Origin of the sequence: Breznakiella homolactica (genome assembly GCF_016616095.2) — a bacterium.
GTDB classification, from domain to species: domain Bacteria; phylum Spirochaetota; class Spirochaetia; order Treponematales; family Breznakiellaceae; genus Breznakiella; species Breznakiella homolactica.
Map to the genome: position 1 here is coordinate 861,849 of NZ_CP067089.2, position 57,671 is coordinate 919,519.

53 protein-coding genes, 2 tRNA genes, 1 other RNA gene and 1 pseudogene (2 of these 57 cut by a window edge) are annotated in these 57,671 nt (G+C 52.5%); 36 read left to right on the forward strand and 21 right to left on the reverse strand.

Annotated elements, in window-relative coordinates; translation table 11 throughout:
* From JFL75_RS04165 to JFL75_RS04190, 6 genes are all read left to right on the forward strand, one after another.
* Positions 1-1,059: the 3' portion of an ABC transporter substrate-binding protein gene (locus JFL75_RS04165; protein WP_215625440.1), read on the forward strand. The gene continues 252 nt to the left of window position 1, outside the view; the window shows 1,059 of its 1,311 coding nt (coding positions 253-1,311); its start codon lies off the left edge, out of view; its stop codon occupies positions 1,057-1,059.
* Between the two features lie 109 nt (positions 1,060-1,168).
* The gene (locus JFL75_RS04170; protein WP_215625441.1) at positions 1,169-2,056 is read left to right on the forward strand and encodes a carbohydrate ABC transporter permease; all 888 of its coding nucleotides are present in this window, start codon (positions 1,169-1,171) and stop codon (positions 2,054-2,056) included.
* 3 nt (positions 2,057-2,059) lie between these two features.
* Positions 2,060-2,896, forward strand: a complete 837-nt coding sequence (locus JFL75_RS04175; RefSeq protein ID WP_215625442.1) for a carbohydrate ABC transporter permease — start codon at positions 2,060-2,062, stop codon at positions 2,894-2,896.
* A 5-nt stretch (positions 2,897-2,901) separates the two neighbouring features.
* Positions 2,902-3,705, forward strand: coding sequence for a metallophosphoesterase family protein (locus JFL75_RS04180; RefSeq protein ID WP_215625443.1), 804 nt, complete (start codon positions 2,902-2,904; stop codon positions 3,703-3,705).
* Positions 3,706-3,868: 163 nt separating this feature from the next.
* Positions 3,869-4,339 (forward strand): bacterioferritin, encoded by a 471-nt coding sequence (gene bfr, locus JFL75_RS04185; RefSeq protein WP_215625444.1) that lies wholly within the window; start codon positions 3,869-3,871, stop codon positions 4,337-4,339.
* Between the two features lie 68 nt (positions 4,340-4,407).
* Positions 4,408-5,082, forward strand: a complete 675-nt coding sequence (locus tag JFL75_RS04190) for a DUF2461 domain-containing protein (RefSeq protein ID WP_215625445.1) — start codon at positions 4,408-4,410, stop codon at positions 5,080-5,082.
* Positions 5,083-5,198: 116 nt separating this feature from the next.
* On the opposite strand, the gene JFL75_RS04195 is transcribed toward JFL75_RS04190, so the two are convergent.
* The gene (locus JFL75_RS04195; protein ID WP_215625446.1) at positions 5,199-5,951 is read right to left on the reverse strand and encodes a HEAT repeat domain-containing protein; all 753 of its coding nucleotides are present in this window, start codon (positions 5,949-5,951) and stop codon (positions 5,199-5,201) included.
* A gap of 79 nt (positions 5,952-6,030) precedes the next feature.
* The gene (locus JFL75_RS04200) at positions 6,031-6,612 is read right to left on the reverse strand and encodes a hypothetical protein (protein WP_215625447.1); all 582 of its coding nucleotides are present in this window, start codon (positions 6,610-6,612) and stop codon (positions 6,031-6,033) included.
* Between the two features lie 217 nt (positions 6,613-6,829).
* Between JFL75_RS04200 and coaD the strand changes: the two genes are divergently transcribed.
* From coaD to rnc, 4 genes are all read left to right on the forward strand, one after another.
* A complete protein-coding gene (coaD, locus tag JFL75_RS04205; protein ID WP_215628709.1) occupies positions 6,830-7,306 on the forward strand; it encodes a pantetheine-phosphate adenylyltransferase in 477 nt (158 codons plus the stop codon).
* 90 nt (positions 7,307-7,396) lie between these two features.
* Positions 7,397-7,585 (forward strand): 50S ribosomal protein L32, encoded by a 189-nt coding sequence (rpmF, locus tag JFL75_RS04210; RefSeq protein WP_215625448.1) that lies wholly within the window; start codon positions 7,397-7,399, stop codon positions 7,583-7,585.
* Positions 7,586-7,619: 34 nt separating this feature from the next.
* The gene (gene acpP, locus JFL75_RS04215; RefSeq protein ID WP_215625449.1) at positions 7,620-7,856 is read left to right on the forward strand and encodes an acyl carrier protein; all 237 of its coding nucleotides are present in this window, start codon (positions 7,620-7,622) and stop codon (positions 7,854-7,856) included.
* A 3-nt stretch (positions 7,857-7,859) separates the two neighbouring features.
* The gene (rnc, locus tag JFL75_RS04220) at positions 7,860-8,603 is read left to right on the forward strand and encodes a ribonuclease III (protein WP_215625450.1); all 744 of its coding nucleotides are present in this window, start codon (positions 7,860-7,862) and stop codon (positions 8,601-8,603) included.
* A gap of 1 nt (position 8,604) precedes the next feature.
* Here the strand turns inward: rnc and JFL75_RS04225 are convergent, their stop codons facing one another.
* Entirely contained in the window at positions 8,605-10,008 is a 1,404-nt protein-coding gene (locus tag JFL75_RS04225) for a CCA tRNA nucleotidyltransferase (protein WP_215628710.1), read from the reverse strand.
* A 47-nt stretch (positions 10,009-10,055) separates the two neighbouring features.
* On the opposite strand from JFL75_RS04225, the gene JFL75_RS04230 reads away from it, so the two are divergent.
* Positions 10,056-10,688: a thiamine diphosphokinase gene (locus JFL75_RS04230; protein ID WP_215625451.1), complete on the forward strand. Its 633-nt coding sequence runs from the start codon at positions 10,056-10,058 to the stop codon at positions 10,686-10,688.
* 42 nt (positions 10,689-10,730) lie between these two features.
* Here JFL75_RS04230 and JFL75_RS04235 read toward each other — a convergent pair whose 3' ends face one another.
* Together JFL75_RS04235 and JFL75_RS04240 are read right to left on the reverse strand one after the other, a co-directional pair.
* Entirely contained in the window at positions 10,731-11,219 is a 489-nt protein-coding gene (locus JFL75_RS04235) for an HIT domain-containing protein (RefSeq protein WP_215625452.1), read from the reverse strand.
* A gap of 12 nt (positions 11,220-11,231) precedes the next feature.
* The gene (locus JFL75_RS04240) at positions 11,232-12,068 is read right to left on the reverse strand and encodes a hypothetical protein (protein WP_215625453.1); all 837 of its coding nucleotides are present in this window, start codon (positions 12,066-12,068) and stop codon (positions 11,232-11,234) included.
* A 74-nt stretch (positions 12,069-12,142) separates the two neighbouring features.
* Here JFL75_RS04240 and JFL75_RS04245 point away from each other — a divergent pair, with 74 nt between their 5' ends.
* The 20 genes from JFL75_RS04245 (at position 12,143) to JFL75_RS04340 (ending at position 34,314) form a co-directional block, all read left to right on the forward strand.
* Positions 12,143-12,496, forward strand: coding sequence for a hypothetical protein (locus JFL75_RS04245; RefSeq protein WP_215625454.1), 354 nt, complete (start codon positions 12,143-12,145; stop codon positions 12,494-12,496).
* A complete protein-coding gene (gene aroH, locus JFL75_RS04250; protein ID WP_223292759.1) occupies positions 12,496-12,864 on the forward strand; it encodes a chorismate mutase in 369 nt (122 codons plus the stop codon). The genes JFL75_RS04245 and aroH overlap by 1 nt, the downstream gene beginning before the upstream one ends.
* Positions 12,865-12,971: 107 nt before the next feature.
* A tRNA-Thr gene (locus JFL75_RS04255) sits at positions 12,972-13,045 on the forward strand.
* Positions 13,046-13,080: 35 nt separating this feature from the next.
* Positions 13,081-13,162, forward strand: a tRNA-Tyr gene (locus JFL75_RS04260).
* Positions 13,163-13,296: 134 nt separating this feature from the next.
* Entirely contained in the window at positions 13,297-13,749 is a 453-nt protein-coding gene (locus tag JFL75_RS04265) for a YkgJ family cysteine cluster protein (protein ID WP_215625455.1), read from the forward strand.
* A 16-nt stretch (positions 13,750-13,765) separates the two neighbouring features.
* The gene (locus tag JFL75_RS04270) at positions 13,766-14,713 is read left to right on the forward strand and encodes an MBL fold metallo-hydrolase (RefSeq protein WP_215625456.1); all 948 of its coding nucleotides are present in this window, start codon (positions 13,766-13,768) and stop codon (positions 14,711-14,713) included.
* A gap of 2 nt (positions 14,714-14,715) precedes the next feature.
* Entirely contained in the window at positions 14,716-14,913 is a 198-nt protein-coding gene (locus tag JFL75_RS04275; protein WP_215625457.1) for a hypothetical protein, read from the forward strand.
* A 134-nt stretch (positions 14,914-15,047) separates the two neighbouring features.
* Positions 15,048-18,974 carry a FlgD immunoglobulin-like domain containing protein gene (locus JFL75_RS04280; protein WP_215625458.1) on the forward strand — a complete coding sequence of 1,309 codons (3,927 nt, stop codon included), beginning with the start codon at positions 15,048-15,050 and terminating at the stop codon, positions 18,972-18,974.
* Positions 18,975-18,976: 2 nt separating this feature from the next.
* On the forward strand, positions 18,977-20,050 hold the full coding sequence (gene mltG, locus JFL75_RS04285) for an endolytic transglycosylase MltG (protein ID WP_215625459.1): 1,074 nt from the start codon (positions 18,977-18,979) through the stop codon (positions 20,048-20,050).
* Between the two features lie 5 nt (positions 20,051-20,055).
* The gene (gene dnaG / locus JFL75_RS04290) at positions 20,056-21,882 is read left to right on the forward strand and encodes a DNA primase (RefSeq protein WP_215625460.1); all 1,827 of its coding nucleotides are present in this window, start codon (positions 20,056-20,058) and stop codon (positions 21,880-21,882) included.
* Positions 21,882-23,621 (forward strand): RNA polymerase sigma factor RpoD, encoded by a 1,740-nt coding sequence (rpoD, locus tag JFL75_RS04295; RefSeq protein WP_215625461.1) that lies wholly within the window; start codon positions 21,882-21,884, stop codon positions 23,619-23,621. Before dnaG ends, rpoD begins: the two co-directional genes overlap by 1 nt.
* Positions 23,622-23,712: 91 nt before the next feature.
* On the forward strand, positions 23,713-24,555 hold the full coding sequence (locus tag JFL75_RS04300) for a zinc ribbon domain-containing protein (protein WP_215625462.1): 843 nt from the start codon (positions 23,713-23,715) through the stop codon (positions 24,553-24,555).
* Positions 24,556-24,565: 10 nt separating this feature from the next.
* Positions 24,566-24,959: RNase P RNA component class A (gene rnpB, locus JFL75_RS04305), an RNA gene on the forward strand.
* 306 nt (positions 24,960-25,265) lie between these two features.
* A complete protein-coding gene (locus tag JFL75_RS04310) occupies positions 25,266-26,222 on the forward strand; it encodes a tetratricopeptide repeat protein (RefSeq protein ID WP_223292760.1) in 957 nt (318 codons plus the stop codon).
* 68 nt (positions 26,223-26,290) lie between these two features.
* The gene (locus JFL75_RS04315) at positions 26,291-27,319 is read left to right on the forward strand and encodes a rod shape-determining protein (protein WP_215625463.1); all 1,029 of its coding nucleotides are present in this window, start codon (positions 26,291-26,293) and stop codon (positions 27,317-27,319) included.
* 8 nt (positions 27,320-27,327) lie between these two features.
* Positions 27,328-28,188: a rod shape-determining protein MreC gene (gene mreC, locus JFL75_RS04320; protein WP_215625464.1), complete on the forward strand. Its 861-nt coding sequence runs from the start codon at positions 27,328-27,330 to the stop codon at positions 28,186-28,188.
* A 6-nt stretch (positions 28,189-28,194) separates the two neighbouring features.
* Complete coding sequence (gene mreD / locus JFL75_RS04325) at positions 28,195-28,698, forward strand: rod shape-determining protein MreD (RefSeq protein WP_215625465.1); 504 nt, start codon at positions 28,195-28,197, stop codon at positions 28,696-28,698.
* Positions 28,698-30,575, forward strand: a complete 1,878-nt coding sequence (gene mrdA / locus JFL75_RS04330; RefSeq protein WP_215625466.1) for a penicillin-binding protein 2 — start codon at positions 28,698-28,700, stop codon at positions 30,573-30,575. Before mreD ends, mrdA begins: the two co-directional genes overlap by 1 nt.
* Entirely contained in the window at positions 30,575-31,885 is a 1,311-nt protein-coding gene (rodA, locus tag JFL75_RS04335; RefSeq protein WP_215625467.1) for a rod shape-determining protein RodA, read from the forward strand. The genes mrdA and rodA overlap by 1 nt, the downstream gene beginning before the upstream one ends.
* Positions 31,885-34,314: a TIGR03960 family B12-binding radical SAM protein gene (locus JFL75_RS04340; protein WP_223292761.1), complete on the forward strand. Its 2,430-nt coding sequence runs from the start codon at positions 31,885-31,887 to the stop codon at positions 34,312-34,314. The genes rodA and JFL75_RS04340 overlap by 1 nt, the downstream gene beginning before the upstream one ends.
* Positions 34,315-34,467: 153 nt before the next feature.
* Here JFL75_RS04340 and JFL75_RS04345 read toward each other — a convergent pair whose 3' ends face one another.
* The 9 genes and pseudogenes from JFL75_RS04345 to recA form a co-directional block, all read right to left on the reverse strand.
* On the reverse strand, positions 34,468-35,235 hold the full coding sequence (locus JFL75_RS04345; RefSeq protein ID WP_215625468.1) for a hypothetical protein: 768 nt from the start codon (positions 35,233-35,235) through the stop codon (positions 34,468-34,470).
* Positions 35,236-35,293: 58 nt separating this feature from the next.
* A complete protein-coding gene (locus tag JFL75_RS04350) occupies positions 35,294-35,986 on the reverse strand; it encodes a tetratricopeptide repeat protein (protein WP_215625469.1) in 693 nt (230 codons plus the stop codon).
* 3 nt (positions 35,987-35,989) lie between these two features.
* Entirely contained in the window at positions 35,990-37,510 is a 1,521-nt protein-coding gene (locus tag JFL75_RS04355; RefSeq protein WP_215625470.1) for a sigma-54-dependent Fis family transcriptional regulator, read from the reverse strand.
* Between the two features lie 14 nt (positions 37,511-37,524).
* Positions 37,525-39,900 (reverse strand): annotated as a pseudogene (gene rpsA / locus JFL75_RS04360) (30S ribosomal protein S1).
* 40 nt (positions 39,901-39,940) lie between these two features.
* The gene (locus JFL75_RS04365) at positions 39,941-40,660 is read right to left on the reverse strand and encodes a pseudouridine synthase (protein ID WP_215625471.1); all 720 of its coding nucleotides are present in this window, start codon (positions 40,658-40,660) and stop codon (positions 39,941-39,943) included.
* Positions 40,661-40,666: 6 nt separating this feature from the next.
* Positions 40,667-41,218, reverse strand: coding sequence for an SMC-Scp complex subunit ScpB (gene scpB, locus JFL75_RS04370; protein ID WP_215625472.1), 552 nt, complete (start codon positions 41,216-41,218; stop codon positions 40,667-40,669).
* On the reverse strand, positions 41,181-41,954 hold the full coding sequence (locus JFL75_RS04375) for a segregation and condensation protein A (RefSeq protein ID WP_215625473.1): 774 nt from the start codon (positions 41,952-41,954) through the stop codon (positions 41,181-41,183). The genes scpB and JFL75_RS04375 overlap by 38 nt, the downstream gene beginning before the upstream one ends.
* Positions 41,955-41,961: 7 nt before the next feature.
* Positions 41,962-42,474 carry a 2-amino-4-hydroxy-6-hydroxymethyldihydropteridine diphosphokinase gene (gene folK / locus JFL75_RS04380; protein ID WP_215625474.1) on the reverse strand — a complete coding sequence of 171 codons (513 nt, stop codon included), beginning with the start codon at positions 42,472-42,474 and terminating at the stop codon, positions 41,962-41,964.
* Positions 42,475-43,662, reverse strand: a complete 1,188-nt coding sequence (recA, locus tag JFL75_RS04385; RefSeq protein ID WP_215628714.1) for a recombinase RecA — start codon at positions 43,660-43,662, stop codon at positions 42,475-42,477.
* A 285-nt stretch (positions 43,663-43,947) separates the two neighbouring features.
* Here recA and JFL75_RS04390 point away from each other — a divergent pair, with 285 nt between their 5' ends.
* Together JFL75_RS04390 and rarD are read left to right on the forward strand one after the other, a co-directional pair.
* Positions 43,948-45,048, forward strand: coding sequence for a ribose-phosphate diphosphokinase (locus JFL75_RS04390; RefSeq protein WP_215625475.1), 1,101 nt, complete (start codon positions 43,948-43,950; stop codon positions 45,046-45,048).
* A gap of 6 nt (positions 45,049-45,054) precedes the next feature.
* Positions 45,055-45,915, forward strand: coding sequence for an EamA family transporter RarD (gene rarD / locus JFL75_RS04395; protein ID WP_215625476.1), 861 nt, complete (start codon positions 45,055-45,057; stop codon positions 45,913-45,915).
* 51 nt (positions 45,916-45,966) lie between these two features.
* Here rarD and dtd read toward each other — a convergent pair whose 3' ends face one another.
* The 7 genes from dtd to JFL75_RS04430 form a co-directional block, all read right to left on the reverse strand.
* A complete protein-coding gene (dtd, locus tag JFL75_RS04400; RefSeq protein WP_215625477.1) occupies positions 45,967-46,416 on the reverse strand; it encodes a D-aminoacyl-tRNA deacylase in 450 nt (149 codons plus the stop codon).
* Positions 46,416-47,537: a tetratricopeptide repeat protein gene (locus tag JFL75_RS04405; protein WP_215625478.1), complete on the reverse strand. Its 1,122-nt coding sequence runs from the start codon at positions 47,535-47,537 to the stop codon at positions 46,416-46,418. Before JFL75_RS04405 ends, dtd begins: the two co-directional genes overlap by 1 nt.
* A 9-nt stretch (positions 47,538-47,546) precedes the next feature.
* Positions 47,547-48,572, reverse strand: coding sequence for a DUF2913 family protein (locus JFL75_RS04410; protein WP_215625479.1), 1,026 nt, complete (start codon positions 48,570-48,572; stop codon positions 47,547-47,549).
* Complete coding sequence (locus JFL75_RS04415) at positions 48,572-49,549, reverse strand: tetratricopeptide repeat protein (RefSeq protein ID WP_215625480.1); 978 nt, start codon at positions 49,547-49,549, stop codon at positions 48,572-48,574. The genes JFL75_RS04410 and JFL75_RS04415 overlap by 1 nt, the downstream gene beginning before the upstream one ends.
* 75 nt (positions 49,550-49,624) lie before the next feature.
* Positions 49,625-50,278: a ribulose-phosphate 3-epimerase gene (gene rpe / locus JFL75_RS04420; protein ID WP_215625481.1), complete on the reverse strand. Its 654-nt coding sequence runs from the start codon at positions 50,276-50,278 to the stop codon at positions 49,625-49,627.
* A gap of 139 nt (positions 50,279-50,417) precedes the next feature.
* Positions 50,418-51,542, reverse strand: a complete 1,125-nt coding sequence (locus tag JFL75_RS04425; protein WP_215625482.1) for a leucine-rich repeat protein — start codon at positions 51,540-51,542, stop codon at positions 50,418-50,420.
* 40 nt (positions 51,543-51,582) lie between these two features.
* Positions 51,583-52,842 carry a leucine-rich repeat protein gene (locus tag JFL75_RS04430; protein WP_215625483.1) on the reverse strand — a complete coding sequence of 420 codons (1,260 nt, stop codon included), beginning with the start codon at positions 52,840-52,842 and terminating at the stop codon, positions 51,583-51,585.
* Between the two features lie 240 nt (positions 52,843-53,082).
* Between JFL75_RS04430 and JFL75_RS04435 the strand changes: the two genes are divergently transcribed.
* The 3 genes from JFL75_RS04435 to JFL75_RS04445 all read left to right on the forward strand — a co-directional run.
* Positions 53,083-54,021 carry a tetratricopeptide repeat protein gene (locus tag JFL75_RS04435; protein ID WP_223292762.1) on the forward strand — a complete coding sequence of 313 codons (939 nt, stop codon included), beginning with the start codon at positions 53,083-53,085 and terminating at the stop codon, positions 54,019-54,021.
* Positions 54,022-54,102: 81 nt separating this feature from the next.
* The gene (gene greA, locus JFL75_RS04440; RefSeq protein ID WP_215625485.1) at positions 54,103-56,793 is read left to right on the forward strand and encodes a transcription elongation factor GreA; all 2,691 of its coding nucleotides are present in this window, start codon (positions 54,103-54,105) and stop codon (positions 56,791-56,793) included.
* A gap of 20 nt (positions 56,794-56,813) precedes the next feature.
* Positions 56,814-57,671: the start of a VWA domain-containing protein gene (locus JFL75_RS04445; protein ID WP_215625486.1), read on the forward strand. 966 nt of this gene lie beyond the right edge of the window; 858 of the gene's 1,824 nt are visible here — the first part of the coding sequence; it begins with the start codon at positions 56,814-56,816; the stop codon falls past the right edge of the window.

The window sequence follows — 57,671 nt, forward strand, 5'->3', positions numbered from 1 at the left end:
ATACAGCGGGCTCTGACTTCGAGCAAAGCCGGCAATCCTCCGGATGTAGCCTTGCTTACCGCGGCTGATATTTGGACCGGTGTGGATGAGAAAATCATCCTGCCTCTGGGGCCGTTTATCAAACAGGAAGGCGGCGATGCGTTCCTGTCCCGCTACTTTGAAGCCTTTCTCGATGACTGCGACGTAGCGGGGGAGTATTACGCCCTGCCGTTCCAGAAGAGCACCCCGATTTTCTATTACAACAAGGATATGTTCCGGGAAGCCGGGCTTGATCCGAATAAGCCGCCCGCGACCTGGACAGAAATGAAGGACATGGCGCAGAAACTCGTCCAAAAGGAACGGGGTGAAACCACCCGCTGGGGCGTGGAAATTCCCATTGACCAGTGGCTGCTGTCGTGCTTCATTTTCCAGAACGGAGGCCAGATCAACAATCCCGAGGGAACAAAGACCTTCCTCAATTCCTCTGAGGCAATCGGCGCTCTGGAATTCCTGCAGTCCCTGTCAGCGGAAGGACTTATGCCCGCCCGCCGGCTTTTCGGCGATTCATCGGCGGATTTTGTGGCCGGCAAAACTGCTATGATGTACAATTCCACCGGAAGCATGGCCTTTGTCAAGGAAAGCGCCACCTTTGACTGGGGGGTCGCATTCCTCCCGGAAAACAAAAAGCGCATCGTCGCCACCGGCGGCGGCCAGCTGGTTATCATGTCCGGCATACCGGAAGCCCGTCAGAAGGCGGCGTGGGAATTCCTTAAATGGATGACCGAGCCCGAACAGGCTGCCTACTGGAGCATGAAGACCGGCTACGTGGCGGTAAACAAAGGGGCCTTTGATGTTCCCGAGATGAAACAATACGTGGAAGGTTTCCCGTATTCCATCGCTGCCCGGGACCAGCTCCAGTATGCGGTTGGGGAGCCTCCTTCAACCCACAATGCCCGCCAGATTTCCCGGTTCATGACCGATGCCATTGAAGGAGCCCTGGCCGGCCGGGTAACACCTGCGGCGGCTCTTAACAGCGCCCAGGCAGAAGCGGAAAAAGTTCTCCAGGCGTACAACAAGTAATTCTGCGGAAGAGCCCCGGCTCCGGCCGGGGCTCGGGGAACCACCGCCGGAAGCTTCACGCGGCAGACCGAACATTAAGAAACATTAAGAAGAATTGCTGAGGTAGTCCATGAAATCCCATAGAAAACTGCGGACCTATATACTGGGATATGTACTCATTCTCCCGAGTATGCTCTTTCTTATTTCTTTTACCTATTACCCGGTGGTCCGGTCTTTTGTGCTGAGCCTGTTCCGGCAGGTGCCCGGCGCGGGCCAATCATTTATCGGTTTCGGGAATTACGCGGAAATGTTCGGTACGGAGCTTTTCCGCCAGGTTATGTGGAACAATCTCATATATTCCCTGGGAAGCACCATCCCGTCGATTATTCTCGGGCTGATTTTTGCCCTTCTCCTGAACGGAAAAATCAGGGGCAGGGGATTTTTCAGATTTTCATTCTTTTACCCGACCATGATCCCCATCGCGGCGGCATCCATGGTGTGGATTTTCCTCTTTACCCAGTCCTACGGACTGGTCAACAAAATTCTCGGCATTCTCCATTTACCTTCAAACATTGACTGGCTTAATTCCACCCCTTACGCGATGGTCGCTATCATCTGCGTATCAATATGGAAATTCGCCGGATATTACATGCTGCTTTTTCTTTCCGGACTCCAGTCCATTGATCCGAGCTACTATGAGGCGGCGCTTCTCGAGGGGGCATCAACCTGGCAGAAAACCTATAAGATAACCCTGCCGCTCCTGTCGCCGACCACTTTTTTTATCGTCCTTATGGCAATTATCAATTCGTTCCAGTCGGTGGATCAGATATACGTGATGACCCGGGGCGGCCCTTACAATACCACCAACGTCCTCCTGTATTACATATACCAGTACGGGTTTGTGTATTGGGATACCGGAACCGCCAGCACCGCCTCTTCCGTGCTGTTCATAATCCTTTTGATCATAACGGTTATTTACTACCGCGGTCTCCAGCACTTTGTGAGTTACGAGAGGTAGGCCATGAAAAAAAACAGCATCACCCCCGCGGGGGTATTCAAATACCTGTTCCTGATTATCTCAGCGGCGATTATCCTGCTTCCGCTGGTATGGCTGGCCACCACGGCGTTTAAGACAAAGGCTGAAATTTTCTCAAACCCCTTTGCCTTGCTGCCGGAACAGTTCAGCATGAAGAATTTTACCGACGCGTGGGCGTACGCTCCCTTCGGAAAATACTATATGAATACCATTGTCACTTCCCTGGGGCTTCTGATAGTCCAGCTCGTAACCGTCACCATGGCTGCCTTCGCCTTTGCCCGGCTGTCTTTTCCGGGAAGGGACCTGTTTTTTATGCTGTTTCTCACACAGCTCATGATAACACCCCAGAGCACCATTTTTCCGAATTACCTGACGGTAAGCCAGATGCGTCTCCTGGACACCCGGATCGGGGTAATGATTCCGTACTTCGCTTCGGCCATGGGGACGTTTCTCCTGAGGCAGTCCTTTAAAAGCATTCCCGACGCGCTGGAGGACGCCGGAAAACTCGACGGCTGCAACACTTTCCAGCTGATTTTCCATATCTTCATTCCCGAGGTAAAACCGGCAATGATCGCGTTTTCCATTCTGAGCGTCACCCACCACTGGAACGAATTTATGTGGCCGCTCCTGGTCACCGAAACCGCCCGGTCCAGAACCTTGACGGTGGGGCTTACGGTGTTTGCCCAGCAGGCCGAGGGCGGGGCTGAATGGGGGCTGCTCATGGCGGCGACGCTGATTGTCGTACTGCCGCTTCTCATAGCCTTTACGCTTTTCCAGCGGCTGTTTGTGCAGTCGTTTACCAGTTCAGGGATAAAGGGGTAGCAAACATGGACGAATTACGGCTTGTTCTTTTCGGGGATACCCACATCGGTCCGAATTCCGAATGCAGACCCGGGGATGAAGTTGAAGGATTAATGAGACAATTTACGGATATCGTTAATACCGAAATTAAACCCGACCTTGTAATTGACCTTGGGGACCGGGTAAATAACCGGGACCATGATTCGGATAAAAAGAACCTGGAAATAATCGCCGCTGTACTTCGGAACCTGACAGTGCCCTGTGCCCATATTTTCGGCAACCACGATATCCATTACCTGACAAAAGAAGAGAACGAAAGCATCTTGAATTCCGAACTGAAATACCGGTCGAGCACCGTGAAGGGTTTCGAGCTTATTTTTCTCGATACCGCGGATCCGATCGTTGAGTTTATCGGCGGTGATGTGTCCGGCAGCCAGCTCCAGTGGCTTCGCGGAACCCTGCAGAAAAACGACAAGCCAAAGCTTGTATTCGGCCACCATCCCATAGAAACCCAGAATCTCGCCGGAAATCCCCATTTTACGGCTTTCCCCCATCTCGCGGCGCTCCGGGACGGCGGGAGAATTTCCGAGCTTCTGAAACAAACGAATTCGGTAATCGCCTATATCAGCGCCCATGTCCATTGGTTCTATTTTTTGACCCGGGGGCCGCTCCATTTTATTTCTGTCCCGTCCTTTGTCGAAGCGTATCCCCTTAATAAAAACGCCCCCGGTATGTATGCGGAACTCACCGTAACCGGGGACGGAGCCGTAACAACCGTTGTCAAAAGCATCAATCCGAAACGGGTGCTGGGGTATTACGAAGCGAAGTAACGGGGATTTGGTTTCCTTCTGAACCGGTTTGTCTGGGCGCCGGGGATAGCCGCCCGGGGTATAAATTTGCATAACCCCGTAAAACCTATTAGACTTTTACCTGACATACAGGCCGTACAGTTTGTATGGCCGCCGAAAACCAGTTCAAAAGAGGAGTACAAGTATGAAAGGAAATCCAAAACTCATCGATGCGTTGAATATGCTTCTGGCAGGGGAATTAACCGCAATCAACCAGTACATAGTACATGCCGAAATGTGTGAAGACTGGGGTTATGGAAAACTCCATGAACATTTTGAGAAGCGGGCTATTTCTGAAATGAAGCACGCGGAAAAACTCATCGGGCGTATTCTCTTTCTTGAGGGATCTCCGGTGGTTTCTACACTCAACAAGATTTCCATCGGAAAGGATGTGCCTGCGATGCTTGCCAATGACCACAAAGCCGAGGCTGATACCATAAAGGATTACAATGCCACCATTGCGCTGGCCGCGGAAGTAAAGGACCATGCCACCAGGGATTTCCTCCAGGAAATCCTTAATGATGAAGACAAGCATATTGATGATATTGAAGCTCTCCAGGACCAGACGGAGCAGATGGGCATACAGATATTTCTTTCCACTCAGTCCGAAGAGTAACCGCTACACCGGGACGGAAGCAATGGGAGGAGCTTTTGTCCCGGCCAATGTAAAAAAGAGACGTAAAAATGGGATCCCGCATTATTATCTATTTCTTGTCGGAGCTGGAATATAACAATTCAGTATTTTGGATGAATGAAAACAACGGGTTTTACCGGGATGCCAAAAACGAATTCCAAACATTAACTAAACGGATAGTCAGGCAGATTTCCTCCTTTGACGAATCCGTAGCCAATTTGCAGAAAAATGATGTCATCTTCGGATTGGACAGGGATACGAGATTCCGCAGGGAAAAGCGGCCCTACAGCACCTGTTTTTCCGCGGATATTCCTTCAAAAAACAACAAAATGCCGGTCTTCGCCGCGTACCGAATATACATCCGGCCCGCGTCTTCCGCGATTATGGGAGGAATTTTCGAAACCCGTTACCCGGAAATGGCGGACACTATCCGAAAATATATGATTGAACACTGCGATGAATTCCTGGAAATCATCGATGATTACATATTCAAGCATACCTTTACCATATTCGGAGAGAAGCTGCGGCAGATACCCTGGTATATTGACACAAACCATCCCCTGACGGAATTGCTCATGAACAAATCCTGGATTGTTTCTTACCCAATAGACAATAGCCAGCTCGAGTTTCCCGACATCCTGATCGACTGCATTATCGAAAAGTTTAAAATCATGCAGCCCTTCATAAATTTTTTCAACAAGGCCCTGGAACCGGCCGCCATATAACCTGCCGCGGCTGTAAAGCGTTTTGTTGCGGCGTTAGGTTTACCTTCCGGAAATAAAAAGCCCCTTCAATGAAGGGGCTTTTTTCAGAAAAACCCGGGAGATCCGGGTTCAGGCGTTTACTGGCGGGCGCTGTTTTGGGAATTCTGGCTGTTGCTGTCACTGCTGCCGGAATACTGGCGCAGATCCCCCAGAAGGGCTCTGGCGCGCTGCTGCACCGGCCGGATATAGGGACCGTCGGCTATCCTGATGATTGTGCGGATCGCCGAGGGATCCTTAAGGCCGCCGTTTTTCTCGGCGAGGATTTCAAACGCCTCAAGGGCGGAAAGGGCGAGCAGGTTATCGGGGTTGAGCACATCGAAACGGGTAACCACCCACGAAATAGCATTGACGGTTTCGTCGTTATCATTTAACCCGATTTTTGCCAGGGATTTGACCGCCTCTGTCAGAACCATGGGCTCAGGGTCGGCGAGAACGACCTTGATCAGGGCATCCTTCGCCTCAACGGTTCCGAGTTCACCGAGGTACATGGCGGCTTTGGCCCGAACATCGGGGTAGTTGTTCACCACGCGGCCGTTCTCCCGGGCTTTGTTCATGACCCCTTCCAGGGCCATGTATTCCAGGGCTTCCTTGACTTCCGTCCCGGTATTGCCTCTGCCGATAGCGTCGCCGATATATTCCAAAGCGATCATTTTCATATCCCTGCTTTCAGCCCGGCTCTGCTCACGGATAACCATAAGTTCCACCGACTGCTGCAGATACGATTCTTCAACGGACATTTCCCGCTGATTATTGGAACTCTGGGCCATCACTGCGGATATGCCGGTCAACAGAATCACAGTCACTGCAATACAGCGTTTTACTATGACCATCGTGTCTCCTCCAAATCTTCAAACTCCGCAGGAATCAGTCCGGCGGTAACGGTTACTTTTATAATTTCGGCTTAATTCCTCAATTTATTATCTTCCATCCATCCGCGTTTTTTTCCAGGTTGTAGAGGCGCAGGCGCTGGCCGTTGGGCGTTATGGTATACGCCTTTACCCGGTTCTGACCGATGAACTCTATGTCGTCCACCCGGTCGTTTGCCCTGGAAGGAACCACGACATACTGAAAATAATCCTGGGGCGTCCGGAGCACGATCCGCTGGGTTTTAAGCCGGGCGGATTCGGAAATCTGAGCCAGGTAATCCGGGGAACTGATGGCGGCAAAATAATCTTTGCCGAGATAAGAAACCCAGGTATCGTAATCCCGGGACCGGATAATGCTGTTCAAATTCTGGATCAATTCCTGTACGTCTATTTTTGTTGAATCAAATACTTCCTGCGGAATGGTGCTGGGATCGAATTCCTCTTCCGCATCCGGTTCTTCAGGCAGAACAACATCGGGAATATCCTCCAGCACCGGTTCATCGGGCTGGACCGGAATTTCCTGCACCGGATCACCGGGTGCATCCGGAACACTCCGGCAGGCGGAAACTGCCAGTATTAAAAAAATGCTGCCCAAAATAAAAAAAGCTGTAATTATTTTCTTCATACCGGTTCCCATTCTACCTGAGGATTCCCGCTCAGTCAAATAGCTTACGGTAAAATTATACAATACTGAGCAATAAAAAACCAGGGCGCCCGCAGTAAACTAGCGCTCCAGCCCCGCAGCATGGAACTGCCGGTACCAGGGGGCGCTTTCCGGATTGAAAGACCCGGTGTTTCCCGCCACCTTGACCATGCAGGGGCGCCGGGTTTATGCTTTGGATATGCTTAAAGCAGCGTTTCCCGGATCATTCGATCCGCCTACATTCGGCCACATGAATATCATCCAGCGGGCCCGGGGTATTTTCGATGAACTCATTATCGTGATCGCCGAAAACCGCCAGAAAAAGTACCTTTTTTCCGCGGAAGAACGGATAGACATGATGCAGGATCTGGTCAAACCCTGGGATAATGTATCCGTGGAAATCTGTGATTCCCTTATTGTGGATTTTCTCCGGAAAAAAAAGATTCCCGTCCAAATCCGCGGCGTTCGGGGGGTGTCGGATTTTTCATACGAATTCGAACTTTCCATGATGAACAAAGGCCTCGACCCCAGTATCGAAACTATATTTATGACCACGGATCCCGAGTATTTTGTGCTCCGGTCTTCCAGCATTAAGGAACTGGCGTCCTTCCACGGGGATGTTTCAAGCATGGTTCCCCGGAGTGTTGCAGAGGCTCTTAAAAAAAAGTATACTTAGAACAATAATCCGATCAATCTTGACACTTTTCATTGTTTTTGTTATGTTGAGTCCGATTTTGAAGGGATAACCACAGAAGAGAGGTTTATAATGGCAGTACCTAGATCGAAAACATCTAAGGCAAGAACCCGCCGGCGGCAGTCAATAAACATGAAGCTGACGGCCCCGACCATGGTTGAATGCAGTACCTGCGGAAATCAGGTGTTGCTGCACCGGGTATGTCCTAAATGCGGTTTTTACCGGGGCAAGCAGGTAATTGTTCCCGAATCCAAAGCATAATTCTACAGAGGATTTAAGTAAGGAGAAATAGAAAATGGATGAATTATTCGAAAAAATGAAGAAACTGATCGCAGATAAGCTGGAAATTGACCCGGCGAAAATTACCCTGGATGCTTCGTTCCGCCAGGATCTCGGCGCGGACAGCCTCGACACCTACGAACTGGTATATGCCATTGAGGAAGAAATGGGTATTTCCATCCCCGATGAGAAGGCCAATGAGTTTGAAACCGTCCGGGATGCCTACGAATACATCAAATCCCAGCAGAAATAACCCATGGCGGATCGCTTTCAGAATGCGGTCTGCGAACTTCCGGCGCTGAGCCCCGGAAGAAAGAAAGAACTGGCGGCTTTTCAGAAGACCGCGGCGATAAGGTTCAAAAGCCCGGAGCTTTTGAACCTTTCTTTCATGCACCGGTCCGTATCCAATGAGACAAACCTAAAAATAAACAATGAACGGCTTGAATTCCTCGGCGACGCCATTCTGGGGGCGGTAACGGCCACCCTTCTGTACGAACGGCTCCGGGACAGGGCCGAGGGCGATCTTGCCAAAATCAAATCAGTGGTTGTTTCTGAGGATGTTCTGTCAGGGGTCGCCCTGCAGCTGCAGATAGACAGCTGCCTTATCCTGGGCAAAGGGGAGGAGCTCTCCGGAGGGCGGACCAAAAAAGCCATCCTGGCGGACGCCATGGAAGCACTGATCGGGGCGTATTACCTTGATTCCGGGTACAAGGCGGTCTTTTCCTTTGTCAGCCGCTGTATCGCTCCGGAAATCGAACGGGTTCTCAATAAAAAACACCACCAGGACTACAAGACCCTGCTTCAGGAGCTCAGCCAGCGGCTGTTTAAAGCGTATCCCCAGTACCATCTGGTCAAACGGACCGGCCCTGAACACGAACGGCTTTTCTGGATGGAAGTAACCCTCAACAGCCGAACCTACGGTCCGGGGACGGGGAAGAACAAAAAAAGCGCCGAACAGGAAGCGGCAAAGATCGCCTACGAAGAACTGAACGGCGAGTGACCTATCCGCCGTAGCGCCTGTTTATATTCCCCGCGATTTCCGAAAGCCGCTCCGCTGTGTTTAGATCCGGATCATCCAGAACAGCCTCCAGCAGTTCATTCAGAATAATACCGATACGCTTGCCCGGCTGTACACCGAGGCGGATAAGGTCGTTTCCATTGACCGCCAGATCCTTAAGGGACAGCGCCTTGCCTTCGGACAGTATACGGTCGACCCTGCTGATCAGGGGACAGAGAAAATCCGCGGGAAGTTCCGTTCCCGCGGTGGCGAAGGCATCAGCCCGGCGCAGCGCGTACAGAGCATCCAGATACGGTTCGCCCACCCTGATAATAAACCGGCGCACCGCCGCATCGCTCCAGGATTCATCGTAGTGGAACATATGCTGCCGGATCAGGTGGACCACGGTATCAATGACCGTATTGGGATACCGCAGCCTGAGCAGAATATTCTTCGCAAGTTCAGCGGATTCCCGTTCATGCTGGTGAAAAGTCCAGATATTTCTTTCGTCCAGTTTCCGGGTTACGGGTTTTCCCAGGTCGTGGAACAGGGCGGCGAGGCAGACTTCCAGGCGCTGATTTTCCCCGTCGTCTCCGCAAAAATTTTTTGCGGCTATTCCTCTGGGATCATTTGCCGCGAAATCACAGGCCAGCAGTGAATGGCCGAGGACGTCGAACCGGTGGAATCCCTTCTGATCGATATTTCTGCAGGCCGCAAGCTCCGGCAGAAGCAGCTGCAGCAGTCCCGTCCGTTCCATGGCCAGAAAGGCGGTGGATGGTTTGCGGGATGTAACAATCCTGCTGAGTTCATCCTTTATCCGTTCTGGCGCGACCCGTTCGGTTACGGGAAGCGCCCCGGGAATTGCCGCCAGGGTGGCGTCTTCAATATCGAATCCAAGCTGGGCGGCGAACCGGACCGCCCGTACCGGCCGGAGACCGTCCTCGCAGAACCGTTCCCCGGGATTTCCGACACACCGGATCAGCCGCCGCATAATATCCTCCCTGCCGTGATAGGGATCAACCGTATCTCCGGCGGGAAGGCGCAGGGCAATGGCGTTCATGGTAAAATCCCTGCGGGAGAGATCCTCCTCAATGGTGGCCGCGTACCGCACCGTGTCAGGCCTCCGGCCGTCGGTATAATCCGATTCGGTCCTGAAGGTGGTCGACTCTATGGAATGGCCTTTGAAGCGGATGGTTACGGTTCCGTGTTTTATCCCCGTGGGAATTACCTTGGCAAACATGGCCATGACTTCCTCGGGGCGCGCGTCGGTGGCGATATCCCAGTCGTTCGGGTAACACCCCAGCAGGAGATCGCGGACGGCGCCGCCGACGAGATATACCTGTTTTTTATGCGCCCCGAAAATTCCCGCTATTTCCTTAAGAACCGGGTTTATGCGTTGATTGCCCATCATCTGGCACTATAATATAATCCGAGGGGTTGGGGAAAGGGGAGTATATGCGGGGAATCGTTTGCATCGGCGGGGAAGGGCCGCCGCCGGAATTTCTACAGCGCTTAGCCGCAGGGGCCGATTTGATTGTGGCCGCTGATTCGGGGCTCATGGCGCTGGAAGACGCCGGTGTCAGTGCCCATTGGATTGTCGGCGACATGGATTCCCTGGATGACGCGGGCCGCCTCGAAAAATACCCCCCGGAACGGGTTCTCCGGTATCCGGAGGACAAGGATTATACCGATACGGAACTCGGCCTGAAACTGCTTTTTGAGCAGGGCTGTCAGGAAACCTGGATTGCCGGCGGGGGCGGCGGCAGGATTGACCACCTCTTAGCCATCCGTTCCCTTTTTGAACGGGACCGGGCGCCCTCCCGCTGGATAACCGCCCGGGATGATATCTGCTGCATCGAAAACGGAGCCGGCCTGTCCCGGCACCCGGCTCCGGGAACCCTGGTTTCCGTATTTCCCCTGGGGCCGGGGCCCTGGAAAGCCCGGAGCGCGGGACTGACCTGGCCTCTGGATGACCTTCCGTGGAACCGTGGATTTTTCGGGATCAGCAACAGAGCGGAACGGGGCGATTTTTCAGTTACCGCTGAAAAAGGGCGTTTTTTACTGGTTTTGCCTCTTGATTTACCCTAAAGCAAAACATCACATTGTGCAGTAAATAATACACTTTCCCGGTTATTCATCAGAGAGTGCGGTAAAGGCGGCGGTCATCCGTTCCCGGGTAACCGCCAGATCCTCCACCAGAACCCGTTTCCCCGCGAGCAGCTCCGCGATGCCGATTTCCCTGGGGTACCGGGGGATAACGTGCATATGAAGGTGGTTTATGGAAGCCCCGGCAACGGGGCCCATGTTATAGCCGATGTTGTACGCCGCCGGGGTGTACAGCCCATCAAGAACGGAAAGGGCTTTATCAAGACCGGCATCCAGGGCCAGCCGTTCTTCGGTGCCGAGCTGACGGATGTCTTCTGTGTGCCGCAGGGGAAAAATAAGCAGGTGCCCGGGATTGTAGGGATACAAATTAAGGGAAATGCCGATGTGGCTGTTCCGGTATACCACCATATTGGTTACATCGGGGCTGTTCTCCCTGATGAGGCACAGTATACAGCCTTCAGGCCGTTTGCCTTTGAGGTACGCGAATTTATCGAAATTAAAAAAGTATTCCATGCTGAACGCTGCCTATTGGCCTCCGGCACTGCGCAGTATGTCCGCCGCCCCGGACCCTGATTCAAGGGCAAGATACTGGAGCAAGACCGGATATTTCGTCAGCAGTTCACCGTATTTTTCCAGTTCATCAAACCGGAGCCGGGAGGTTATGTGGCTTTCAGCGGCCTCACCGGCCGCGGCGGTCAGGGAACTCCGCTGCCGGTCGAGGTACTCCCCGTACAGGGACCGGGCTGATTCATAGAGCAGGAAATCCGGGAACCGGGCCACATTGATAATCAGGGATAGGTTTTCGATATCGGGAAATGCCCCTTCAATTTCCGCCTTGAGTCCCTCCACGGAACCGACAGCCAGGATTTCTTCCATCTTTTTCTGGTCCTCGGCGTATACCCGCAGACGCTGTACCGTGAAGGCGCTGATGTCATCCGCCAGCCGGGACTCATAGGCATCGAGTTCATCCTGGGTCCCGATGTTCCGGCTGTTCATCAGGGAAATAAGGGCGTCCGGCCGTATATTGAATGACAGGGACCCGGAAACTTCATAGGTAAAATCCATGGAAAGGCCAACCAGGGACGCGTAGGTTTCGCCCGATGGCAGGGATCCCTTGGCGGTGATCTGCCGGTTTACCGGATCAAGACTGAACACACTGATCACCGCGTTCGTCGGAATAAGCTTGTACCAAACCCAGCGGAATTTTCCATCCCGGATAATCTCGGGGTCAATGCCATGGGTTTTTGTGCGCATGATACCGTATGATCCCGGAGGAACCGTGAGCTGGGTCCAGCCAAAGACAAATCCCACACCGGCCAGTATGATGAGTATTATGAAAAGGACAATAAATACTTTCCTCATAGAACCTTCCTTGACTATTATTATAATATGATACGCCGAAAATATAATAACTATCCAGCCCAATAGGAGCTTTTGTGAAATTTTCCAGACCCGCAAAAAAATCACTGATTTTAATTCTCGTTAAGCGGGCGGTTTTCTTTTTGCTGGCACTGTGTCTGATTACGGTTTTCCTGTATGTTATTGGTACATCCCAGGGGTTTATGGATATTACCCAGATTATCCTCCTCCGGCTGTCAACGATTTTTGCGATATTTCTTGCCATCGGCGCCGCGTACGGGGCAATTCTCGACGCATCCATGGTGATCCGCAGCAAACGGTCACAGTACGCGGGCGGGACTGTGGTGTATTTGCTGCTTGTTGTTCTGGGCGGAATCATCGCCGCCCTGGCGGCGTTTATTATTGTGCTTTCCGGAGGAAATATACCCTGATGGGAGAAAAACAGCTTTTTGCGATCCGCGGCGCTGTCCAGTGCCGAAACGAAGCCGCTGATATTACCGACCAGGTCAGCGGTTTGTACGACGAAATACTGCGTCTGAACAGCCTGGACGAAGAAGCTATCGTGTCGGTAGTTTTTTCGGTTACCGGGGATTTGGATGAGAAAAATCCCGCCGCGGCGCTCCGCCAGTCGGGCAGGGCCCAGAACCTCGCGCTCTTCGCGGTTCAGGAAGCCCGGGTCAAGGGCGGCCTGGAACGGACCATCCGGGTACTGATCCACTGCTACCTTCCTCCGGAAACGGAAATACGGCACAGTTACCGGAACGGGGCGGAAGTACTCCGACCCGACAGAGCCCCATGACGGGCCCTGCAGAACCGTTATCCTCGGGTGTTTTTTGGCTTAAGAGATTCAATAATCCCCCTTGACCAAGAATACACATATTCGCTATAGTACCGATAGTTCCGAACGCCATCTTAGCTCAGCTGGCTAGAGCGCGTGACTTGTAATCTCGAGGTCCCCGGTTCGACTCCGGGAGATGGCTTAGCCGGTTTTATGGTAAAGGAACTGAACAATAACGGGGAGATTCCCGAGTGGTCAAAGGGGGCAGACTGTAAATCTGTTGGCTCAGCCTTCGAAGGTTCAAATCCTTCTCTCCCCAAAAGCCTTCCTGTACAGGAAGGCTTTTTTTAATTTCCGTATGTGTTACTGTGGTGTTAAACAGGGTAACCGCAGCATGGCGGGAACAGGCCCCGCTGGGTGAGGCTACCTGCATTATTATTTTATGGAGTGAGTATGGCGGATAAGCCATTTTATTCCCAGGGACTACCATTCTCCTGCCAGCGGTGCTCTTCCTGCTGCCGCCACGACCCCGGTTTTGTATTTCTTTCCGAAAAAGATGTCAATAAACTAGCTAGGGCTTTAAAAATGCGCTATATTAGTTTTGTGGAAACATTTTGCAGGTGGATTCCCGCCGGCGGAGGAACGGAACAGCTTTCATTAAAGGAATTATCCAATTTTGACTGTGTTTTCTGGAAAGAAGGCTGTACGGTGTATGAATCCCGGCCTCTGCAGTGCCGGACTTTTCCATTTTGGCATTCTATAGTTGCTTCCCGGGATTACTGGGATATATATAAACAGGACTGCCCCGGTATCGGCCGGGGACCGGTCCGAAGCATGGCCGAAATCGACAGTTGTTTGGCCCAGCGGGTTTTAGAACCGGTTATCACGAGAAAACAGAAGGAATAAGGCGGGAAAGAATAGGATGCACATCCGGTTTTGGGGTGTCCGCGGGTCCCTTCCGGCCCCCCAGGCGCCAAGCAAGATACGAAGCAAAATATCCGCTATCCTCGAACGGGTGACCCCTGAGGACATAGAAACCCCCCAAAGCCGGGAGCGTTTTCTGGCGGGACTGCCGCCGTGGCTTTTCGGTACGGTCGGGGGCAATACTCCCTGTGTGGAACTCCGGGCCTCAAACACGGAAGAAGATGAGGTTATTGTATTTGACGCCGGTTCCGGCATCCGGGAACTTGGGATTGCCATGGCAAAAGAGCGGGTTAAACCGACTCATTACCATATTTTCTTTTCCCATTTCCACTGGGACCATCTTCAGGGGCTGCCGTTTTTCGGACCTTCCTACGATCCGTCGGTAAATATCACCTTTTATTCACCCATGGCAAACCTTGAGGATGCCCTCCACGGGCAGATGACATCCCCGTATTTCCCCGTCCACATGGAATCCATGAACGCCCGGAAACAATTCAGCATCCTGACGGAGGGAATTACCCTGGGTGACATGAAAATTTCCTATAAAAGGATGAACCATCCGGGAAATTCCTATTCCTATTCGGTCGATTCCGGGGGGCATCGGTTTATTTACGCCACCGATACCGAACTTTCAACCAATGATTTTATAAAGAATGAGGAAAATTCATCCTTTTTTGAAAACGCGGACCTGGTGGTTATTGATTCACAATATACCCTCGGCGAGGCCATAGAAAAATACAACTGGGGGCACAGCGCGTTCAGCCTTGGCGTGGATTTTGCCGCCAACTGGGGTATCAAGCACCTGGTGCTGTTTCACCATGATCCTACCTATGATGACCGCAAGCTGTTCAATATCCTTCAATCGGCCCGCTGGTACACGGACCGTATGGGAATCAAGGGAGTAAAAATAACCCTTGCCATGGAAGGCCTGGAGATTGATCTGTAAAAATGAAAAAAACGCAGGATGAACCGGGACTTTTCTTTGAATTGCAGGATCTTACGGTCCTGTTTTCGCTGGTTAAATCCATGGAGGACCGCCTTTCCCAGGGAGAACGGAATATCCTCATCGAAATTGAAAAAACCCTGTATGAGCATCTGTCGATTAAGGAAGTAGCCAAGCTGATCAGTACAAAAACAGGAGCATGACCTTCGTGACCCGCTCTTTTTCCATTACAGAAAAATCACGGAAGCCTATACCGGCGGCCGGGAGAATCCGGCGTGGACCGGGATACCGGCGGTTTTCGAAGGGATGGCTGATACTGGTTGCCGGCATGGCCCTTATGGGAACTAAAATTTACGGAGAGGATATTCCCCTTCCGGGGATTGTCCTGCCGGCACCGGGAGGTATGGGCGGGTTTTCCCTGGTATCGCCGACCCAGCTGTTTTCATCGAACGATCCCCGGATGAGTGTCTGGAATCCCGCGGGACAGGCCGGCCGGGAACTTCCGGGGTTTTCCGTTTCCGCGGAGGTCGGTTTCCCGATCCATGGAAGCCAGAGCGGAGCGGGGGGGCTTTTTTCCGGAGGAGCCGCCCTTCCCACAGCCATCGGAACCCTCTGGTTTACCGGCGACGCCGCGGTCCGTTCGGATAATCTGACCGCCTGGGCGGTGCCCCGGGGATTTTCCCTTAACGCGGGGCTGTCAAAACGGGCAGGGGACATACTGAGTCTCGGCATCGGGGTTGGGGGCGGTTATTTCGTGTCCTCCGATCCATCCTGGAATTTATCAGCTTCCCTGGGAGCCCTCTTTGATATACGGTCCCTGGGTCCCCAGGGAAGCAGGCTTTCCGTCGCGTTCCTGGGACTGGGCGGCCCCTGGGATTCCTATTTTGCGCCCACACCGCTGGTAGCCCTGGAAACGAAATTCATTGATACGGAAAAATTCGCCCTGTCCCTGGGCGCTCTCGCCGCGGTACCGGGATTTACGGACTTTACCGCCGGTTTAGGCGCTACCTTTGAATTAGGCCGGTACGTATCGATTGACCTGGGCTGGTTTCTTTCGTCAAAGCAGATATCCCGCTGGATGGATACGGACAACAGCAATGCCGATCTTTTTGCCCTGTCATGGCCGTCCATATCATTGCGCTTTGAGGGCGCCTCCCTGCTGCGGGCGGGAAAATTCGGGGTCGATCCCTCTCTGCGGGTAAAACCCGCGGGCCAGCAGGCCATGAGGGTTGAAGCGGCGGCGGTTTTTTCCGCGGGCGAGCGGGATATTACCGGGCCGGTAATTGTTCCCGGACTTCCCGAACACGCGGCGTATTCGCCCCGGCTGCTGTCCGAAGTTGTTGTTCCCATTGCGGTTACCGATGAATCGGTAATCGTATCCTGGGACGCGGCGGTAACGGGACCCGGCGGTATCCAGGTTTTTGCCGGCAGCGGCGGCGATACGGACCCCGGACGGAATCCGTATTTCGGCACCCTCTTTACGGTAAAACGGAATGTTCCTCTTCCCGAAAAATTTATTATCCCCATTTCCCCGGATTTGCCCGACGGGGCGTATACCCTTTCAATGACCGCTGCCGATGAGCGGGGCAACCAGAGCCGGTACAGCGGAACCATTTTTATCCTCGACGGGACGCCGCCGTCGGCCGCTGTCAGTACCCCGGAGTACCGGATTTTCAGCCCCAACGGGGACGGCATCCGGGATGTGCTGGCCATTGAGCAGACCGGAAGCATGGAATCCCTCTGGCAGGGAATCATATACGGCGTCTCGGGAGATCAGGTGTTTTCCCTTTCCTGGCTGGACTCGGAACCGTCTTCCTTTGTCTGGGACGGCAGGGACAACCGGGGCGACATTGTCCCCGACGGAACCTACACCTATACCCTTACCGCCAGGGACGAAGGGGGCAACACCTTCGAGGATTCAATCCGGAATATTATCGTGGACGCCGCCCCCACGGCCATTGCCCTGTCCCTGGACGGAACGGCCCTTTCCACCGATCCCGATTCCAATTACCGGAATGTAACACTGGTCAATTCTCCCGCGAGAACCAGGGGCCTTGAGTCGTGGCGGTTTTCCCTGATTTCTGACAGCGGCGCCGCGGCCCGGATCTGGGAAGGTTCCGCGGAAAACCTTGATCTCTTTCCCCGGAGTATCGTTTTTGACGGCAGGACCCGTGACGGTGATCCCGTGCCAGACGGCACCTACCGCTTTAAGGCGGAACTGGTATACACCAACGGGGATTCACCCAGCGCGCTGAGCGGGACATTTTTAATCGATTCCAAGGTCCCCGCCGCCCGGGTCAGGGCATCGTCACAGTTCCTGAATATTGACCGGAACCAGCGGGTCGTTCTGTACCACGACCTGTCCGCCGGAGCGGTCTGGAAGGGCACAATTTACGACAGTCAGAACAGAATAATCCGCAGCTACGACCTGAGCCCCGAGCCTGAGCTGACAATACAGTGGAACGGCTTAGACAGCCGGGGGGAACCGGTCCCTGAGGGCATGTACCGGTATTCCGCGGAAGGAACCAGCGCCGTAGGCCTTTCGGGGAAATCAAACGAAGTATCCATGCGGGTGGACACCGGCGGATATGAGCTGTCCCTCCTGGCGGACAAGGATATTTTCTCGGCCCTGGTGGCGGACGGCCGGCAGCGGTACCTGCCGCGGCTCAGCCGGCCGGAACGGGCCGTTTCCTATGAACTCTCCGTCAGCGGCGGCGGTTCCGGCGCGGAGGTCCGCCGGTTTTACGGCGCCGGTCCCGTGCCCCGGGCGATCGACTGGGACGGCAGGGACGCCTTCGGTGTTCCCGTTCCCCCGGGCAGCTACAGCGCGGTAATGACCGTACGGTACGATGACGGCGAACAAGTGGTCTCCGAACCGGTAACGACCCTGGTGGATTCCGTTCCGCCCCGGGGAAGCGTCAACGTAAACCGGAACCTGTTCTCTCCCAACGGCGATGGTATATACGATACGGTCGAATTCCAGATTTCCGGGGACAAGGAAGCCCACTGGACCGCGGTTATCGAGACCGAAGCCGGCGGCCTGGCGCGGTCCTACTCATGGCAGGGGCTGCCCCCGGAACGGCTGGTATGGGACGGCACCGACGGTTCCGGATCGTATTTCCCCGACGGAAGCTACCGGCTCCGCCTCAGCGCCCTTGACCGGGCGGGGAACGTTTTTTCCGCGGTATCCGGCCCGGTCCGGATGGACTCCCGGATACCCGCCCTGTCCCTGACCGCGGACAAAACCGCCTTCAGCCCCAACGGGGACGGCTTCGCCGATGCCATGAATTTCCGTCTCATACCGTCATTTACTGACGGGCTTTCAGCCTGGGAAATTACGGTTGCAGACGAGGGAAATACCCCCGTAAAGGTTATATCCGCCCGGGACAAGGGAGAAACGGCGCCTCCCCAGAATTTCTCCTGGGACGGCCGGACGGAAACGGGGCAGGCGGCGCCGGACGGGAATTACCGGATCCGGGCGGTTTTCCGGTATACCAAAGGCGATATTGCCGAAACCGCAACCGCTCCATTCCTGCTGGATACGGCGCCTCCCGAGGTAGCGCTCTCCCTGAGCCCGAACCCGTTTTCGCCGGACGGAGACGGATTTGAGGATGAACTGGAAATCCGTATCACCGCCAGGGACCGGAGCCCGATCGCCGGATGGATGCTGACAATCAACGATCCCGGGGGTTATCCCTTTACGAGTTTTTCCGGGACCGCCCTTCCGGCTGAACCTTTCTATTGGGATGGCATGAACCTGAACGGTGATCTGGTTGAGGCTGCCCAGGATTACCCCTATACCCTGCGGGTCCGGGACAACCTGGGCAATACCGCGGTGATCCAGGGAACCATCGCCACGGATGTATTCGTGCTGGTTGACGGAGACCGGCTAAAAATCAGAATATCATCCATCGTATTTCCGCCGTCCTCAGCATCGCTGTACGGTATAGATCCGGAAACCGATGCCCGGAACAGCGCCATCCTCGACCGCATCGCCGCGGTGCTGACCCGGTATCCGGCCTACAGAATACGGATCGAAGGCCACGCGGTGAACCTTTCCGGGACCGAGCGTGAAGAACGGGTGGAACTGGCGCCCCTGTCCCTGTCCCGGGCTCAGGCGGTCATGCAGGCCTTAATTGAGCGCGGTACCGACCGAAGCCGTCTGGAAGCCCGCGGATTAGGAGGAACCGAACCGATTGTACCCCATGGCGATACCGCCTCCCGCTGGCGGAACCGCAGGGTTGAATTCATTCTGATGAGGTAACTATGCCCAAATTTATACGCACCATCAGCAAATTTTTAGCCATCCTCATTGGAGCTATTCTGGCGGTTTCAGCGGCCTGCCTCGGGCTGGCTCTGTTTTTCAATACCCCGCCGGAGGACCCGCCCTCCATACCGCAGGGGGTTGAGACCATTAAAAAAACCGAAGACGGTTCGTATATTGTTGAAATCCGGAGCGGGGACACCGCCATGGCAGTGGGCAAACGCCTGGCCGACGCCAATATAATCCGGAGCCGGCTTTTCTGGAATGTTCTGTCCAGAATAAACCCCGAGCATATCAAGGCCGGAGTCTACAGTCTGGATCTCCCCATGACCCAGTTTGAAATACGGTCGCTGCTCGTTTCCGGACGGCAGATCCTGGTCCGGGTTACCATTCCCGAAGGCAGCACCCTGAAAAAAAACGCCGCCATCCTTGAGGCCGCGGGAATCTGCGGCGCAGAGGAATTCCTGGCGGCAGCGGCGGATCCGGAAATAACCGCGAAATACCGGGTTCCCGGGGAGACCATGGAAGGCTACCTCTATCCCGATACGTATTTGTTCCCCCAGGGGTTTCCCGCCGCCCGGGTGGTGCAGACCATGGCGGATACGTTTTTTTCACGGCTCCGGCAGGCCTTTCCGGAAGCCGATTCCCTGACCCCGGATGAACTCAACCAGCGGGTAATCATCGCGTCCATTGTGGAGCGGGAATACCGCATCCCCGATGAGGCACCCCTCATGGCGGGGGTATTCTACAACCGCCTGCGGATAGGGATGCCCCTGCAGTCGTGCGCCACCGTGGAATACATAATAACCGAAATCCAGGGCCGGCCCCATCCGGAGCGGCTCTTTACCCGGGACACGGAAATCCGGGATCCCTATAACACCTACATCCGGCCGGGACTGCCGCCGGGGCCGATCTCCGCCCCGGGCATGGTAGCCCTCAGGGCGTCTTTCGAACCGGCCGCGAGCACATATCTCTATTTCCGGGTGGCGGACCCATCCACCGGCAGACACTACTTTTCCGAAACCCTGGACGACCATATCCGGGCCGGGGTTCTGTATCTTAAGGGGAGTTTTTAGACGCCATGGGTTATATTTCCGAAGCCACCATACAGGAGGTCAATTCCCGGGCGGATATTGTCAGCGTCGTCGGCGAATATTTGCGGCTGGAGAAGCGGGGAGGCCGGTACTGGGGGCTGTGTCCCTTTCATAATGAAAAAACACCATCCTTTTCGGTGGATCCGTCCCGGAACATGTACTACTGCTTCGGATGCCACCAGGGCGGCGGGGTGATCAACTTTGTGATGGAAACCGAAAAATTCACCTATCCCGAAGCCATCGAAGCCCTGGCCAAACGCATGGGGATCGAAGTTGTATACGAAAACAGCGGGAAACCGCAGAAGGATCAGGAAAAACTGAACCGCCTGGATGAAGCGGCGGAGCTCTGCCGGCGGGTAGCGGGAAGTTTTCACCATATTCTTATGGAAAAACCCGAAGGAAACCGGGCGAAACAGTACATTCTGGACCGCGGAATTTCAAAAGACATGATCGAACGGTTCCGCTTGGGATACGCCCCCGGCGACCGGTCCTGGCTGTACGGATTCCTGCTTAAAAAAGGGTATTCGGAACAGTTCCTGGCCGGCAGCGGGCTGTTCTCCAAAAACAATCCCCGCTCATCCTTTTTTGCGGACCGGCTCATTTTTCCCATTGCCGACCGCCAGGGCCGGACCGTGGCATTCGGAGGCCGGATTCTCTCCGGGGACGGTCCCAAATACCTCAATTCTCCGGAATCGGAGCTCTATAAAAAGCGGGAGACCCTCTTTGCCATTGACCTGGCCCTGCCGGAAATCCGTAAAACCAGGGAAGTGTACATTGCGGAAGGCTACATGGATGTTATTGCCCTGCATCAGGGAGGAATAACCAACGCGGTGGCGCCCCTGGGGACGGCATTCACCGACGAACAGGCCCGGCTGCTGCGGCGGTGGGCGGAAAAGGTGTACCTCATATTCGATTCCGATGAAGCCGGGCAGAACGCGGCGGTCAAATCCATTCTGACCTGCCGGAACAACACCCTTGCCTGCGCCGTGGTGGATCTCCAGGGAAAAAATCCGGCGGACAAAACGGATCCGAAGGGGCCGCCCCGGTTTAAGGATCCGGCGGATATTTTGCAGGAAGCCGGCCCCGAGGCGTTGCAAAATAGTGTAAAATGTTATATAAATGACTTTGAATACCTTTTGAACCGCAGCAGATCTCTTTTTGATTTTTCAGATTCCGAAGGGAAATACCAGGGAGTGGCGTACATGTTTCCCTACCTGGAAACCCTTGAGTCGGAAGTTGCCCGGGATGCTGCGATGGAGGCCATGGCCGACAGTTTTGGGGTTGATCCCGCTTCGGTAAAGCAGGATTTTCTCCGCCGGAAGAACCCCAGACGAAACAATCCCGCCCCTGTTCAGGACGGCACTGTTTCCGAACCGGTACAGATGAACGATGAGCTTTTTCTGCTCATTGCGGTATTTGTCAATCTTGATTTGTACCCTAAGTTGCGTTCAACCCTTTCTGTGGAGGAGGTTGATGACCCTAAAGCCAAGGATATCTTTATTGCTTTGGAAGAATGGTACCGGAACGATTCCGTAGGCGGCTTGGATGAACTCCTGAGCCGCATTGAGAACAGTGGCTTGAGACGTTTTGTTCTGGAAAAAGGTAATTCCGAGGCGTTTACCCTTAACCCCGAACAGCTTGTTTCTGATGGAATCAAAAGAATAAAACAAAAACGTTTGGAACGCCGACGAAAAGATATTATAATTGAATTGCGTTCTGTAAAGAGCGGGGGGGCCGGCATGGGTATTGAAGACCTCCTTTCAGAAAAAGTGCATATTGATGCCGAATTACGCCGTATTAAGGAAGCCAACTAATGACGGATTTGCAGCTTGATCCTGCTGTTATAAAGCTGATTGAATACGCAAAAAACAAGAAAACTCTCTCATACGATGAACTTTCTGATTTTTTGCCCGAACATATTGCTAATTCCGATAAGATTGAGCAGGTTTTGGCCATTCTGGAGGCCAATAATGTCCAAATTATTGAAGAAGACACCCTGGGAGACGACGATTCCGATTCGGAACCGCAGAAAAGCCCCGACCAGGAGAAAAAACGCCTGGTTTACAGTGAAAAAGAATCCTCCGTGGATGATCCTATCAGGCTGTACCTCAGGGAAATCGGAAAGGAAAACCTGCTCACCGCCGAACAGGAAGTGGAACTGTCCAAACAGATGGAGGACGGTGAGAATATCATCAAAGGGGTTATCAAGAAATCGGGAATGATAATCCCGGAATTCTACTACATAGCCCAGCGGGCCTTTTCAAAAAAGGATCCCCGGGAAATGAGCCTTTCCAAAAAAGAAATCACCGAATATATGACCGAGCGCCGGCGGCTCAATCAGTTCTACAAGGAAACCCTCAGGATTATCGGCGCCGACCTTAAGTCCTATATGGAAATCAAGCGGCGCCTCATTGCCCGGGGGGGCGATATCTTTGAGGACGCCGAGCTTAAGGAACTCAAGACCAATATCCTCTCGGTGATCGAAACCGCCGAGATTCATCCCGAGGAAATCACCGAATTTTCCGATAAATTTGTCCAGGCCGCCAAACGTATCAAACGGTACAAGAAGGAGCAGGAACGGATCGAGAAACGCCTCAGGGTGGCCTCGCTCAAGGAACTCCGCGCTCTGGGCCGGGGACTGACCATAAAGGACGAACGGGAACGCCTGGAAGAAGAACTGGGGCTGAGTTCCGATGAAATCAAGGAACTCATCCGGCATATCCAGGTCACGGAAAAGAAACTCCGCCAGATGGAAGCGGAATTTGAGGAATCCATCGAAAACATCAACTCCATGGCCAAGGAAATAAACCGCGGCCGTATGATGATGAAGAGCGCCAAGGACCGCCTTATCAAGGCGAACCTCCGGTTGGTGGTTTCCATTGCCAAGAAGTACACCAACCGCGGGCTCCATTTCTTCGATCTCGTCCAGGAAGGCAACATCGGTCTCATCAAGGCGGTGGAAAAATTCGAATACCAGAAGGGATTTAAATTTTCAACCTACGCGACCTGGTGGATCCGTCAGGCCATTACCCGGTCCATATCGGACCAGGCCCGGACCATCCGGGTTCCCGTGCACATGATCGAACAGATCAACAAGGTTGTCCGGGAGTCCCGCCAGCTTATGCAGGTCCTCGGCAGGGAACCCACGGATGAGGAAATAGCCGACCGCCTGGGCTGGACCGCCCAGCGGGTAAAATCCGTCAAAAACGTTGCCCGGGAACCCATATCCCTGGAAACGCCCATCGGCGAGGAAGAGGATTCCCTCCTGGGAGACTTTATCGAAGATAAGGATGTGGAAAATCCTGCGAACCAGACCGCCTTTACGCTGCTCCAGGAACAGCTCTGCGGAGTTCTGTCCACGCTTCCCGCCCGGGAACAGGAGGTACTCAAAATGCGGTTCGGCCTGGACGACGGGTATTCCCTTACCCTGGAAGAGGTGGGGCTGTATTTCAATGTTACCCGGGAACGGATACGCCAGATTGAAGCAAAAGCCCTGCGCCGGCTGCGGCATCCCAAACGAAGCCGGAAATTAAAGGATTATCTCGATCATTGATCAATGTTATTGATCATCAGCCCTATAAAACGCTGTATGCTATTGCATGGAAATGTTTTTTTTACTATTTTAGCATCCTAAGGGGATATGTATGGTTATGGAAGAGGTTTTTGAGAAACTGCGGACACTGCAGGATATTCTTTCTCAGAAGATAAGCCTGGAACAGGAAATCGAAGAAATTCCCAAGCTTCTTACTACCCAGGAAGAACTGCTGGCCCGTCTCAAAAAGGCCTTTATCGAGAAAAATCAGGAATACGAAAAGGCACGGACCTCCGAAGCCGAATACCGGAACCTTCTCGCGGAAGCCGAAGGAGCCCGGGAAAAAGCCGAAAAAAATATGGATTCCATAAACACCCAGCGGGAATACGAAGCCCTGGACAAGGAAATCCGGGACGCTTCGGAACGGGAACAGCAGTACCGTAAGGATCTTCAGCGGGAAGAACGGATCCTGTCGGAACTCGATGAGCAGATGAAGCAGAACGCCGCCCTGATTGAACAGCAGGAAAAAGAACTGGAAGATCGCCGTTCCGGTATTCAGGCTGAAATATCCGAAAAAGGCTCCCAGGTAAAGACGCTCCAGAAGGATGAAGATAAGCTGGTACCCGGCCTTGACCCGGAAGTACTGTTCAAATTCGAACGGATTATCCGCAATAAGATGGGCCGGGGTATTGTCGCCATAAAAGGCGGTGTCTGTATGGGCTGTCACATGATTCTGCCGGCGCAGTTTGCCAATACGGTCCGGGAAGGTGAGGATATTGTGTTCTGCCCGTACTGTTCCAGGATCCTGTTCTATGAAGAATCCGAAGGCGATGACCAGGAATACTTCAGCGATGATGACGCGGGCAGCCTCGCGGACCTTGATGATATGGATGACGATGAATATGATGAAGACGACGAGGATGATGAAAAAGTAAGCATGGATTACGAGGAATAATGATTTTTAGGCGATGAACCGTATTGCCGCCGTAAAACCACGCCGCTGGCGTGATTTTTACGGAGGAAAGTCCGGGCTCCGCAGGGCATGATGCCGGGTAACCCCCGGGCAGCGGATCCGTGAGGATCCGCTGACAGACAGCGCAACAGAAAATATACCGCCGGGAAACCGGTAAGGGTGAAAAGGCGGGGTAAGAGCCCGCCGCGGAACCGGCGACGGTTCCGGCACGGCAAACCTCATCAGGAGCAAAGCCAAGCAGCGGTATAAACGGCCCGTTTTTGAACCGCGGGTAGGCTGCGTCGATGCCGCCGGCAACGGCGGCACAAGATAGATGGCAATATCACCGTATTCCATACTTATGGAATACGGTGTAACAGAACCCGGCTTACAGGTTCATCGCTTTTTTTATTTTCACGCCAATACATTTACCGCAGAAAAACATTTCACCGATACCACGGAAAAAACCAGTCTCCCGCGAAGAGCAGTACCGAGCCGGCTGAGCCGGAAAGCACCCAGGCCGTACGGGTGCCATGGGAAAGAGGGTATGAGCGACTTTCGAGGCCGCAGGCCGACGCGGAGCCATACCCCCTTTCCCATGGCAGGACCCGCGGCACCGGTCCTCCCCGGGAGATTTCCGGCTTGAAAGACTTGGTACTCCCCCGCCTACGTTGACTTTTTACGGTAAAAGGTATTAAATCATTACAAGTATTATGTTTAAAAAGCGTTCCCGGGCCGGCTTCGGGCCCCAGATGCACATAAGAGGCACGGTTTTGACTGCCCTGATGGTCTTTATTGTGCTTGGTCTCGTTGTTACCGTAAGTGTTATTGGCATACAAAATCGAAACCGATCGGGAAATGATCGAAAGGAGTTGCTGCACCTTTGGGAAAACGGGTCCTACGATGAAACATTCAGGATGAGCGGGGACCTGCTGGAAGAGCAGCCCCTGGATAATTTCTTCCTGACCATGCATGGGTTTTCATCGTACCAATTGGCTATAGCTCAGATAACTGCATACAATACCATGAATTATATTGATTCATGCATCTGGTCGCTCAGGAAAGCCATGCTGACCAAAGAGGGCGGCCGGGATCCGCGGATCCGGTATGTGCTGGGAAAAGCCTATTATTACAAGGGCCCTTCCTACGCCGATCTGGCCATACTGTACCTGGAGGAAGCCAGGGACGCGGGATTTAATGCGGCGGATATTCCGGAGTATCTGGGGCTTTCCTACGCTGCGGTGCAGGATTACCGCAGCAGTGTCGCTTCGCTGACCATGGCTTTGGATCCTGCTTCCGGCGGCGGTGAAACATCCTATGTTTCGGATCTCCGGCTTCTGGCTATAGCCCAGTCCTATATCGGCCTCGGACAAGCCGACGCGGCCAAGGCATATCTGATCCGGTGTATCGAGAACTCAAAGGACGCTGAAATTATTGTTAAATCCAGGCTTCTCCTCGGGAATATCCTGAAGGATGAGCATGATATAGCGGGGGCGGAGGAACAGTTTACCCTGATTCTTGAAGAAGGCGGGGAAGACGCAGAAGCCCACTACCAGCTTGGAGAATTGTACGCCGCCGCCGGGGACACCACCCGGGCCCGGGCGGAATGGCGGAGGGCGGTTCGTATTGATCCTGCCCACGGGCCGGCCAGAACCCGGCTCAATATGTAAACTGAGTTATTCCGGATTTTCCGGAGGGCGCAGCCCCAGGAAAACCGATAAAAGCGTGCGGAGGATATATGTTCGGAAAAAGCTCTTCTGATATTGGAATTGACCTGGGGACATGCAATACCCTTATCTATATACGCGGAAAAGGCATTGTTATCAATGAGCCGTCGGTGGTTGCCGTGGAACGGGGCACAAAAAAGGTTATGGCCGTGGGAGCGGACGCGAAACGGATGCTCTGGAAAACCCCGGGGAACATCATAGCCATCCGGCCCATGCGGGACGGAGTTATTGCCGACCTGGAGTCAACCGAAAAAATGATCCGGTATTTTATTTCCAAGGTCATGCCCCGGTACCGGTTTATAAAACCCCGGATGGTCATCGGCATTCCTTCATGTATCACCGAGGTCGAACGCAGGGCCGTTGAGGAAAGCGCCTACAAAGCCGGAGCCCGGGAGGTCGCGGTCATTGAGGAAAGCCTTGCCGCCGCCATCGGCGCTGATATTCCGATTTACGAACCCGCAGGCCATATGATCTGCGACATCGGCGGCGGAACCACCGAAATTTCGGTCATTTCCCTGGGCGGTATGGTTGTTACCAATGCCATCCGGCTCGGCGGCGATGAGTTCGACGAAGCCATTATCAAACACGTCCGGAGCGTACACAACCTTATCATCGGGGAACAGACCGCCGAGCGGCTCAAGATGGAAATCGGAAACGCCTCTCCGGATAAAACTATCGAAAAGGTTGAAATCAAAGGCACCGATGCCATTACGGGACTCCCCCGGCGTCTGGAAATTGACTCAGTGGAAGTACGGGAAGCCCTCAAGGATCCCATCACCCAGATTATTGATGAAATTAAATCGACCCTTGGCCAGACCCCGCCGGAACTTGCCGCGGATATCGTTGAACGGGGCATTGTCATGACCGGCGGCGGTTCGCTGCTCAAAGGCCTGCCAAAGCTCATTTCCAAAGAAACCGGTGTTCCCGTTATCCTGGCGGAACGCCCCATGGACTGTGTTGCCCTGGGGGCGGGAAAATACTTTGAAAACGCCAAAGGATTTGACAATACCCGCAGTATTTACGACAACCTGAATGGGTAATCCCTTCCATGCGCATTAAAGAGGACAGGAAACAAAAAAAACGGTTCGGCAAAGATGCCTATGTTTTTATTGCCCTCAGCCTGATTTCGTTTTCCATACTCTTGTTTTCCACCCGAAGCTTTATAGCCAGCGTCCGTGACGCGGGGCTGTCGGCTTTTTCCGGGATCCGCGGAGGCATTCACAGTGTTTCTTCGTTTATATCCAGGACCGTGCTCTCTGTGCAGGAACTGGCCACCCTCCGGCGGGAATACGCGGAACTGGCAGACCGGGTTACCCGGTATGAACAGCTGGAACGGAGTTCCGCCGAAATTCGCCAGGAAAACAACCGCCTCAGGGAACAGCTCGGGTTTTCAAATACCATCCGGTACCGGCACATTCCCGCCGAACTTATCGGGAAAGACCCGGACAATCTTTTTTCAGCCTTTGTCATAAATAAGGGAACCAGGGACGGAGTGGCGGTGGATATGCCGGTTATTGCCTTCCAGAACGGAACCCAGGCCCTGGTGGGAAAGGTTATCCAGGCAGGGCTGATGGAAAGCCTGATAATGCCGCTGTACGATTCCAACGCATATATATCCGGCCGGCTTGCCGAGTCCCGGTATGAGGGAATCCTCGAAGGGCAGGGGACCGCCGACCTTCCGCTGGTGATGCGGTTTATCCGCAAACGGGCCAGGGATGAGATCAGCATCGGTGATATCGTGGTTACCAGCGGCCTTGGGGGAATTTATCCCCAGGGGATAACCATCGGCAGGGTCAGCAGGGTCATATACCAGGAATACGAAACGTCCATGGGATTGGAATTGGAACCATCCATTGATTTTTCCCGGCTTGAGTATATCTTTGTCATAGGTTCTGAGGAAGAAAGGTAAAAGGCCATGGCTAAAAATGTCGTATGGGCCACTGTTTTTATAGTGATCGCCGCGATTCTTCAGTCAACGATCCTGTCACGGATTGCGATTTTCAACGCCGTCCCCGATCTGGCGCTCTGCATTCTCGTATTCACCGCCTATGTCAACGGAACAATGACCGGACAGCTGACGGGCTTTTTTTCGGGAATACTTCTGGATTTTCTTTCCGCGGCGCCCCTGGGGCTCAACGCGTTTATCCGTACCATAACCGGCGCCTTAACGGGCATGTTCAAGGGGACCTTTTTCCTTGACGCGCTGTTCCTCCCCATGGGGCTCTGCGCCGCGGCCACAATCTTTAAGGCGCTGATGATTTTTATACTCCACCTCCTGTTCGCGGGAGCCATACCGAGTTATTCAATTACCGGGCCGACGTTCTGGATAGAGCTACTGCTCAACACCGTGCTGTCGATTCCCCTGTTCGCATTGCTGAAGCTCTTCAGGCCAATACTTGTCGAAGGGAGGGAAACCTGATGGCGAATCTCAGTCAGTTTCCTGACGGCGACCGGTCGGAACACAGAATCAAACTGCTGCAACTTCTTTTTATTGTAATTATTGTTGTATATGCTCTCCGGCTTTTCAGCATGCAGATCGTCAGCGGCGAAGTATACCGTTCCCAGGCGCAGAATATCGCCCGGCGGACCACCATAATACCCGCCCAGCGGGGAGAAATCTACGATCAGAATTTCAACCAGCCCATGGTGCTTAATACCGACTCCTTTGCGGTGAATATTATACCCGCGGAAATTCCCCGGGGACAAATACCCGAAATACTGAAGGAACTCTCCGGTATTCTGGGAATAAGCGAAGACCTGCTTAACAGAAAGGTCCCTCCCCAGTATTACAATCTGTATCAGATGGTGGAACTGGCGGCGAATGTCTCCTTTGAAACCATTGCGCGGCTGGCTGAACGGGTGGATACCTTGCCGGGTGTTTCCTGGCAGTCAAAACCAATACGCAATTACGTGGATACCGGCAGCCTGTCCCATATTATCGGATACGTGGGGGATATAACCCGGGACGAACTGACGATAATGTACAACCGGGGTTACCAGCAGGGCGACATCATCGGAAAAGCGGGAATAGAACGCCAGTACGATGATATTCTGCGGGGCAAAGAAGGCCGCGAAATCAGGACCGTGGATGCCCGCGGGCGGAGAATTTCCGGGGACAACAATATCCGGGAGCCCGCTATCATGGGGAAAAACCTTGTCCTGTCCATTGACCGGTCGATTCAGCTTCTGGCGGAACGGGCTCTGGGGGAACGGATGGGAGCCGTGGTGGTCATGCGGCCGTCAAACGGCGAAATCCTCGCCATGGTTTCCTATCCCTGGTATGACCCGAATATTTTCAACCGCAACGATATGGGCGCCGAATACCAGCGGCTGATCAATGATCCCAATAAACCCTTCCTGAACCGGGCGATTCAGTCGAGTTATCCCCCGGCTTCGGCGTTTAAGATAGCTATGACCGCGGCGATCCTGGAGGAAAACGCCTTTCCGCCGGATCAGACCGTTGAGTGTCCCGGGGAGATTACCTACGGCGACCGGGTCTGGCGCTGCCACATCCGCAAGCCCGGCCACGGCCACGTTAATCTTCAGAAAGCCCTAGCCCAGTCCTGTGATATTTATTACTGGGTTGTTGTCCGGGACCACCTGGGGATTGAACGAATGGTTTCGTATTCCCGGGAATTCGGCTTCGGGGAATCCACGGGCATTGACCTGCCCGGAGAGATCACGGGATTCATACCGACGCCCCAATGGAAGGACCGCCGGTTCCATGAAAAATGGCTCGGCGGTGATACCATGAACATGGCTATCGGTCAGGGCTTTACCCTGGTTACGCCAATCCAGATGGCAAATATGGTAGCCATGGTGGTCAACGACGGAATCATATACACCCCCCATCTTCTAAAGGAAGTACGTGATCCCGTTTCCGGAGCAATAATAAAATCAGTCCCCCGGGAGGTTCTGCATAAAACGACGGATATCGATCCTGAGGTTTTTAAAACCGTCCGCCACGATATGCGTACCGTAATAAGCGAAGGAACCGCGCAGTTCCCCCTTAATATAAAAGCCGTGGAAATAGCCGGAAAAACCGGAACCGGCGAGGTGGGACTCCACGACCGGTGGCATTCCTGGTTTGCCGCTTATGCTCCCTATGAAACGGACACCCCCGAGGAACAGATCGTTGTCTCAATAATCGTAGAAGCCACAAATAAATGGGAATGGTGGGCACCCTACGCGTCGGCAATCATCTTCCAGGGGATTTTTGCCCAGCAGACCTATGAAGAAGCGGTTCAGGCATTGGGGCTCCAGTACATTATGCCGATTCAGGAGCGTCGCGAATAATGCGTCTTCGGAATTTTCTCGAAATAGATTTTTCACTTTTTTTCAGCGCCGTTATTTTAACGGTATTCGGCATCTTATTTATTTATTCGTCAGGCATAACATCCACCGGTGTTCTGGTTTCCACCGAATATATACGGCAGATAATCTGGGCTGTTTCCGGTGTCATCATTGCCCTGGTCATCGTTATGCTTGATTACCGGCGGATATATGATCTGTCCATTTACATCTATCTCGGAATTCTTGCGCTGCTGCTGTATACGGTTTTCTTCGGGCGCCTGGTAAACGGCGCCCGGGCATGGATCGGGATCGGGGTTTTCGGGATACAGCCGTCGGAATTCGCCAAAATAGCAACCATTCTGCTCCTCGCGCGGTACCTTGACGTTTCCCGGCACAATCAAAATGAGTTTAAACGGTTTTTCGTTTCATGCATGATCGTGTTTATTCCCATGGGAATAATCCTTCTGCAGCCGGACTTCGGAACATCCCTGGTTTTTATTCCTATTCTTCTGGTAATGACGTTTATTGCGGGAATTGCGCTGCGGTATATAATCTTTTTAATAGCCTGTATTTTTGTAACCAGTATTCTTCTGGTCCTACCGCTCTGGCAGAGTTATATACTTCAGGGAACAATACCGTCTCTGATGATTCTCACCAATATCCGGTTTATTGTGATCGTTACCGTGGCTTTTACCGTAATCGGTCTCATCGCGCTGTATGGTTTTATGCGGTTCAAGAAACGGTATTTCTACTGGATTGTGTACGGCGCGAGTATTGTGGTCTTGTCCCTGGGCGCCTCGTTTATGGCCGGAAAGGTGCTTAAGGATTACCAGATCATGCGTCTTATCGTGTTTCTCAATCCCAATGTCGATCCCCGCGGATCGGGCTGGAATATAATCCAGTCCATTACCGCCATAGGATCCGGCGGCTTACTGGGAAAAGGGTATCTCCAGGGAACCCAGAGCCATTACCGTTTTCTTCCCCAGCAGAGTACGGATTTTATTTTTTCAATCTTTTCGGAAGAATGGGGATTCATCGGCGGGCTTCTCGTTTTTTCACTTTTTCTTCTCATGCTTCTGCGTCTCGTTAAAATCATGCGTTCCACATCAGACCCTTTCGGCTCGTATATTGTAGCCGGGTTTGCGGCCATGGTTTCCTTTCATTTCCTTATTAATGTCGGAATGGCCATGGGTATTATGCCCATTACGGGGATTCCTCTGCTGTTCATGTCCTACGGAGGGTCATCCCTCACATCCGCCATGATTGGAATAGGTTTGTCCCTGAGTATTTATGTGAGAAGGTTTCAGCACTGATGGATATCCCTTTTATCAACCCTATGGAAGTGCTGGGAAAGTATTTCCTTTCCGTGGAAAAACCCGCCCGGTATACCGGCGGCGAATACGGCAGGCTCGCCAAAAGAGAAGCGGACCTCTATATGGCTATTGCCTTTCCCGACCTGTACGAAATCGGAATGTCAAACCAGGCATTCCGGATACTGTACAATAAACTGAATGCCGTCGGAGGTATATCCTGCGACCGGGCATTTGCCCCGGCGCCGGATTTCGAAGAACTCCTGGAAAAACTCAAAGTGCCGCTTTATGGGCTGGACACAGGAATTCCGCTGAAGCATACCGACATCCTCGGTTTTACCCTGGGCTATGAGCTGGGTATCACCGGAGTTCTGACAATGCTCAAAAGCGCCGGTATTCCGCTGCATGCCTCGGACCGGACCGAAGATGATCCCATTGTTATCATGGGCGGCCCCTGTGTTTCCAATCCGCTGCCGTATTCTTCATTCATTGATGTATTTTGGATCGGCGAAGCCGAGGGCGGCTTTTTTCCGCTCTGCACCGAACTCAGGGATATGAAAAAGAACGGAGCCCCGCGGCGGGAACTTCTTAGCCGCATCGCGGCCCATCCATCCGTCTGGACACGGGGTAAGGCCAGGGCGGTCAGGGCAATAGACCGGGAGTTCTCTGACCGGAATCCCGACGCGGCGGTTTTTCCGGTACCCAGTATGAAGGTAGTCCAGCACCATGGGTCCGTGGAAATAATGCGCGGCTGCCCGAACGGCTGCCGGTTCTGCCACGCTGGTATATGGTACCGGCCCATGCGCCAAAAAAGCGCCGCGGTTGTCAAAGCGGAAGCGGAAGCCTTTATCACCCAGGGCGGTTACCGGGAAATAAGCCTGTCATCTCTTTCCACCGGTGATTACGCGGGAATCGGCGGACTTGTGTCGGATCTCAACCGGAGTTACGCGTCCCGGCATATCTCCTTTCAGCTTCCTTCGCTGAAGGTTTCAAGTTTTTCGCTGCCCCTGCTTAAGAGTATTTCCGAAGTCCGGAAAAGCGGCCTCACCTTTGCGGTGGAAACGCCGGTAGACGCGTGGCAGTTTTCAATAAACAAGGATGTATGCAGGGAAAATGTAATCGCCATTATTAATGAAGCGAAAGGGCAGGGCTTCCGGGGGGCTAAATTTTATTTTATGATCGGCCTGCCGGTGGGAGGTTTTTCCGCATCCGATGACTCCAGCCGGGAGGAACAGGAAATCGTTGATTTCATCCTGGAAGTGTCCCAGCGGACCGGAATGCATTTCAGCGTTAACGTCGGCACATTTATTCCAAAACCCCATACACCGTACCAGTGGGCAGTCCAGCTTGATGAGGAGACGGCAACTCAGAAACTCAATTTTATCCGCAGTAAGCTGAAACCCCGGGGATTCAAAGTCGGAACCCATGATCCCTTTGTCTCTGTTGTTGAAGGTATTATTTCCCGGGGGGATGAACGGGTGGGGGAGCTCATTATTGAAAACGCCTTTGCCCGCGGCTGCCGGCTCGACGCATGGACGGAGTATTTTTCCAGGGATGTTTGGCGTTCTCTGATTGACGACAACAACGCGCTTGTGTCGGAAATTCTTTCCATGAAAAACTCCGGTGAACCGCTTCCCTGGGACTGTATAGATGCTTCCGTAGGAACCGCGTTTCTCCGCCGGGAACTGGAAAAATCCGAAACCCAAGAATTAACATCAGCATGTACAGACAACTGCACACATCCTTGCGGAAGCTGCAGTTCTTCCGGCGGAATCATACAAAATATCATACAGCCTGACAATCAACATCAAGTAATGCCGGAAGTTCCGGCAAACAGCGATTCCGGCAATCCGGAAACAGACGGACCGGAAGACACTCTGTGCCACAGAATTGTTTTTTCCTTTTCAAAGCGGGATGAGGCGGTCTTTCTTCCGCACCTGGGGCTTGTGGAAACATTCTCCATGGCCTTTATACGCTCCGGACTGCCGGTAACCTTTACACAGGGATTCAATCCGCTTCCGAGGCTTGATTTTGCGGCACCTCTGGCAATCGGAATACAGGGGGACAATGAAATAGCGTCGGTTGATTTTACCCGCAGTATATCTCCGGATATTTTTGCAGAAACCTTAAATAAGTATCTGCCGAAGGGGATTGAAATAAGCCGCGCGGAATATTTCGCTATTCCGCTGGGGAAAAAACGGTATTCCGCAGCGTCACTGTTATGGGGCTTTCTTTATGACGACAACAGCATTATTAAAGCCTCGGAAGAAAAACAATACCGTTTAAATCTCGCCGGATCAAATGATATGTTTTTCGGAATCCGCCGGCGGTCGGTTCTGGCAAAATCGATAACAAACAACAATAACGGCGGTGAAGAAAATCACGAAGATTATTTTGCGGCCTACGGCAAACTGTATCCCGGCACAAACTAAAAAATAAACGCAAAAACTCAATTCATTATATTATAAATAATTAACAATATTATCTAGTAGACAGAATATACATTATAGATAGTATTATATGTATTTAAATAAAGGAGAAGATCGTACTTTTTTTACTGCCCTTTTCATTTTCTGTTTCTGTAATCAGGATCCCGGAAGTCTCATTACTCCAAGAAATGTCGGTGAACTGTATATCGGCGCAATATTGTCATCCACCCCAATGGCCACAATGTAAAATGAGGCATAAGCATAACTGCTTCCGGTCTGCTGAACCACATCGGTATTCTTTGAGGCATAGGTACTGTTCCGCAGATCGGCAGTGTTTCTGAAATACCGGTCCGGTTCGGGATCGAAATTCGCTGCCCCGGGGATAGATGAATTTCTGAATAGATTATAAGTTTGAACGTGAATGACACCCAAACTATCGGTATAACTCAGTCTCATAACCGGTATTGTGGACGCAGATGTTTCGATAAAATCCAGGGTAACGGTATACCCCGAGGCATTGGAGCCGGATAAAACATTCTCCAAGTTGCCATTCTCCAATGCGATCAGGTTGTAATTTCGCCCGTTGAATACGGAGCCGATATTCGCTGTTGAGCTTCCGCTGGTATTATTCTGAATTTGGTATTCCTCGGTATACCGCTCCAGATACTGGTAATCACTGTACAGCGTCGAATGGATGCTGCTCATGGCGGAAGAATCAATTTGCGATGTATAGTTTGCGTTGCTGAGGTAGATGCGGTAATAAATACCGTAATACTGCAGGTAGCTGTTGGAGTATGATAACCTTGAAATAGTAACCTGCGTGTTGGCAGTTGTATTAACATTGCTCTGCGGCACCGGATCGAGATACAGGTAATCCTCAATGCCGCAGGAAACAAAAGAAATAATTACTGCAGCCAATCCCAAAAAACGGATCAGGCTCGATATAATCTTATTCGCCGTAAACAGCTCCTCTTTTACTTTCTTACACTCCGCCGGATGCGGTTATCGCCGCGACCCTACTGCTGGCGAGGTTCGCCCAGTTCTGTCCCGGCCACTGTTCAATAACATTCCTATAGGCAGCAACCGCGGCTTCGGTATCCCGCTGTTCCTCATAGAGACGCCCGACGGAGAACGCGGCCCTGGGAGCCCCGGGGAATGTATCCGCGTATTCCAGCGCTCTGGTATAGAGCTCAATCGCCTTAATGGAGTTACCCTGCTCTTCGGCGGCAACCGCGGCGTTAAAAAAGGAAACCGGAGCCAGGTAAATTCTCGGAGCCTTGCCGGCGGCGTTCACCCACGCGTGTTCGGCTTCAAGCCATTCTTTTTTATCCGCGTGGATATCCGCGATAATGTAGTAGGCCCGGGCACCCGCATAGCCTGATTTCTTTCCGGCGAACTCACTCAACGAAGCAATAAACTGCCGGACTTCATCTTCCTTGAAAGGTTCATTCAAATCGACCCTCAGGGATTCATACTGTTCATAATAGGCTTCAACTTCAGCTATGGCCTTTTCCTGGGCCTTTTCGCTGATTATGTATGCGGCGGCAATACCGACAAAAACAACTACCACCGCGGCGGATACGATCAGAATTATTTTTCTGTGATTCTGTATAAAATTGACAAGTTTCTCCGTAATTTTAGTGGGTTCGTTCTTGCCTGATGACGGATTAGCCATTATTTACTCCTTTGGGTTGAAAATATTCAGTTCTTTAATCAAACGGGACAAATACGTACGCTGAATATCCAGCGACTTTGCCGCTTCGGTCTGGTTCCAGTCGTTTTCTTCCAGAATTTTCGAAATATAGTGGGCCTTGAAAATATTGATTGCCGTTTTAAGGCTCCGGTTCTCCTCGTCATAGCCGCCGCCGGAGTCACTCGCGGAATTTTTTAAAAGCAGATCTTCCCTCTGGATGTATTTTTCCTTTCCGATGACACAGGCCCGTTCAATACAGTTTTCCAGTTCCCTGATATTTCCCGGCCATGCGTAGGATAAAAGGGTCTCCATCGCCTCATTGGAAAATCCGTCGAAATGCTTTTTTGTTTCCCGGATGCCTTTTTTCAAAAAGAAATTAGCCAGTTCGGGAATATCCTCGGGCCGCTGCCGCAATGGCGGAATGTAAATGGGGAGCACATTGAGCCGGTAGTACAGATCGCTCCTGAACTCCCCCTTCTCCACCAAAGTTTCGATGTCCCGGTTTGTGGCTGCCAGAATTCTGACATTCACCGTAACGGAAATATCTGATCCGACTTTCTCAAAGGTTTTCTGCTGAATAACCCGCAGCAGTTTTGCCTGCAGCTTCATGGGAAGGTCGCCTATTTCATCGAGAAAAATGGTCCCGCCGTCGGCCAGCTCAAAACGGCCCTGCCGGTTCTGGATGGCGTTGGTAAAGGCGCCCTTAACATGACCGAAGAGCTCACTTTCCAGAAGGCCCTCGGGAAGCGCCGCGCAGTTTACCCGTACAAAGGGTTTGTCGCTCCGGGAACTCCGGAGGTGGATCTGCTCGGCAAAAAGCTCCTTGCCCACGCCGCTTTCCCCGAGGATGAGCACCGAAGAATCGGTTTTCGCTACCCGGTCGATAATTTCAAGTTTTTCGATAATAATGGGGCTTTTGGCAATTAATGTATGGTAACCCTGGTCGGTCTTAAGCTGATCCTGCAGGAGCTGGATTTCATCCCTGGCCCTTTCGAAGCTGCGGGCGTTCTGGAAGGCCATGGCAGCCTGGTTGGCGAAGATCTCCAGCCATTCCAGGTCATCCTGGGTAAAGTACTTATCATCCTTTTTGTTGATAAGCTCGATTACCCCGATGCATTCATCCTTGATCCGCATGGGAGCCGCCAGCATGGTTTTTGAAGGGTATCCGATTTGGTTGGAAATCCCCACCAGATGCCGGCGGTCGTTTTTTACATCGTTGACGATTATGGAGGTATTGTGCTGCGCGACCCAGCCGGCGATCCCCTCCCCCATATTTACGGTGAATTTCTTAACATCCGCGCCTTTTGAACCCAGTGCGATTTCAAAGTAAAGCTTATTATCGGTTTTATTTACCAGGAGAAGGCTTGACGCCTCTCCTTCACAAAGCTTTGTCGCGGACTCTAGTATTTTCGTAAGCAGAGATCTGACGTCCGAATAATTGGAATTAATAAGCGTATTAATCTCAATCAGAGTATTAAATTTTTGGACGTCAATTGTTGACAGCATAGAATGCAGTCTTCTCAGTTATTGCCTTTAGACTTCAGAAAATCCCCGAGGGTAAAAGTTGAATCATCGGATTCTTCCGCAGCCATGTAACGGGACAGTTCATCCCGCTGCACCTTTTTCTGGTAGTCCCGTATGGAGAATGCCACCTTCTGCTTATCCGGCTGAATCTCTATGACAACAGCTTTGATTTTATCTCCCACATTGTATTTCTTGATTGCCTCATCGGGGTTTTCTTCCCGATTTTCCGGCAGGTTAGACTTATGGATAAGGCCTTCGATTCCCCCGGGCACCCGCACGAATAACCCGAAATCGGTTATTGAGGAAACTTCACCTTCCACCGAGCTTCCCGGCTTATAGGTTTCCGCGAAACTCTGCCAGGGATCTTCTGAAAGCTGTTTAACCCCAAGGCGAATATTGCGGTTCTCCGGCTCCACGGCGACAACCATGACTTCAATTTCCTGGTCAACCGCCAGTTCACTCCCGGGATGTTTGACCTTTTTGGTCCACGACAGATCGTCCACATGGAGGAATCCGTCGATGCCTTCCTCAAGCTCAATAAAGGCGCCGGCGTTAGTGAGTTTGGTAACTTTCCGGGTGAGGCGTGTTCCTGCGGGGAACTTCTCTTCAATATCGTCCCACGGATTGGCACTGACCTGCTTAAGGCCGAGGGAAACCCTTCCCGCCTGAAGGTCGTAGCCGAGGATCATGCATTCGACTTCATCGCCTATCTGCAGCATCTCATCGGGGCGCTGGACTTTTTTGACCCAGGAAAATTCGGAGATATGGGCAAGCCCTTCGATTCCTTCCTCAAGTTCAATGAAGGCGCCGAAATCGGTAAGTTTGGTCACCGTGCCCTTTATGATATCATTTACATGGTATTTATCTTCAAAATGCACCCAGGGATCATCGGTGAAGTGTTTTAATGACAGGTTGATCCGTTTTTCATTCGGGTCAATCCGGATGACCTTGAGCTTGATTTCCTGGCCCTTCTTAACGAAGTCCTTGGGCCGGGTAACGTGGCCCCAGCTCATGTCATTGATGTGCAGCAGCCCGTCAAATCCGCCGAGGTCAATAAAGGCGCCGAAGGAGGTAAAGCTTTTTACAGCTCCGGTGACTTCATCCCCGACATGGGTATTTTCAAAGAAGGAATTGCGTTTCTCCTCAATTTCCTCTTCCAGCCACTTCCGGCGGTTAACAACGATATTAACCTTGCCGTCGGAGTACAGCCGCTCCACATAGAAGCTGGTTTTCATGCCGAGAAGCCGCTCCGGTTTGTCAACCTTCTGCGCGTCGGACTGGCTGATGGGAAGGAAAGCGTGAACCCCGGCTCCGAGGTCAACGTCATATCCGCCCTTAACGATTTTATGTATAGTTCCTTCCACGACCGTATGGTCCTGGAAAGCCTGGCGGAGATTCTTCCAAAACAGCTTTACATCCGCTTTCTGTTTTGAAACGATTACCTCTCCGTGTTTATTCTCTTTTGTTATAAGAATAACCGAAACTGTGTCCCCGATTTTCGGGATTTCGGTGAATTCCCCAATGGGAATTTTCCCCTCGGACTTATACCCCACATCAATAAAAACCTGGTCCGGGGTGACTTGAATGACGTATCCGTCAACAAGCTGACCTTCTTCCAACTGTTCGAGGGACTTGAGATACTCTTCCTGTAACTGTGTCTGGATATTGTCTGCGGAATTTTTCGACTCATCCATCGGACTAGTGTCCGAATCCACTTCCATCTGACCCATGGTTGATCCTTATATATGTAATTTCCCTATCAATTTGTCATAAACTTGGCCAATGGTCAAGTCCGAGGTATCCAAATAATCGACTCCGGGGGCTATTTTTAGGCTTCCTTCGGCTTTATTTTTATCAATTTCGTCCCGTTCCCGGATTGATTTTTCTATTTCCTCCAAACTGAGCTTTGAAACCCCCTGGTCAAAGCGCCGTTTTGCCCGGGACAAGGGAGACGCGTCAAGATAAAAACGGTAATCAGCGTCCGGAAACACCACGGTGGTCATATCCCGTCCTTCAACAACCACATTGAGGCCCCGGGCGATTTTTCTGACAATATCGTTTACCACATGCCGGATCGGGACAATCGCAGATAGCCGGGCCACAGAGGCGTCGACTTCATCGCTGTGGAGGAGATCATCCACGTCCTCGCCGTTAAGGTATACCCTGCCGTTGGTGTAGTCAATGACCGCGGATTTCGCGTATTCCAGGGCTTTTTCGGGATCCGTCGGATCTATGGAATTCCGCAGACAGCCCAGGGTAATGGTTCTGTATAAGCTCCCGGAATTCACGTAGGTGAACCCCAAACCCTGGGCGAGTTTCGCCGCGATGGTGCTTTTTCCGGATCCCGCGGGTCCGTCTATGGCAATAACCATGGTGCCTCCAAAGAAATCACGCATCCGGAAAAGAATGCGGTTATTCCATTAGTTCGTTTATTTCCGCCCCGGTCAACCGCCGGGATTCCCCTTCCTGCAGAGTCCCGATATGTACCGGTCCGATTCTTATCCGGTGCAGCCGCTCGGGGTGAAGGTGGAAATGGGAAAAAACCCGCCGGATTTCGCGGTTTTTTCCTTCAATAAGCACAATACGAAGGGATTTCCGGCCCAGGCGCTCAATATCGAGGCAGCGGTATGTTTCACCTTCAATTTCGACCCCCCGGCGGAACTGATCCAGCACCGTATCGGGTACCGGAACCGTGGAATCAACAAGGTATTCCTTTTCGATCCCCCGGGACGGGTGGCTTATCCGGGCCGCGAATTCCCCGTCATTCGTAAATAATATCAGTCCCGATGACCGGTAATCCAGGCGTCCCACATTGTACAGCCGTTCCTGGATATCAGCGGGAAGAAGTTCCCTGGCAAGGCGCCGGCCTTCGGGGTCGTAGGATGAACAGATATACAGAGGCGGTTTGTTCAGCACGAGGTAGTGCTTCCGGTCTTCCAGAAAAAGCCGGCGCCCGTCCAGACATACCGTGTCTTCCGGAGAAACCTTTGTTCCCAGTACGGTGACCCGTTCCCCGTTTACCGAAACCCTTCCGTCAAGGATGAGCTGTTCCGAAGCGCGCCGGGACGCCGCTCCCGCCCGGGCCAGAAACAGCTGAAGCCGCAGGTTTTTTCCGTTTTCCGGTTCCTCCATGGCTCCCTATTCTTCCCCGTTGAGTTCGAACCGGTCAAGCTCGCTTTCGTTAAGTTTGGGCAGGTCCGCGATGCTCTCCAGCCGGAAAAATTTGAGGAATTCCCTGGTGGTTCCGAACTGGACCGGCTTTCCGGGGATATCCTTTTTTCCGACCTCCCGGATGAGGGTCCGGTCCAGGAGGAGCCGGATCATATTGTCGGCGGAGACTCCCCGGATGGCTTCTATCTCGGCGCGGGTAATGGGCTGGGAATACGCGACAATGGAAAGGGTTTCCAGGGCGGCTTTGGAAAGCCGGGAGTCATTTTTTCTGCCGTACCGTTCCTTCAGATTCTCCCAGTATTCCCTTTTCGGGGAAATCATGATTCCCCCGCCGATGCGGGACAATTCGACACCGGAATCCTCCCGGGCGTACCGTTCACCGAGGTTCTCCAGGGACTTCTCCACCACATCCTTGGAAAGGCCGGATATCCGCGCCAGGGCGCTTTCTTCCACGGGGTCACCTTCAAGGTAGAGGATAGCTTCAATCAGCGCTGTCTCTTTCTCCAATCGTAACTCCATCTATCTGCGCCTTTTCGTAGGGCCTAATAAGTATGTCTCCGAACATACGGTTTTGAAATATGGAAACCATCCTGAATTTTACCGCCTCCAGAACCGCGAGGAAAGCGCATACTATATCCAGAACCGATCCGTTCCGGACCACCAGTTCGGTGAAGTTGCACTCTCCCTTGGATTCCAGCAGTTCATTCATCAGGGTTATTTTTTCGTTGACCGAAACTTCCTCATACAGGTCTATGATCCGTTCCCCGGTCAGGTTTGTCATGAGGCCGGAAAATGTTTTGAGCAGATCCCAGATGTCGACTTTTTCCCAGAGTTCATCATCCGCAAAGGGAAGCGCCCGCTGCAGCTTTTTCCGCTCGATAACCCACTCCGCCTCTTTTTCCTTTTCTTCCATGAGTTCGGAGAGTTTTTTGTACTTCTGGTACTCGATGAGCCGTTCCACCAGTTCCTGCCGGGGATCTTCGGATTCGTCATCCATGTCGAGTTCCACCGGAAGCAGGAGCCGTGATTTGATATACAGCAGCGTTGCCGCCAGGGCGTGGAATTCCGTGAGATCATCGAGATCAAGCTCGGTGGCGTAGGTCAGATATTCCATATACTGCTCGGTTATCTGGGCAATGGGAATATCATAAACGTTGACTTCATTTTTTTTGATCAGGAACAGCAGAAGGTCCAGAGGGCCTTCGAATTCCTTGAGTTTGAAGCTGTGGGCGTTGGTGTTATTTGCTTGTTCCATGTACATTTTAATTATATCGGCAGGTTCCTGCGTAGTAAATACCCTGGGGTGAAAGCTTATTGTAATAATCCCTGAGAAAGGTCCCCGACCGGGGGTCTTTTATGTCCGGAAACAGCTCGAGAACCGGAACCAGCACAAACGCCCGTTCGTGCATCCGGGGATGGGGAATTTCCAGGAGCGGCGGACGGGATACGATGGTATCCCCCAGAAGTATGATATCGATATCCAGGGGCCGTTCCCCCCAGCGCCGTTCCCGGCGGCGGTCCCGTCCGAACCGGCTTTCTATATCCTGGATAAACCCGAGAAGCTCCTCCGGGGCCCCGGCAAAAAAACCCGCGGCCGCGGCGTTGAGAAATTTCCCCTGGTCGGTTATATACTGCGGATCGGTTTCATACAGCGACGATACCCTGAATTCCGACAGTCCGCCGCTCAGCGCGGAAAGAGCTCCTTCCAGGTTCTTTTTCCGGTCTCCCAGATTTGCCCCGAGGCTGAGTACCGCCAGGGGGCTGTCCGAGTCCATTTAGAACAGATCTTCAGGGGCGGCGGCTTCCGCGGCAGCCTTGGCCGGGGCGCTTGGAGCGGGAGCTTCCGCGGCCCCCTCCCCTTTGGCCTTTTCCGCATCAGCCGGAGTGCTGCTTTTCTTTTTGGTATTCTCCGGTTCGGTGTTTTTCACCTTTCCCGGAAAAATTAACGCCCGGAGCTTATCTTCAATTTCCTTGGCGAATTCCGGATTGGCTTCCAGATACGCCTTGGCGTTTTCCCGGCCCTGGCCGATCTTTTCCTCACCGTAGGCGTACCACGCCCCTTTCTTGTCTATTATCTCATATTTAGCCGCCGCATCCAGGAGGCTCCCGATGGCGGAGACACCCTTTCCGAACATGATTTCCAGCTCCACCTTGCGGAAAGGCGGCGCGACCTTGTTTTTTACCACCTTTACCCGGACCCGGTTTCCGATGGCGTCGGCATCGCCTTTTTCCAGGGTTTCCATCTTACGTACTTCCAGACGTACCGAGGAATAGAATTTAAGGGCGTTGCCGCCGGTGGTGGTTTCGGGGTTTCCGAACATGACGCCGATTTTCATACGGATCTGGTTAATGAATACCAGAATGGTGCGGGATTTCCCGATGGTCGCGGTCAGTTTGCGCAGGGCCTGGCTCATGAGACGGGCCTGGAGCCCCATGTGGGCGTCTCCCATATCCCCTTCGATTTCCGCCTGGGGGGTCAGGGCCGCGACCGAGTCAACCACAATCACATCCACCGCGCCGGACCGGACCAGGCTTTCGGTAATTTCCAGGGCCTGCTCCCCGGTATCGGGCTGTGAAACCCAGAGATCGTCAATATTGACCCCGAGGTTTTTTGCATATACCGGATCCAGGGCGTGTTCGGCATCCACAAACGCCGCTATTCCCCCCAGTTTTTGAGCCTCCGCGATGGCGTGAAGCGCCAGGGTCGTTTTACCGGAGGATTCAGGGCCGTAAATTTCAATAATCCGGCCCCGGGGATACCCGCCGATTCCAAGGGCTTCATCCAGCAGTATGGAGCCCGACGGTATTGTTTCGATACCCGCCGCGTTGATATGGGTTCCCAGTTTCATAAGGGAACCGGACCCGAACTGCTTTTCTATCTGGAGCCGGGCGGCTTCCAGGGCCTTTTCTTTTTCTTCTGATGAAGCTAAGGGGGAGCCGGTCCCCTTCCCGGGTTCACTCATCTTTGCCACGTTTTCCTCCCATGAATATACGGCATGTTTTTTTATTTTGCTTCAATATATCACAGACTTCTTTCACAAGACAAGAAAGATGTGAGCGTGCCCATAATAACCCGGGTATTCCGCCGCCGCTCAGGAGTTATTCCCATAATTATATGACAGGACCCGCGGCATCGGTATCCCCGGGTGTTTTCCGGATTGTCAGACCCGTCGCTCCCCCGCACATTGCCGAAGAGTCTGTTTTATTATACTATAAAACACGTTATACTTTGAGTCGGGAGATTCTGCATGGATAATCAATTTGCTGTTACTGCGACCCGGTCCATGATGGGGTACGCGTCTCAGGTTGCCCGGCATTTAAAAAAATTTCCGAGTTTTTCCTCTCTGGAAGAGGAAATTGACTGTGTAAATTCACTTGAGACCGACCGTTTTGCCGACGGTGAAATGGAAGTGGTGGTTAATTCCTCCCTCCGCGGCAAGGACGTCTATTTATTTACCAGCTGCGCCAGGAACGAAGCCGGTATAAGCGTCGAAGAAGCAAAAATTGAACTGTACAACGCGGTGGACGCCCTCAAGCGGTCCCAGGCTAACCGCATCATTGTCTTTGAACCCTTTGTATCCAGTTCCCGGTCCGACCGCACCATCCGGCGGAGTTCCGTGGGGCTCTGGGTGCACATGAAAATTCTGACCAGCCTCGGAACCGACCATATCCTGACGTACCAGCTTCATTCGGATAAATCGAAATCCATGCTGGATCCTACCATCTGTTTTATGGACGATCTGCCGGCTCTTACCCTGCTTAAGAAACGCCTCTGTGATGTGTATATCAGGGATCTGGAAACCCTGGAGAATGTGGTCCGGAAAAACTGGGCTTTCTGTTCCGTTGACGCCGGCGGGGAAAAACTCGCCCGCAAATTCGCCAATTCCTTCGGCGCTCCTTTGGTGGTGGCCCATAAACAGCGGGATTACTCCAAAGCGAATACCATAGAATCCATCAATATCCTTTCGGCGGAGCCGATCAGCGGAAAGGTGATCTGGATTGTCGATGATATGGTTGATACCGGGGGATCCGTGGAGAGTCTTATCAGGACTCTGGCGGATCACAAACCCGCGGAGATAAATATAATAGCCGTCCACGCCATACTGTCCGATCCCGCCTCGGAACGGCTCCTGAAACTGAGCAGCGAAGGACTGCTCAACCGGGTTATGGTTACGGATACGGTGTACTGCCCGGAATGTCTCCCCACGGAACTTCCGAACCTTGAGGTGGTTCCTTCGGTGGAACTTTCCGCCCGCATTATCGGCACCATTGTTACAAACCGGCCCATGGGTAAACTCCTGGAGGTTTTTAACGCCGAAAAATACCTTCGGTCGCCGCGGCTGCTGTAACTGTCCATGGGTGTTTTTTACGCTGTAATCGCCTACGTGTTCTGGGGTTTGAGCCCCCTGTACTGGCGGTTTCTTTCAAACGTCGGCCCCCTGCAGATACTGGCGTTCCGCATTTTATTTTCGCTGATTTTTGTTTTTATCTTACTGAAGATACAGAAGACTACCTGCTGGTTCCGGCTTTTTAAAGAGCCCAGGTCACGGATTTTTATTATCGGAGCGGCGCTGGCGGTTACCGTCAATTGGGGCGGCTATATATGGGCTGTCAACTCCGGTATGGCCGTCGCGGCGTCCCTGGGGTATTTTATCTGTCCGCTCATTTCAATTCTGCTCGGGGTCATTTTTTTACGGGAAAAGATTCTGCCCCTGCAGTGGGTTTCCTTTGGTATCGCGGCTTTTGGTGTCGTTCTCCTCAGCGTTTTTACCGGATCATTCCCCTGGATATCCTTTATTCTCGCCCTGAGCTTCGGGGGATACGGACTTTTCAAAAAAAAGATAACCGCCGGATCCCTGGAGGGGCTCTTCAGCGAAACCCTGGTTTCTTCTCCCCTGGCGGCAGCGATGCTTTTTATTCCCGCCTGGGGCGGCACCGATTTTCCAGCGCTCCCGGTTCACACCTGGGTTCTGCTTGTACTCTGCGGTCCGGTTACCGTGGCGCCGCTGTACTGGTTTTCAAAAAGCGCGCGGCATCTGTCACTATCGGCATTGGGTTTTCTTCAGTACCTTAATCCGACTATTCAGTTTCTTTTGGGGGTCTTTGTTTTCCGGGAACCCTTTCCCAGACAGAACCTGACAGCTTTTATATGTATCTGGGTTTCGGTGCTGCTTTTTTCAGCGGCACCGATGATACAGAAAAGAATCAAGACCTAATGTAATTTCTTATATGGTATTATTTTTCATACATCTTCAGTGTATAAATAATTAAAATTCTTTTTTTGAATCAAGAAGAATGGTAACAGGGCCGTCATTGGTATACGAAACCAGCATGTGAGCCTGAAATTTTCCGGTTTCGCATACGAGGCCGAAGCTCCTGATTTTTTCCGTAAAATAGCTGTACAGTGAATTAGCCAGATCAGGCGCCGCCGCCGCGGAGTACGAAGGCCGCCGGCCTTTGCGGGCATCCGCGAGCAGGGTAAACTGGGATACCGCCAGGACACCGCCCTTCACGTCGGAGACGGAACGGTTCATTTTGCCTTCATCGTCTTCAAATATCCTGAGGCCCGAGATTTTTTCCGCCAGGTAATCCGCGTCCCCGGATGTATCGCCCTGGGCCACTCCCAGGTACACCAGCAGGCCCGATTCCACCGCTCCGGTGCAGGACCCGTCCACTGTGACCGAGGCGTTCAGTACCCGCTGTACCACGGCACGCATCAGCGGCCGTTCCTGAGGCTGCCGGACTGGTGGAGGGCTATTGCCTCAAGCCGCACCGCGGGCCCCAGCCCGTCCCCGGCAGCCGCGGGAACAACCTGCCCCAGCACTTCCAGGGGACGCTCAAGATCCACGGGAACGGAGAAATCGAACACCACCGGAACGATTCCCTCAAGGGTACTCCGGGTATCGTAGCCCACCAGAAGGTCAAAGGAGGTCAGGTTTTCCAGGGAATCCAGGTTTGTCGCCATGCCGCGCCATATAACGTAACAGCCCCGGTAGAGATAGGGATCCGCGGCGACGGAACTGTAGGCAAAGCGGTCCTTGAGGCTGTCAAACCCCGGAGTATTGGTATAGGACAAGAGAAGGCGGGCTTTGTTTTTTATGGATTCCGAAGCGTTTGACTCAAGGAGCAGGTTTATTTCGACCTTAGCCGCCTCATCCCGGTATTCGGTAAAAAGGGTCCGGGCTTTTTCGTAGGTGTCCAGCACCTGTTTCCTGGTAAGAATATACCGGTAACTTCCGCCGATCTGAACCGGCTCGGACTGTTCCTCCCGGACCAGCGCGGTCGCGCTGAACCCGGACCGTTCGGACCGCTTTCCGGTTTTCTGTCCGATTACCGAGACCAGGGAAATCGCTATCGCCCCAAGGATAAGTATCCCCGCCGCGGGAATGGCGATCTGGTCCCACGACAGCGGAGCGTCGGGCAGAGGCGGAAACAGCTTTTTCAGTTTTCCCGATTCCAGCCAGGACTGGAGCGTTTCCGGGTCACCGTACCGGCGGATGGTTTCCAGCGCCCGTCTGGCCTGCCGGTTTTTCGGATCGACTTCCTGAACCTCAAGATACAGGTCCACAGCCCGGTCGGTTTCGCCCCGTCTCAGAAACAGAATGGCGAGCCCCAGCAGAACCGAAGGCTCGCGCATCTTTATGTCCCGGGCCCGTTTAAAGTACGTAAATGCCCCGCCGTAATCCCCGGCGTACAGGCATGAGACACCCAGGATATAATAATACCGGAACGAGTCATGGTACCGGACTACTTCGGGTTCGAGGATCTGAATTGCCTCGCCGTAACGTCCCCGTTTTGAGAGCCTCGCGGCCTTGGTCAGGATCGGATCGAATTTCATGGTTAACCGTTACTGCAGGCCGTAACGCGCTTTTATCCGGGCGATCATCAGTTCCAATGCATCCAGTTCTTCATCGGGAACATCCCCGCCGGATACGATATACCTGTCGATCCGTTCAAGGAGATCCCGCAGAATTAAGAGATCAGATCCAATATCATTCCCGTTTCCGGCAGGAACCGATTCCTGCAGAATTCTTGTTAAATCATCCATGGACGAGGAATCGTACCGGGAGAATCCGCCCGCGTCCTCAGCGGCCAGGAGTACGGTGTAGGACCGCCTGCTGCCCCGGGGCAGCGGTTCCGGGTCAAAGTAGTATGAAACCGCGGAATCTCCCACAGAATACGGCAGAAGGTTGAAATTGCGGCCGTCACTGGGGGCGATTTTCCACGGCGCGTCATTGAGCCGTTTCCAGTTCGCAAAATGGATGGAATCGGGCCGCCGGACTCCGGGAATAACAATACTGCCCATCAGCCCGAAACGCTTGCTTCTTGAATACCACCACCGGTCCGTTTCGGCGGATGTTATAAGGGTTTCGCCGGAAAGGGCTCTCCGGTCGGTCTCAAAGTTGTGGGCCTCCCCTTCCCCAAGGTTCGTATCCAGGAGAAACCGGACGCCGACCATGGATTCCTGGGTGCTTTTATTTTCCACCGTGACAACCATACTGATCCCGTTGGCCAATGTTGATCCGGCGGTCTGGATATAGGAGAATTCCTGGGTTACCGTAAGAAACGAAGATTCAAAAATAAAGGCCGGCCGGGACGCGTCATTGCGCAGCCTGACCCTGAAGGCCGAGGCCTCACCCATGCGGTAGTATTTATCATCCGCCAGGATTGCCAGAAAGCTTGTCCTGGGATCCTGGTCCACAAAAAAAGGCTCATACCGCTCCCGGGTTATATCGGTCATGTAGTACAGAGAAAAACGGCCGGTGGACTCATGGAGGACCAGTTTTATCCTGCCTTCCCGGAATTCCGCCGCTCCCGCAGAAGCCGAACAGAAAAGCAGGACGCATACAAGATACCGTGCCAGGGATTTCATTACCGCATTCCCCCGCTCGTTCCGGATCCGCTCTGCCGGGCTGCCAGGTCATTGCGGAGGTCCAGGGCCGTACTTTTAAGGGAAAGAAGTTTTATCATTTTTTCCGAGGATGTCCGGGGCGGCGCCGCGGAGGACTGGGCCGGTTTCATGCCTTCAATGGTGATGTTAGCCTCGGACAGGGCGGCTTCCGCCGCGGCCAGACGGGCTTCAAGCTCGGAAATGCGGCGGCGGTATTCTGCGTTTGAATTCTCAAGATCCGCCATACGGGTATCCTTGAGCATATCCGCGATCCGTTTCTGGTACGCGATTATGGCCTGGTCATAGGAGCGTTCCCGGCGCTGGTATTCTTCCACGGTTCTCAGGGATTCCTCGTGGCTCCATTTGAGTATCGCCAGAAGTTCGGTTTCGATTTTTTTCTGGTTTATCAGGGCGATCCGGTATGAGGCGGCCTCATACTTGGGACTCTGGGGATATTCGTCCATAATCTGAACAAAAATATCATGGGCCTGGTCGAGCTGCCCCAGGGCATAGAGGCATTCCCCGATCCAGTAGAGCGAAGAGGCTTTTCTGGAAGCTTCCGATACCGCGTCGTGGTAATTTTTCAGCAGTACAATGGCTTCATTATATTGTCCGAGAAAATACAGCGCCCGGCCTTTGTTGTAAGGCACCTCGGCGCTGCGTATGCCCGAAGGGGCAGCGGAAAGCAGTTCATCCATGTCCCGGATGGCGGCCTCGTATTCTCCGGCGGCCAATTCCGCCAGGGATATCCAGTACAGGGCTTCGGCTTTTTCCGCGGGGTTTTTGGCGTTGGCCTGGGCTCTTCGCAGCTCCGCCACAGAATCCCGCCACTGGCCCGCGCCGTAGAGCTCTATGCCCCGTTCCAGACTCGCGGAAAGGTTTTGGGCGTATATGCCCGGGGACAGGCACAGGAGAACCAGTATACAGAGGAAGATCGGAAGGGATCTTTTATTATTCATCCGTGACACTCCTTGTACAATTTTCGGCAAAAAACCGGTTCATATTGATAGTCCGTGAGCTTCCGCAGTCCGGTATCAGGCACCTTTCAGTTTTTTAACCATCGCCGCCTTATCCGGAGCTCCGAAGAATGCCGCTCCGGCGACGATCACATCAACCCCCGCCTTATGGGCAAGATGGGCGGTCTCGGCGTTGAGTCCGCCGTCTACGGAAACGAGGTAGGAATAATTCCGTTCTTCCCTGAGTTTAACCAGCCGTTCCGCTTTATCCAGGCATTGGGGGATCATCTGCTGTCCGCCGTAGCCGGGATTCACCGTCATAACCAGAACCAGATCGGCAAAGGGCAGCAGTTCTTCAATATAACTGACCGGAGTCGAGGGAACGATGCTGATACCCGCTTTTTTCCCGAGGCTGTGGATTTTCTGGATGAGCCGGTGGGAATGCACCGTGGCCTCGATATGGAAGGTGATATAATCCGCTCCGGCTTCGGCAAAGAGTTCCGCCAGATTTTCCGGTTCGTAGGTCATGAGGTGGGCATCGAAAATGAGCTTTGAATGGGGCCGTATATCCGCGACCATTTTCGGCCCGAAGGTCAGATTCGGCACGAATTTGGCATCCATCACGTCAAGGTGGACCCATTCGGCGCCGGAATTGTTTATTTCCGCCAGTCCCGCGGCCATATCGGCAAAATCCGCGGAGAGAACCGACGGCGCTATTATTGGTTTATCCATAGTTTAGATGATAACGTGGAGGCCGGGGCTTGTAAAGAAGCGGGACAGCTCCAAAAAGCGGGCGGCAGCATAACAGACAAGCATTAACGCCGCCCGGCTTACTAGAAGCCGCCCTTTTCTCCGGAAATACGGCCAAAGTCTATAAAACCGGCCCGGTCCAGCTGCCGCTGACCAGCTTATAGGTTCCGGCAGCTTTATTTGCCGCGAGACTTTTATAGTAGGTATAGAAACTTACCCATGCGGCGCTGTCGTCGCCCAGAGAGGAATCAAAGTCACGGAGTGCACCGACAGTAATTGAAGCTAACGCGGGAGAGAAAGAAAAAGCATTCGGTCCAATGGTGGCTGCTTTAGAAAGGTTGATTTCCGCTAAGCGGAGACAGTTAGAAAAGGCTTCTGCGCCTACCGTAACCGCCGCAGGAGCGTATATGTTCAGTACACTGCCACAATTAACAAAGGCAACTCTTTTTATTTCGATTGCCGCCGGAATATCAACATCAATTAATGCCCGACAGTCCCTGAAGGCGAATTCCCCAATTGTTTCTACCAACGGCATATACACAACCGTTAACTTGTAACAAAAGGCAAACGCGTCATCTCCAATTACGGTAACCGCTGGCATATTGATTTCCTGCAATTTTTCACAGTTCAAAAAAGCTGAATAACCAATTTCTTTTATAGTAGAAGGAAGATATACATTTGTTATTTCCGACTTATTATTAAATGCTGAATTACGAATGGTAACTACGTTTTTTCCGCTTATCTGTTCAGGGATCACCACCACCGGATCAGTATTATTTTTATATCCGGTTATAGTTACCTCATCTCCGGATATTTGATAATCAAACGCCGACTTATCCTGTACAATGGCGGCGACACAACGGGCAGTCATACTTGATCCGGAAACGGTGACAATAATATCCGCTTTACTGCCGCCGGTACCGACCGCTGTAATTATTCCACCCTGAGTCACCGTCACAACACTGGTGTCGCTGCTCGACCAGATCAATGCCGCGGTGCCATTCCCGGTAGTTTCCAGTACCGGTACAAGGGTCCGGCTGCTGCCCACATCGAGTATTGCCAGTGGCGTCAGTTTAATCGACGTCACTGCAAAGGACGGCCCATTGCCGCCGGGATTCTGATCCGTTGGCGGATTCGTATCTGAACCGGCAGGGCTGGAACAACTTCCAAGAAAAGCCAATATAACGCCAAATAGTACGGCGGTAAAAAATGCCGGTATAATCTTAGGTCTATTATGTCTTTCCATTATTTATCCTTCCTCTAATGAGACTTCCGAATAGTGGATGTCATAAAACCGGCCCGGTCCAGCTGCCGTTATTCAACGTATATGTACCGGCTCTTTGGCCTCCGGTGTTTTTGTAATAATTGTAGAAAGCATCCCATGCGGCGCTGTTGCCGGAAGAATTAAAGGTACAGTTTGCAGACAAGGCAATGGAATTTAATTCAGTACAGCCATAAAAGGTATCATTCCCGATGGCAGTAACTACAGGAAGGCTAATTCTGGCCAAGATGGTACATTCTTTAAAAGTACGCTCTCCGATGGTAGTTGCCGAGGGAAGGCTGATGCTGGTTAAACCGCTGCAGCTATAAAAGGCAGAATCCCCGATAGTAGTTGCCGAGGGAAGGCTGATACTGGTTAAACTGTTACAGACATAAAAGGCAGCCTCTCCGATAGTCGTTGCCACAGGAAGGCTGATACTGGTTAAATTTGTACAATGAAAAAAGACAGACTCTCCGATGGTAGTTGCCGAGGGAAGGCTGATACTGGTTAAATTTGTACAGACGGCAAAAGCATTTTCCCCGATGGTAGTTGCCGAGGGAAGGCTGATACTAGTTAAATTTGTACAGGTGGAAAAGGCACCATCCCCGATGGTAGCTGCCGCAGGAAAGCTGATACTGGTTAAATTTGTACAGGTGGAAAAGGCACTATCCCCAATGGTAGTTGCCGCAGGAAGGCTGATGCTGGTTAAATTTGTACAGGTGAAAAAGGCATAATCCCCAATTTCCCTAATTGCATCAGGCAGATACACTTCAGTAAGCGTATTTTTATTTTCGAATGCATTAGCCCCAATAGCAATAACTACTTTTCCATCAATCTGTTCCGGGACAACCACTACCGGATCTATAACGGTACAGCCGATTATGGTAACCGCATCACCGGATATACCAGGAGTAAACATCGATGCATCATGAGCTATAGCAATGACACACCGGGCACTTAGACTCGTCCCGGATACGGTAACCGTGATCTCCGCAGTATCGCCGCCGGTTCCTACCGCGGTAACTTTTCCATCCTGAGTTATTGTCGCAACGGCAGAATTACTGCTCGACCAGACCAATTCCGCGGTACCATTCCCGGTAGTTTCCAGAACCGGCGCAAGAGCCCGGGTCTTTCCCGCATTCAGTATTGCCTGTGGCGGCAGTTTAATGGAATTTACCGAAATGGATGGTTCACTGCCGGCAGGGCTGGAACAGCCCATCAGAAAAGCCAGCAAAATCCCCATATACACCATAATTTTTATATGGAACTTAATGGAATTAATCATCACAACCCCCTTATTGGATGTTTTACATATATTTATATCACACCAATAGGAGATTTTCATCATTTTATATCATTTTCGATACAATGGCGTAGAAGAATACCTATTTCTCGTTTTCCGCAGGGGGTATCTTTCCAAAAGACGCTGTAAGAAAGTTTTCACGGGGGCTGTTGCAAAAGGCAGTTAAAATGGTATAATACAAAAGCTGAAATTTGTACCAGAATGCAGCAAACTATTCAAGCCATGGATGCGGAAACATCAATACAGGGGCTCATACAGAAAGCCTATGACAATCTGAATGCCTCTGATGCCGGTGCGGCGTTGTTAGCCTTGGAAGAAGCGCTCCGGCTCGATTTTGAGCATCCGGAAGTGGTCTACGCCCTTAAATGCGTGAACTGGTGGACGGACCGGACCAAGTCCCTGGGGGATATTCACTCTCCCTATGACCGGGGCGGTTTTATTCTGTCCCAGTGGAACGCGTTTTATACCTTCCTTGACCGCATCGGGCCCGGGTATGAACGCTGTATCTTCGCGGTGCGGCGCTATGTGTTTTCCGCCGCCCTGCTGGCGTTTCAGGATATTCTTGGGGAAGGCATCAATGAGCACGATCCGGGGCTGCTGCTGCAGGTCGGACGGTGCTATAAAGGGGTCGGGAATTTCGACCTGGCTTTAAAATACCTGGAACAGGCGGCGCGGTTCCGGCGTGAGGACGGGGAAACTCTGTCGCATCTGGCGGATGTCAACGCCCTTCTGGGAGAGACCAGGGCCGCCAAGGCGCTGTTCCGGGAGGCGTTTTTCACCGATCCCCAAAGTATCGATCTGCGTTCCCTGGATTCGGAGCTGATCCGGCTCCTGGCGGACCGGGTACGGGATCTGGGCTACAAAAGCCCGGAGCTGGAGGAATGGATTCCGATTTACGGCGCATTGTACGGGGTGTTTTCCGTACGCCGTGAGCTGAAGCAGGTTGAACTGGGCCGCCTTAAGCAGGCCATTTTCTCCCTGGAAAACGAAGTCCGGAGCAGGACCGAGAGCAAAGCCCTTACCCTGCCCCGGCTGATAAACCGGTATTTCTGGCTGCTTGACCATTACATAACCGCTGGGGAGGATCCGGTATTGATTGAAGAAACAATGCTGAAAATCAAGGTTCTTGACCCCGCAATATATGAGCTGTACCGGCGCTGATCACAGATTTGGCGATACCCGCATATACGGGTACAATATAACGCCCTTTGCGGCGATGCCCCTGGGGCGAGGAGTTATACGATGTCAGAAGCTCTCCTGAAAAACGTACAGGACATGCTGAATGAGGAAAAGTGGACCCGGGCCACTCTCAGCAATTATTCAACCAGCCAGTTTAAGGAACTCGATACCATCCTTAAGGAAGCCCGGGACGCGCGGATTTACGATGATCTGAAGAAACTCTGCGATGAGCATCTGGTTCACACAAAAAACAGCATTATTGCCCTGTATCTTTCCGGGATGATCGCCCTTTCCCGTCAGATTATCGATGACGCGGCCCTGACAAACCTGGTCTCAATTTTTGTGGACAACCACAAATGGGGGATTGTCAAATACCTCTGCGAACGCATCCTCGATTACGGTGAATCGAAATTCGCCCTCCGCATGCTGGCGGAGTGCTATAAAAACGACAACGAAGAAGACAAGGTTTACGATATCTGGGAACGCCTGGTAAAGGTTGATTACGAAGAGGCGGACCTGTCGAAAGCCCTGGCGGAGCATTTTGAAGGTCTGGGAAAAATCGAAGAGGCGGTGGATTACTATAAAAAGGCCCTCCACCGGTACATCAACAAACAGCTTTTTACCAATGTACGGGAAATCTGGGTAAAACTCATTGAATACTGCCCGGAAGACATAGATTTTTTCCTTCATGTACAGAAAAAAATCGCCAAAAACATCAGCGAAGAAAAAGCAGTCCTTCTGCTGCAGGATGTATATTCCTCCTGCAGGCAGCAGGGGGATATCAATACATCCATCAAAATCCTCAAGCTGATTCTCCAGTACGATGAGCGTGATTCCTGGGCGCGGAAGGAAATCATCGAATGCTTCCGTGAAAAATACGCCAACCACAGCCAGCTCGAGGAATACATCAAAATTTCGAACCTTTCCCAGAGCTGGCGGAATGTCCACGAGGCGATTCAGGACTTTGAAAAACACATCGCCTTTGATAAAGGCAACTTCGTATTCCACAGAACCTGGGGAGTCGGAAGGATCGCCAAGGTCCAGGGCGATGAAATCGTCATCGATTTCGCCAAAAAGCGGAACCATTCCATGGCCCTTAAAATGGCGGTGGATGCCCTCCAGACCCTTTCGAAAAACCATATCTGGGTACTGAAGGCGACTCAGAAAAAAGAAAAACTCCATGACCGGGTCAAGGATGATCCTACCTGGGCTTTAAAAACCATAATCAAAAGCTTCGGCAACTCCTGCGATCTGAAACGGGTCAAGGCAGAACTGGTGCCGTCGGTGCTTTCCCCCGGCGAATGGACGACCTGGAATACCAAAGCCCGGGCCATCCTCAAATCCGACCCGTCCTTCGGGGTCAGCCCCGATAATATCGATCTCTATGTTGTCAGGGACCGGCCTATCAGTATTGAGGAAAAACTCTACAACCAGTTCAAGGCTGAAAAGAACTTCTTTGACCGGGTTAATACCCTGCGGACCTTTGTATCCCAGAAAGAGATTGAGCTGGATTCGGAATTTTTTACGGAAATGTTCAATTATTTTACCGCCTACCTCCGGTCCTACAGCCAGGTAAACGAACAGGTTCTTGCCTCGTACCTTCTGGTTAAGGATCTTGTCGGACGGTACCCCCACCTTAATACCGGCCTCCAGTTCAATTTCCTGGATATTTTCGACGGCATCGACGATATACCGTCAATTTTCGAAAACCTCAAGGATACCAAACTGAAGGAGGAATTCCTCCACCACATCAAGCTGTTTGTGCCTGACTGGGCGGATATCTATATCAGACTGTTCCCCTATGTGCTGCTCACGTCCATTATTGTCAGCCTCGAAAAAGAAGGGTACGAGCAGAAACTTGTTTCCATGGTACAGAGCTGTTTTGAAAATTACCGGGACAACAAGGAAGCGGTGGTTTGGATTTACCGCAACCTCCGGGAGGAGCCGTGGTTCGCGGCGGCGAACATAAGCGAGGAAAAACAGCTTATTACCCTCATCCATATCCTGGACCTGAGCTTTAGGGAAATCGAAAACCACCGGGATACAACGGAAAACCGTAAAATCAACAAGCAGGCCCAGACCATTCTCTTTAAGGATGGTACCCTCAAATCATTCCTTATGAAGGCCGATCCCGATACCATCAACAGGATCTACACCCTTATCGATGACGTTAAGGATCTCGACCCCGCGGAGAAGCTGAATATCCGCAGTGTTATTGTGGACAGATTCCCGGATTTCAAATTCTACGGAGACGAAACCGAAAAAACAGTCAGCTCCAGAAGCCTTATCGTTACTATGGCCATGTACCAGGAAAAACAGAAGCAGATCCAGTATATTATGGATGTGGAAGTTCCGGCGAATTCAAAAGAAATTGCCGTTGCCCTGGATCAGGGGGATCTCCGGGAAAATGCGGAATACAAGGCCGCTAAGGAAAAACAGGAAATCCTCAATTCAACGGTGGCGAAACTCAAGGATGAAATTGAACGGGCCCAGCTTTTCGATCCCGATACGGCCAATACCAGCCGGGTTTCCTTTGGGACCAAGGTTATTCTTATTAATGATTCCGAAGGTGTTGAGGAAGAATACACCATACTCGGCCCCTGGGAATCGGATCCGGAAAATAAAATTATTTCCTACCTTTCGCCCTTCGGCGGGGTGATTCTCAACAAAAAAGTGGGAGAAAAATTCGATTTTTCTATCAATGATGAGAAAATAGCCTATACTGTAAAGGCAATATCGGTGGCGGCGCTGTAGCCGATGCCGCGTAAAACTGTATGGATGACAGGGAACCCTCAGGGATTCCCTGTCCCACCACAATGATGGGACGCCAGATGAAAAAGTTTTTTACGGTATTATTGCTTGTGTGGGCCGTGCTCCCCGGTATCTATAGCCAGAATAAAAACCCGATTGATTTGGTGGTGATCCTGGATACATCTTCGAGTATGAATTCCTCATACCGGGAAGTATCCGACTATATAACCGGTCCCTTTCTCCGGGAATTCCTGAGAATCGGGGATACTTTTCATCTTATTTCTTTTGCAGGGGAACCGAATCTCGAGCTGTCCCGCCGGATTGAAGGATCCGGTGATATTGAAACCATAATCGGCAGGATGCTGATTATGTACCCCCTGGCGCCTCATTCCGATATTGCCGGCGCCATTGATTACGGCCGCCGGTACGCGGCGGATCTGCCCGGAGGCCGGGCTAAAAAAGTCGTATTGATTTCCGACGGGGACCACAGCCCCGCCCCGGGCACACCCAATGCGGGTATGACCAGCGGGGATGTTCAAAGCAGTATTTCCGCGGCGCCCGCCCGTTTCAGGGAAATCGGCGCTGATTTTCAGTATATACGCGTGCCTCTTTCGGGGGGTGCCGTAACATCAGGGCGGCCGCCGGCTGCGGGGCCGCAGACTCCGCCGGCCACGGGGACACAGACGCCGCCCGCCGGAACCGTTACAGAACCGCCCCGCACCACCGGAACGGTTCCTCCGGCGCCCGCAACCGATCCCGGCAGAACACCCTCCGGAAGCGGCACCGTACAGACACCGCAGGACCGGCCTTCTGTTTCCGAACAGCCCGGAGCCGCCGCTGAGCCTTCCGGTACCGGACAGGGGACGGAACGTCCCGTAAGC

Excerpts from the sequence above, each read along its gene's own strand:
- acpP (WP_215625449.1), top strand. The coding sequence starts at position 7,620 with ATGGATGAATTATTCGAAAAAATGAAGAAACTGATCGCAGATAAGCTG.
- rpoD (WP_215625461.1), top strand. The coding sequence starts at position 21,882 with ATGACGGATTTGCAGCTTGATCCTGCTGTTATAAAGCTGATTGAATAC.
- rodA (WP_215625467.1), top strand. The coding sequence starts at position 30,575 with ATGCGTCTTCGGAATTTTCTCGAAATAGATTTTTCACTTTTTTTCAGC.
- JFL75_RS04200 (WP_215625447.1), bottom strand. The coding sequence starts at position 6,612 with ATGAAGAAAATAATTACAGCTTTTTTTATTTTGGGCAGCATTTTTTTA.
- JFL75_RS04315 (WP_215625463.1), top strand. The coding sequence starts at position 26,291 with ATGTTCGGAAAAAGCTCTTCTGATATTGGAATTGACCTGGGGACATGC.
- JFL75_RS04390 (WP_215625475.1), top strand. The coding sequence starts at position 43,948 with ATGGATAATCAATTTGCTGTTACTGCGACCCGGTCCATGATGGGGTAC.
- mltG (WP_215625459.1), top strand. The coding sequence starts at position 18,977 with ATGCCCAAATTTATACGCACCATCAGCAAATTTTTAGCCATCCTCATT.
- rpe (WP_215625481.1), bottom strand. The coding sequence starts at position 50,278 with ATGGATAAACCAATAATAGCGCCGTCGGTTCTCTCCGCGGATTTTGCC.
- JFL75_RS04405 (WP_215625478.1), bottom strand. The coding sequence starts at position 47,537 with ATGAAATTCGATCCGATCCTGACCAAGGCCGCGAGGCTCTCAAAACGG.
- JFL75_RS04415 (WP_215625480.1), bottom strand. The coding sequence starts at position 49,549 with ATGAATAATAAAAGATCCCTTCCGATCTTCCTCTGTATACTGGTTCTC.
- JFL75_RS04375 (WP_215625473.1), bottom strand. The coding sequence starts at position 41,954 with ATGGAACAAGCAAATAACACCAACGCCCACAGCTTCAAACTCAAGGAA.
- bfr (WP_215625444.1), top strand. The coding sequence starts at position 3,869 with ATGAAAGGAAATCCAAAACTCATCGATGCGTTGAATATGCTTCTGGCA.
- aroH (WP_223292759.1), top strand. The coding sequence starts at position 12,496 with ATGGGAGAAAAACAGCTTTTTGCGATCCGCGGCGCTGTCCAGTGCCGA.
- dtd (WP_215625477.1), bottom strand. The coding sequence starts at position 46,416 with ATGCGTGCCGTGGTACAGCGGGTACTGAACGCCTCGGTCACAGTGGAC.
- mreC (WP_215625464.1), top strand. The coding sequence starts at position 27,328 with ATGCGCATTAAAGAGGACAGGAAACAAAAAAAACGGTTCGGCAAAGAT.
- JFL75_RS04425 (WP_215625482.1), bottom strand. The coding sequence starts at position 51,542 with ATGGAAAGACATAATAGACCTAAGATTATACCGGCATTTTTTACCGCC.
- JFL75_RS04365 (WP_215625471.1), bottom strand. The coding sequence starts at position 40,660 with ATGGAGGAACCGGAAAACGGAAAAAACCTGCGGCTTCAGCTGTTTCTG.
- JFL75_RS04310 (WP_223292760.1), top strand. The coding sequence starts at position 25,266 with ATGTTTAAAAAGCGTTCCCGGGCCGGCTTCGGGCCCCAGATGCACATA.
- JFL75_RS04270 (WP_215625456.1), top strand. The coding sequence starts at position 13,766 with ATGCACATCCGGTTTTGGGGTGTCCGCGGGTCCCTTCCGGCCCCCCAG.
- mrdA (WP_215625466.1), top strand. The coding sequence starts at position 28,698 with ATGGCGAATCTCAGTCAGTTTCCTGACGGCGACCGGTCGGAACACAGA.
- rarD (WP_215625476.1), top strand. The coding sequence starts at position 45,055 with ATGGGTGTTTTTTACGCTGTAATCGCCTACGTGTTCTGGGGTTTGAGC.
- JFL75_RS04300 (WP_215625462.1), top strand. The coding sequence starts at position 23,713 with ATGGTTATGGAAGAGGTTTTTGAGAAACTGCGGACACTGCAGGATATT.
- recA (WP_215628714.1), bottom strand. The coding sequence starts at position 43,662 with ATGAGTGAACCCGGGAAGGGGACCGGCTCCCCCTTAGCTTCATCAGAA.
- JFL75_RS04225 (WP_215628710.1), bottom strand. The coding sequence starts at position 10,008 with ATGGGCAATCAACGCATAAACCCGGTTCTTAAGGAAATAGCGGGAATT.
- rpmF (WP_215625448.1), top strand. The coding sequence starts at position 7,397 with ATGGCAGTACCTAGATCGAAAACATCTAAGGCAAGAACCCGCCGGCGG.
- JFL75_RS04435 (WP_223292762.1), top strand. The coding sequence starts at position 53,083 with ATGGATGCGGAAACATCAATACAGGGGCTCATACAGAAAGCCTATGAC.
- rnc (WP_215625450.1), top strand. The coding sequence starts at position 7,860 with ATGGCGGATCGCTTTCAGAATGCGGTCTGCGAACTTCCGGCGCTGAGC.
- JFL75_RS04190 (WP_215625445.1), top strand. The coding sequence starts at position 4,408 with ATGGGATCCCGCATTATTATCTATTTCTTGTCGGAGCTGGAATATAAC.
- mreD (WP_215625465.1), top strand. The coding sequence starts at position 28,195 with ATGGCTAAAAATGTCGTATGGGCCACTGTTTTTATAGTGATCGCCGCG.
- JFL75_RS04170 (WP_215625441.1), top strand. The coding sequence starts at position 1,169 with ATGAAATCCCATAGAAAACTGCGGACCTATATACTGGGATATGTACTC.
- JFL75_RS04230 (WP_215625451.1), top strand. The coding sequence starts at position 10,056 with ATGCGGGGAATCGTTTGCATCGGCGGGGAAGGGCCGCCGCCGGAATTT.
- coaD (WP_215628709.1), top strand. The coding sequence starts at position 6,830 with ATGCTTAAAGCAGCGTTTCCCGGATCATTCGATCCGCCTACATTCGGC.
- JFL75_RS04180 (WP_215625443.1), top strand. The coding sequence starts at position 2,902 with ATGGACGAATTACGGCTTGTTCTTTTCGGGGATACCCACATCGGTCCG.
- JFL75_RS04265 (WP_215625455.1), top strand. The coding sequence starts at position 13,297 with ATGGCGGATAAGCCATTTTATTCCCAGGGACTACCATTCTCCTGCCAG.
- JFL75_RS04340 (WP_223292761.1), top strand. The coding sequence starts at position 31,885 with ATGGATATCCCTTTTATCAACCCTATGGAAGTGCTGGGAAAGTATTTC.
- JFL75_RS04280 (WP_215625458.1), top strand. The coding sequence starts at position 15,048 with ATGGGAACTAAAATTTACGGAGAGGATATTCCCCTTCCGGGGATTGTC.
- JFL75_RS04275 (WP_215625457.1), top strand. The coding sequence starts at position 14,716 with ATGAAAAAAACGCAGGATGAACCGGGACTTTTCTTTGAATTGCAGGAT.
- JFL75_RS04410 (WP_215625479.1), bottom strand. The coding sequence starts at position 48,572 with ATGAAATCCCTGGCACGGTATCTTGTATGCGTCCTGCTTTTCTGTTCG.
- JFL75_RS04175 (WP_215625442.1), top strand. The coding sequence starts at position 2,060 with ATGAAAAAAAACAGCATCACCCCCGCGGGGGTATTCAAATACCTGTTC.
- dnaG (WP_215625460.1), top strand. The coding sequence starts at position 20,056 with ATGGGTTATATTTCCGAAGCCACCATACAGGAGGTCAATTCCCGGGCG.
- JFL75_RS04240 (WP_215625453.1), bottom strand. The coding sequence starts at position 12,068 with ATGAGGAAAGTATTTATTGTCCTTTTCATAATACTCATCATACTGGCC.
- folK (WP_215625474.1), bottom strand. The coding sequence starts at position 42,474 with ATGGACTCGGACAGCCCCCTGGCGGTACTCAGCCTCGGGGCAAATCTG.
- scpB (WP_215625472.1), bottom strand. The coding sequence starts at position 41,218 with ATGGAGTTACGATTGGAGAAAGAGACAGCGCTGATTGAAGCTATCCTC.
- JFL75_RS04355 (WP_215625470.1), bottom strand. The coding sequence starts at position 37,510 with ATGCTGTCAACAATTGACGTCCAAAAATTTAATACTCTGATTGAGATT.
- JFL75_RS04430 (WP_215625483.1), bottom strand. The coding sequence starts at position 52,842 with ATGATTAATTCCATTAAGTTCCATATAAAAATTATGGTGTATATGGGG.
- JFL75_RS04350 (WP_215625469.1), bottom strand. The coding sequence starts at position 35,986 with ATGGCTAATCCGTCATCAGGCAAGAACGAACCCACTAAAATTACGGAG.
- JFL75_RS04235 (WP_215625452.1), bottom strand. The coding sequence starts at position 11,219 with ATGGAATACTTTTTTAATTTCGATAAATTCGCGTACCTCAAAGGCAAA.
- greA (WP_215625485.1), top strand. The coding sequence starts at position 54,103 with ATGTCAGAAGCTCTCCTGAAAAACGTACAGGACATGCTGAATGAGGAA.
- JFL75_RS04195 (WP_215625446.1), bottom strand. The coding sequence starts at position 5,951 with ATGGTCATAGTAAAACGCTGTATTGCAGTGACTGTGATTCTGTTGACC.